The organism is Lysobacter sp. Soil_C_15 (assembly GCF_057657315.1).
Map to the genome: position 1 here is coordinate 539,566 of NZ_JBDGIR010000002.1, position 53,432 is coordinate 592,997.

Here is a 53,432-nt window from a genome sequence, read left to right on the forward strand (position 1 = left end):
TTGCGCGCCGCCGGCATCGAGGTGGTGACCACCGACCTGGGCCGCCTGCGCGCGCCCAATCCGGCCTGGTCCGGACTGTGGCAGCTGTGCTGCCGCTGGGCCGGCAACGATCCGGACGGCGGCTGGCTGGCGAGTCCGTTCGGCCCCGGCCGCGCGACCCTGCGCAGTTGGCTGGCGCTGTTCAATCTCAACGCCAACCACCGCAAGACCCTGGTCGTCGACCAGGGCGACGGCTGGACCGCGCTGGTCGCCTCGGCCAACCCGCACGACGCCAGCAGCCGCCACGGCAACGTCGCCCTGCGCTTCCACGGCGCCGCCGCGCTGGACGTGATGGCCAGCGAGCGCGCGGTGGCGCTGATGTCGGGCGCGCGCTGGCCGCGGGAGCTGCCGCAGGCCGCGCCGGCGCCGACCATCGTCGACGCCCGGCTGGCGCCGCGGGTGCAATTGCTGACCGAAGCGCGCATCCGCGACGCGCTGATCGCCGCAGTCCAAGGCGCGCGCCGCGACGAGTCCATCGACGTGGCGGTGTTCTACCTGTCCCACCGCGGCCTGATCCAGGCCCTGATCGCCGCGCAGCAGCGCGGCGTGCGCCTGCGCGTGCTGCTGGATCCGAACGAGGACGCGTTCGGACGCAAGAAGAACGGCGTGCCCAACCGCCAGGTCGCCGCCGAGCTGCATGCGGCGGGAGTGCCGCTGCGCTGGTGCGACACTCACGGCGAACAGTGTCACGCCAAACTGCTTTTCAAGCGCGGCGGCGACGGCCAAGTCGAACTGATCGCCGGATCGGCCAACTACACCCGGCGCAATCTCGACGACTACAACCTGGAAAGCAGCGCGCGCGTGCTGGCCGAAGCCGATGCGCCGGTGGCGCAACGGGCCCTGGCTTACTTCGAGCAAAGCTGGCGCAACGGCGACGGCCGCCGGATCAGCACCGACTACGCCGCCTACGCCGACGACTCGGCGCTGCGCCGGCTGTGGTATCGCTTCGGCGAGGCCACCGGGCTGTCGAGCTACTAGCGCGACGCTCCGCCGCCGCGGCGCATGCTGCGGCGCAATGTGCCCCATCGGACGATGGCGCCGGCGCCCCGGCAGTGGCCCACTGCGGCCATGCCGGCGCCCGTTCCGGCGCAGGAGCCGGCCGCATGTTCCGATCGTTGCGTTCATCGCCTTCGCCGCAGCACCCGCTCGCCGCACGCCCGCGCCGCAGCCGCGCTCTGGCCGCGGTACTGGCCGTGCTCGGACTGAGCGCGGCGTGCTCGGCATCGGCGTCGACCGAGGTCGCCGGCTTCGGCAGCAATCCGGGCAATCTGCGCATGTACAAGTACGTGCCCGCCGGCTTGCCGGCCGGCGCGCCGCTGGTCGTGGCCCTGCACGGCTGCGCCCAGAGCGCGGCGTCCTACGACGCCGAAACCGGGTGGGAAATGCTGGCGCAGCGCTGGCGCTTCGCCCTGCTGTTGCCGCAACAGCAAAGCGCCAACAACGCCAACGCCTGCTTCAATTGGTTCGAGCCCGGCGACACCGCGCGCGACCAGGGCGAAGCCTTGTCGATCCGGCAGATGATCGAGCGCATGCGCGCCGATCACGGCAGCGCCGCCGGCCGGGTCTACGTCACCGGCCTGTCGGCCGGCGGGGCGATGACCGCGGCCCTGCTCGCGGTGTATCCGGACCTGTTCGCCGGCGGCGCGGTCGTCGCCGGCCTGCCCTATCGCTGCGCGACGGGTTCGGCGGCGGCGTTCTCGTGCATGTCGCCGGGCAGCGACCTGAGCCCGGCGCAATGGGGCGACAAGGTGCGTGCGGCGACCGCGCACGCCGGTCCGTGGCCGATCGTGTCGATCTGGCACGGCGACGCCGATTACGTGGTACGGCCGATGAACCAGGCCGAGCTGATGCAGCAATGGACCGACGTGCACGGCATCGACCAGAGCGCCGACGTGCAGGACACGGTCGCCGGCCATGCGCACCGCGTCTACCGCGACGCCGCCGGCCGCGCGCGGGTCGAGACCTACGCCGTCGCCGGCATGGGCCATGGCACGCCGGTCGATCCGGGCAACGGCGAGACCCAGTGCGGCACCGCCGGCGCCTACGTGCTGGACGCCGATATCTGCTCCAGCTACTACATCGCCCGCTTCTGGGGCCTGGACGATCTCGACCCGAATCCGCCGCAGGTCGCGCTGACCGCCCCGGCCGACGGCGCCCAAGTCAGCGGCGCGGTGACGGTGAGCGCGGACGCCAGCGACGAGGTCGGCGTCGAACGCGTCGACTTCCTGCTCGACGGCGCCCTGCTCGCCAGCGACGCCCAGGCCCCGTACAGCGTGCAATGGAACAGCGCCGCCGCCAGCAACGGCGCGCACGTGTTGCAGGCCCGCGCCGAAGACGTTGCCGGCAACCAGGCCAGCTCGGCCGCGGTCGCGGTCACGGTCAGCGGCGGCAGCGACGGCCCGGCGCTGGTCATGGAATTCGCCAACGAAGACGCCAACGACGGCTACGTCAAGGCCAACGCCGACGGCAGCGCGCCGGCGATCGGCGCGCTGGAAGCCAGCTACGGCCTGGCGGTCGGCCGCGGCAGCGACGGCAAGCACAACCGCAGCCTGCTGTCGTTCGATACCTCGGCCCTGCCCGACGGCGCGACCGTGCTGTCGGCCACGCTCAGCGTCGGTTTCCGCAGCGCCTACGGCGACCCCTGGGGCCAGCCGGCCGGCAACCGTCTGCTGATCGATGCGCGCAAGGGCTGCTACGGCGGCTGCGCGATCGAAGCCGGCGACTACGCCGCGGCCGCCGATGCCCTGGGCGTTGCCGAACTGGCGCGTTTCGGCGGCGGCCGCCAGACCAGCACCGCCTTCGACGGCGCCGGACTGAACGCGATCGACCGCAACGGCCGAACCCAACTGCGGCTGCGCTTCGAGCAGCCGCCGGGGGCGACGAACTACCTGTGGATCGAGCGCGGCGCAGGCGCCCGATTGCGGGTCGAGTACCGGCCCTGAACGGCCGCGCACCGCGTCCACGATCCATGAACGCGGTCGTATCGCCGTCTCGCGAGCGGGGACGCCGATGCCGTATCGTGTGCGCATGGACGAACTCCGATACCTGCGCGGCTACGGCGAGCGCGTGCTGAGCCAGGTCCGCGCGCTGATCGACGCCGGGCGCCTAGGCGAGGTGCTGCGCAAACGCTACAGCGCCGGCCACCAGGTCCGCGACGACAAGGCGCTGTTCGAATACGTGGTCGCGATCAAGGACCGCTACATGCGCAAGAGCGACCCGCTCAACAAGGTCGTCTACGACAACAAGCTGCACGTGGTCCAGCATGCCCTGGGCACCCACACCGCGGTGTCGCGCGTGCACGGCGGGCGGCTCAAGGCCGCGCGCGAGATCCGCATCGCCACGCTCTTTCGCGATGCGCCGGGCGAATTCCTGGAAACGATCGCGGTGCACGAGCTGGCCCATCTCAAGCACCGCGACCACGACAAGGCCTTCTACCAGCTCTGCGCCCACATGAGTCCGGACTATCACCAGCGCGAGTTCGATCTTCGGCTGTATCTGACTCAATTGGAGTTGGCGACGCAGAAGCCGGCCGCCGGCGCGGCCGATCAGGCCGCCAAGGGCTGACGGCCGTAGTTGCTGGCGTAGGCGTTCTCGACCCCGGGCAGGATCTCGACGATGGCGAAGTAGCGGTCCCAGAACGGGGTCTCGCGCAGCGCCTCGACCACCAGTTCGTAAGCGTGATGGCTGCGCGCGTCCCACTGCCACAGGTCGGTGACCCGGGCGTTGTAGAACTCGATGTCGTAGAAGCGCAGCCGCACTTGGTCGCGGTGTTTCTTCACGATCGGCTCGACGTGCTCGGCGAGCAGGCGGAAACGCGTGTCGATGTCGAAGGCCAGCCATTCGGGCTGGGTCTTGACCAGCATGAAAACGGTCAGGGGATAGCTCTCTCGGATCTCGCTCATGGTCGCCTCGTTGGCGCTTTCGGGAAGGTGCGGACACAATATGAGCGATTGCTCATATTCACTACTCGCATGCCGCCATGCCCGCACCGCGTCGCCGAAACAGCCTGAAACCACGCAAAATCCCCCGCCAGGAGCGTGCCGCCGAGACCGTCGCGGCGATCCTGGAAGCGGCGGCTCGCATTCTCGAGCGCCACGGCCTGCGCGGATACAACACCAACGCCATCGCTGAGCGCGCCGGGGTCAGCATCGGCTCGCTGTACCAGTACTTTCCCAACAAGGACGCGCTGACCGCGGCCTTGATCGAGCGCGAGACCCAGACCCTGCTGGCCGATCTGGCCGCGGTTCCGGCCCAGGCCGGCTACCGCGACGGCATCGCCGCCCTGGTGCGGGCGGCGGTGGCTCATCAGCTGCAGCGCCCGGCGCTGGCGCGGCTGCTGGATTTCGAGGAACGGCGCCTGCCGCTGCGCGAACGCGACCTGCAGGTCGACCGCGCGGCGCAGCAGTGCGTGCTGGCTCTGCTCGCGCGGCCGGACGCGCCGGCGCGGCCCGGCGGCGGCACCGCCTCGGCGCAGTTGCTGGCGCTGGACGCGATCGCGATCGTGCGCGGCCTCGTCGATGCCGCCGGCGAGCGCGGCGAGACCGATGCCGTGGCGCTGCAGGCGCGGGTGTTGCGCGCGCTGTTCGGTTATCTGGGCGCGCCGCGCCGGCGCGCGCCGGCCGAGCGGGGCTGAGGCGCCGCGCTCAGGGCGCGGCGTCGCTCTCGTCCTCGCGCACCATCAGCAACGCGATCAGGGTCAGCGCCCCGGCCGCGGCGAGGTAATAGCCGACGAACTCCAGGCCGTAGCGCTGGGCCAGCCAGGTCGCCGCGTACGGCGCCAGCGAGGCGCCGAAAATGCCGGCCAGGTTGAACGCCAGCGAGGCGCCGGTGTAGCGCACCGCGGTCGGGAACATCTCGGCCAGGATCGTGCCCAGCGGGCCGTAGGTCAGGCCCATGATGCCCAGGCCCAGGCCGAGGAAGACCAAGGTGCCCAGGCCGCTGCCGGCGGAGAACAGCTGGGCGAAATACAGGCCGAACATCACGATCGCGCCGGTCGACAGGATCATCGCCAGGCGTCGGCCACGGCGGTCGGCGAACACCGCCGACAGCGGAATGGTCAGGGCGAAGCAGACCACCCCGCCCAGTTGCAGCTGCAGGAACTGCTCGCGCGTATAGCCCAACTGCGAAGTGCCCCAGCTCAGCGCGAACACGGTCATCAGATAGAACAGGACGAAGGTCGCCAGCGCGGCGAAGGTGCCGGCGATCAACGCGCCGGGATGGCGGGTCAGCACCTGCAGCATCGGCAGGCGCACCCGTTCGTGCTGATCGATGGCGCGCTGGAAGGCCGGGGTTTCGCTGATCCGCAGGCGCACCCACAGCCCGACCAGGACCAGCACCGCGCTGGCCAGGAACGGAATCCGCCAGCCCCAGGCGAAGAAGGCATCGTCGCCCATGGTTCCGGTCAACAGCAGGAAAATACCGGTCGACAGGAAGAAACCGATCGGCGCGCCGAGCTGCGGAAACATGCCGTACCAGGCGCGTTTGCCCGGCGGCGCGTTCTCGGTCGCCAACAACACCGCCCCGCCCCATTCGCCGCCCAGGCCCAAGCCCTGGCCGAAACGGCACAACGCCAGCAGCGCCGGCGCCAGGATGCCGATGCTGTGATAGGTCGGCAGCAGGCCGATCGCCACCGTCGACAGGCCCATGGTCAGCAGGGCCGCGACCAAGGTCGCCTTGCGGCCGATCCGGTCGCCGAAATGGCCGAACACCGCCGAGCCGATCGGCCGGGCCAGGAACGCCAGGGCGAAGGTCGCCAGCGACTGCAGGGTGGCCGTGCTCGGATCGGCGGCGGGAAAGAACAACTGCGGGAAGACCAGTACCGCAGCGGTGGCGTAGATGTAGAAATCGAAGAATTCGATGGTGGTGCCGATCAGGCTCGCGAACAGCACGCGGGAGGCGGACGGGGCGGCGGGTGCGATCGCGACGGCGCTCATACGGGTTCCGGTCGGGGGACAGGGAATTGATACCCGATCCAGGCCCCATCCGGCAAAGCCCGGCGCTGGCCGCGCGCGCCGCGATCGGGCATGGTGGAGCGGTCGTCCCGCATTCGCCCCGCCGACCCCACCGCCATGAGCACTCCCACCCCCATCCGCGTGGCCCTGATCGGCTACGGCTTCGCCGGCCAGACCTTCCACGCGCCGCTGATCGGCGCCACGCCGGGCCTGCACCTGCAACTGATCGGTTCGCGCGCCCCGGCCAAGGTCGCCGCCGGCCTGGCCGCAAGCGGACTGGCCGAGGCGACGACGGTCGTCGATCCGTTCGCCGCGGCGACCGACGCCCGCGCCGATCTGGTGGTCATCGCCACGCCGAACGACAGCCATGCGCCGCTGGCGCACGCCGCGCTGGATGCCGGCAAGCACGTGGTGGTCGACAAGCCCTTCGCCCTGGACCTGGGCCAGGCGCGCGAACTGAGCGCGCTGGCCGAACAGCGCGGCCGGCTGCTGTCGGTGTTCCAGAACCGGCGCTGGGACAGCGACTTCCTCGCCGTGCGCGGCCTGATCGAAAGCGGCAGGCTCGGCGAGGTGGTGCATTTCGAATCGCATATCGACCGCTACCGGCCGCAGGTGCGAGAACGCTGGCGCGAGCGGGCCGGCGCCGGCAGCGGCCTGTGGTGGGACTTGGGGCCGCACCTGGTCGACCAGGCCTTGCAGTTGTTCGGCCTGCCGCAGCGCGTGTCGGCCAGCCTGGCGATCCAGCGCGACGGCGCCCAGGTCGCCGATTGGGCGCACGTGGTGCTCGACTACGGCCGGCGCCGGGCGATCCTGCACGCCAGCATGCTGGTCGCCGGCGGCAGCGCACGCTTCACCGTGCATGGCGAGCGCGGCAGCGCGGTCAAGGCGTTGGCCGATCGCCAGGAAGCGCAACTGCTGGCCGGAGTCCGGCCGGGCGCGCCGGACTGGGGCCGCGACGAAGACCCCACCCTCGTTTACGACGACGCCGGCCGCCACGCGCTGCCGACTCCGGCCGGCGACCAACGCCGTTACTACGCCGGCATCCGCGACGCCGTGCTCGGACATGGCGCCAACCCGGTCACTCCGGCGCAGGCGCTGGCGGTGATGGCGGTGCTGGAAACCGCCGAAACCGCCGCCGCGCACGGACACAGCCTGTCGCTTCCGCTCAGCGAAGCCGAGCGCGCGGCCTTCGCCGCCGACGCGATTTCGCGTTAAAGAAAATCTTGCCGCGACGGCGGTGCGGGTTTGCCGGCGCCGCCAAGCTCGCGCAACCGCCGAAACATCCGCGTCGAATGCGCGAAACCGCGCCGATCGTGCGCGGTTGCGCCGACCCGATCAGGGTCGACTGCATCGCAGATCGCGCAAGCCGTCGGCGCGGTTGCGGCTAGTGCGCGAGACATCAAGGTTTCGCGAACGCGCGCGTTCATACGCTGTGGTCCTCAACATCACGCCAGGGACGCGGCGTGTTCGCTCCTGCCGGTTACCGGACCCGCCCGGCCGGCCTTGTCTGCACTTGGCGCACACCTGTTGCGTTTCGCATCCGCGGGACCGATCGCCGCAGCCGACGCCGGCCGCGGCGTGGCCGTTTCGCCACGCTCCCATCGCGCACGACTCCACGACAAGGACATCGACATGACCACGCGCCAAATCCCGACCTCCCTGCGCCTGCGTTTCGCCGCGCTCGCCTGCGCGCTCGGCGCCGCCGGCTTCGCCCCCGCCGCCTCCGCCCAGAGCAGCGAAGTGGCTTCCGCCAACGTGCGCGCCTGCGCTGCCAGCGGCAGCGTCAGCCTCACCGTACTCGGCCTGACCACCAACTTGCCGCTACCCTGCGCCGGCGAGGCGCTGCGCAATACGCCCGGCCGCGACGATGCCTCGGCCGCCTCCATCGACCTGAGCCTGCTCGGCATCGTCGACCTGCTCAAAGTCGGCGCCTCGCAACAGGAGGCGATCTACACCAACGCGCCGGGCGCCACCGCGCTCGACGGCGCCTCGCAAGCCGCCGGATTGAGCCTGGTGCAGGACCTGATCACCATCGAAGGCGTTCGCGGCGAGTTGTCGTGCGACTCGTTGTCGGGAAACAGCGTCGTGCAATGCAATGCCGGTACCCGGATAGCGCGCGTGCGCGTGGCCGGCGGCGACCTGATCGACCTGCCGGCGCCGCTCCCGCGCAACTTCAGCGTGCCGGTCGGCGGCAGCCTGCGCCTGACCGTGCTCGGCATTCCGGTCGAAGTGCCGGTCGGCGGCGCGCTGACCCTCAACCGCTCCACCGCGCTCGGCGTCGGCACCCGCAACGTGGTCGTGTTGCATCAGCCGGCCCAACTCGCGGTCGGCGGCAGCGTCACTGTGGCGGGCCTGGGCTTGGTCGGGGTACGCGTGGAGGCCGTCACCAGCCCTGCGGCGGTCGGCATCAATGCCACCCGCGCGGTCAGCGGAGTCCGGATCGACGATTTGTGATCTGCACTGAGCCTGCCTCGGTTGGCGAAGCAGGCCAGGGCGCGAACGACGGCGACCGTCAGGCGCCGGCTGCGTCATCCGATAGCGGTAAACGTCGCGGCTTACGCCGCTCCTGCTGCGCCCCTTCCGCTGCGGGGGCTACGCAAGCCGCGACTCTCGCGGGGGCCGGCGCCGGGCGCCGCCGGACCCGCCTGGCGCCGCCGTTCCCTCTCCAGACAACGCGACGCGGGCATCGCCCCGTCCTACGGCGTCGTCGCAACGCCGGCGCCTCCCGAGTCGACGACGATCGCCTACCCTGGGCGGACGAGCGCGCAAAGCGCAACCTGGATCAATCCGGCCCGCGCAGACTGCCCGGGCACGACGCCACCGGAGTTCCGCCTTGAGCCGCCGCAACACCTTCGAGCAATACAGCGCCCGGATCGAGAAGGTCGTGGCCTTCCTCACCGAGCGCCTCGACCAGCCGCTGACTCTGGCCCAGCTCGCCGAAGCCGGCCATTTCTCGCCGTTCCATTTCCACCGCGTCTATCGCGGCCTGATGGGCGAGACCATCGCCAGCACCCAGCGGCGTTTGCGCCTGCACCGCGCCGCGGCGGAGTTGATCGGCGATCGCCAGCCGATCGCCCGGATCGCCGCCCGCGCCGGCTACGCCAGCGTGGCGGCGTTCACCCGCGCTTTCGGCGCGGTCTACGGCGATGCGCCGGCGGCGTTCCGCAAGCGTCGTGCCGCCCTGCCCGCGCTGCCCGGCGCGGCCTTCGACCCGAGCTTGGAGACGCTGATGTATACCGCCCAGATCAACACCCTCGCCCCGATCCGCGTGATCGCCCTGCCGCACCGCGGCGACTACCAGACCATCGGCCAGAGCTTCCACGCCCTTTACGCCTGGGCCGGCCCGCGCGGGCTGATGCGCCCCGACACGCGCGGCATCGGCATCTATTACGACAGCCCCGCCGACACCCCGGTCGAGCAGCTGCGCTCGGAGGCTTGCATCAGCGCCGCCAGCGACGCCGTTCCCGGCGAGGGCATGCGCCGGATCGAGATCGCCGGCGGCCGCCACGCGGTGGTCGTGCATACCGGACCCTACGCCGAACTGCAGCGCGCCTACGACTGGCTGTTCTGCCAATGGCTGCCGGCCAGCGGCGAGGAAGCCGGCGACGCGCCGGTGTACGAGGAATACCTCAACGACCCCTCGCAGCTGCCGCCGTCGGAGTGGAAGACCGCGATCTGCCTGCCGTTGAAGTGAGCCGCGCCGCGGGCGCGCTCCGGCCCGCCCGCGTTGCCCGCGCTTGCGTCGCTCGCCCGCGCCGGACGCGCGAGCGTTCGCCGCCGCCCTCGCTCGGTCCGGGGCATCGTCTTCAACTGGAACTTACATCCGCCCGGCTACCTTGGGGCGCATGAGGATGTCCACCCGGTCGCAGTCGCGGGAGCTCCCGCGATGAGCGCGCAATGCGATTACAGCTTCGGCATCGAGGAAGAATTCTTCCTGGTCCGGCCCGAGACCCGACAACTCGCCGCGCACGTGCCGGCGCGGCTGCTCAAGCGAGCCCGCGCCGAACTGGGCGATGCGGTCGAAAGCGAGCTGCTGCAGGCGCAGATCGAAATCGCTTCGCCGGTGCAATGCGACATCGGCCAGGCCCGGCGCCAGCTCGGCGAACTGCGGCGCAGTTTGTCGGCGCTGGCCGGCGAGCACGGCCTGGCCCTGCTCGCCGCCGGCACCCATCCGCTGGGCGGATGGCGCGAGCAGATCGAAACCGACAAGCCGCGCTACCGTCGCCTGGTCGAGGATTTCCAGATCGTCGCCCGGCGCAGCCTGGTCTGCGGGCTGCATGTGCACGTGCAGTTGCCCGCCGACGTCGACCGGGTGCAGGCGATGAACCGGGCCATGCCCTGGCTGCCGCTGTTCCTGGCCCTGTCGACGTCGTCGCCGTTCTGGGACCGGATGCGCACCGGCCTGATGAGCTATCGTCAGGCCATGTACGACGAATGGCCGCGCACCGGCATTCCGGATTTTTTCGCCGACGAGGCGGCCTACGACGCCTTCGCCGCGGTCTTGGTGCGCGCCGGCGCGATCGCCGACGCCAGTTCGCTGTGGTGGGCGATCCGGCCCTCGCCGAACTTCCCGACCGTCGAGCTGCGCATCGCCGACGCCTGCACCCGGCTCGACGACAGCCTGGCGATCGCCGCCCTGTACCGCTGCCTGATGCGCCACCTGGCGACGCGCCCCGCCGACACTCCGTCGTACGACGCCGCGCTGCGCCGGGTCATCGACGAGAACCGCTGGCGCGCCAAGCGCTTCGGCCTGCAGGCGCAGTTCCTCGACGAATGCGGCCGCACCGAGCCGGCGCTGGCGCAGTTGCAGCGCCTGCGCGAGCTTTGCGCCGAGGACGCGCAGGCGCTGGATTGCGCCGACGCGCTGCGCACGCTGGATGCGATCGTCGAGCGCGGCACCAGCGCCCATGCCCAATTGGCCTGTTACCGCGAGCAGCGCGAACGCGGCGCCAGCCGCAGCGCCGCGCTGCGCGGCGTGGTCGACTGGCTGTTGCAGGCCACCCTGCCCGAGACCTGATCCCGAACGCCGCCACTGCGCCGACCTCGCCATGAACTCGCCCGCACGCAAACTGCTGATCGGCCTCTCCCCGCGGCTGATGCGCAACCTGCCGCCGGAATACGGCTTCCGCAACAAGACCTTGCAGTACCTGGAACAGTCGATGGCGCACTGGGTGATGTCCAGCGGCGCCCTGGTGGCGATGATCCCCACCGTCGATGCGCTGGGCGAGGTCCAGGCCAGCGACCTGTCGGTGAGCGACTACGCGCGCTCGCTGGACGGGCTGATCCTGCAAGGCGGCGCCGACATCGATCCGCAGGCCTACGGCGAGCAGCCCAGCGAGCTGCTGATGACCACCGACCCGGATCGCGACCGCTTCGAACTGAGCCTGCTGCGCGCATTTGTCGAGGCGGGCAAGCCGGTGCTGGGGATCTGCCGCGGCATGCAGCTGATCAACGTCGCCCACGGCGGCAGCCTGTACCAGGACCTGGTCGGCGGCGGCGCGACCGGCGACCAGCACTACATCCCGGCGCGCTACGACGAGCACGCCCATGCCCTGGACCTGCGCCCCGGCGGTTGGCTGCAGGCGCTGTACCCGCAACACGGCCAAGCGCGGGTCAATTCGATCCACCACCAGGGCATCAAGGAGCTCGGCGCCGGCCTGGAGGTCGAAGCCTGGTCGCAGGACGGCATCCCCGAATGCATCCGCGGCCGCGAAGACGGCTTCGTGGTCGGCGTGCAATGGCATCCCGAATTCCACGACCGCCGCTTCCCCGATCTGTTGCCGGGGCGGCCGTTGTTGATGGCCTTCATCGAGGCGGCGCGCAATGCAGCGGGGAGCGGGAAGCCAGGAGCGGGAAGCGAGGAGTGAGTGGAGGTCGGGGCCCGCTCACTCCTCACTCCTACCCGCTATTTTTTCTGCTTCAAACGGCCGCGGTCACCACGATCTCGACCCGGAACTTCGGATTGGCCAGCGGCGCCTGCACGGTGGCGCGCGGCGGAGCCTGGCCTTCGGCGACCCAGGCGTCCCAGACCGCGTTCATGCCGGCGAAGTCGGCCATGTCGGCGAGGAAGATCTGCGCCATCAGGATCCGGCGCTTGTCGGTGCCGGCGCGGGCCAGCAAGGCGTCGATCGAGGCCAGGGTTTCGCGGGTCTGGCCGGCGATGTCCAGGTCCTCGCTGTCGGGCACTTGCCCGGCCAAGTAGGCCACGCCGTTGTACACGGCCATCTCCGACAGGCGCGAACCGACGTCGAATCGCTGGATCATTGCGGCACCTCGTTGTTGTGGGGCGGCCATTGTGCGGCAGGTGCGGTGCCGGAGGGGAAGCACATTGGGGCGGGAATCGGGAATCGGGAATCGGGAATCGGGAATCGGCAAAAGCAAATCCCCCTGCCCGCCTTTTCAAGGGGGGGAAGCATTGGGATTCGGGGAGACGGCTGGGACGGCGGCGGCGGAATACTGGCTGCAGCGCCCCGCCTGTGCGCGGACTCACATCTCCGGCGTGCTGGCCTGGATGATGCGTTCGCTTTCCTCGCGCTCGGCGCCGCGGCCCTGCGCGGCCAGCGCGGCGTCGGCGTTGGCGCGGTGCTGGGCGCGCACTTGCGGCGGCAATACGTCGATCTGGCGATGGGCCTGGGCCTGGGCGCGTTGGCCCGGCGGCAGTTCGCAATTGCGGCTGAGGATCTCCAGTTCGTCGCCGTTGCGCGCGGCGCCGCTTTGCAGGTTGACCACCACGCCCAGGGTGTCGCCCATCGGCTCCAGCCGGGTGCAGATCGCGTCGATGGTGCCGTAGCTGCGTTGCGCGTTGCGATCGACGATCGCCAACAGGTTCTCCTCGTCGACCCACACCGCCGAGCGCACGCCGGCGACGCTCTTGGCGGCGATGCGGGCGTTTTCGCGATCGATCTTGCGCTCCGGGTCGACCAGCCGCACCGCCCGGCGCAGGTCCCGGTCCAGTTCGGACACGCTTTTCTGCAGGGCGGCCTGGTCGCCGGCCATCGCCTGGCCGCGCATCGCGTTGAGCCGCTGCGCGGTTTCGACCCGGTCGATCGGCTGCCCGGCGGCGGCCGGCTGGGCCGCCTGGCGCTCGGCACGATCGGCGCCGCAGGCCGACAGGACCAGCAGCGCCGGCAGCAGCAGGATGGAGGAGCGGCGGTTGCGTCCGCGCGCGGCGCCAGCGTTCATCGCATCACCTCATGCAGCCAGTACGACCCGTCATCGGCCGGGCCAGGACCGCCCCCGGGCGAGTTATACCGCGGGCGGCGGCGCGGCGAAGGCTGGGGGCGAGCGCAAGTGAGACTTGCGTCGCAATATGGCCCATTGAGAAGTGAGCGGAGAGCAGTGAGGAGTGAGTAACCGCCAGACCCCGCTTTTGCTCGCCCACTCGCTCCTCTTCACTCGCTCCTACTGCGGCACGACCAGGCACGCCCCCGCCCCATTCGCCGGCGGCCGGTCCGGGTAGCGCCCTTGCGGATACACGTACACCGGCGTGGTGGCGACGAAGCCGTCGGCGAAGCGGAACTCGACGAAGGCCGCCGACCAGCCGCTGGCCGGCGTCGCCAACGCCAGCTCGACCCGGTTGCGGCGCAACGCCAGCGCGCTGTCGCGGTAGCGGATGCCGCAGGCGTAGCGGAAATCGCGGCCGGCCGGATTGTCGGCCCGCCACAGCGTCGCCGACACCGGCCGCTCGCTGGCCTGGGCGCTCAGGCGCAGGCCGTCGCCGTCGCGGCGCAGCGATGCCAGCACCTGCGGCCAAGCCGCGCGGCGCTGCCAGCGCTGCAGGGCCGGAATCAGGGTCTCGCGCATGTGCCGGCGCACCCCGCCATGGTCGGCGTTGGGCGCGGCGCGCAACGCGGTCGCGCCCGGCAGTTCGTCCACGTACAGACGCTGCGCGTCGGGCGGAAAGAAGTCGTCGCCGCTGGCGCTGACCAGGTACTTCGGAATCCGCAGGCGATGGCGATGGCGCGTGGCCAGATAGCGGTACGCGTCCTCGACCTGCATCAGCTTGGCGAAATTCGGCTCGCGGTAGCGCGCGGTGATGCCTTCCTGGTGGTACGGCAGCAGCGCGATCGGCCAGCCGCCGCCGTAGACGCGCTGGATGTGCTGCATCAATTCGGCGACGCGCAGGTCGATGACGTAGGACACCAAGGCCTCCACCCGTGGGTCGGCGACCGCGGTCAGCCACGCCGCCCAGGCGCGCTTGGACGCGCCGGCGACCACGAACGAACGCACCTTCCACGCGCGCAGCTCGCGCTCGGCCAGGTCCATCGCCCGCACCGCGCCCTCGGCCATCGGCACGTGCAGGGGCAAGGCCGCATTGGCCTGCGGCGCGTCGAGGAAGCGGCGCCAGGTCGCCGCGACCAGCGCGTCTTCCTTGCGCGCGACGCTGTCGCCCGGCAGGGTCAAGTATTGATTGGGCAAGTCGGACACCGACACCACGATGGTCTGGGTGCCGCGCGCGACCTCCAAGGCCAGGGCCTCGTCGAAATCGCCCGGCGGCCGCACCGGATCGTTGCCGCCAGCGATGTTGATGCCGTTGTTGATCGCCAGCAACGCGGTCTTCGGCCGCGCCACCGTGGGCAGGTAGATGTCGACGCGATGAGTCCATTCGCCCGGCACCGCGCCGCCGCTCTCCGGCCAACGCTGCGAGATCAGCCGGTAGCTGCGCTTCTCGACCCCGTCCAGGACGGTGCTGCCGAGGCTTTCGTAGCGCAGCGGCAAGCGCGACTGGCGCCGGCGGTAATCCGGCCAGGCCTGGCTGTAGTCGATGCCCGCCTCGGCCTGCGCCGACGCGGCCGGCAGCGGCTGCGCCGCGATCGCGCCGCCCCCGGCGAAGCCGGCGGCGAGCAAGGCCAGCCGCGCGCTCCAGCGCCGCAACGCCGCCGCGCCGGCGCTACGCCGGCGCCGCGAAAAATGCCCGTCGTGCCGGTCCATGCGCGGTTCCTCGTGGTGGGCCGGGACACAGCCTAGCGCTTCGCCGGCGCGGCGCGTGTGTCGCGGGACGAAGAATGCGCCTCGCGCCTACAGCGCGCGCCAGGCCGCCAGCAGGCCGAGCAGATGGACCAGGCCGATGCCCAGGCAGATCGCCGAGCTCCAGTACCAGAACGGCGTCGCCGGCTGCGGCACCGAGGCCAGCGCCATCGGCACCACCGCCAGGCCGCGCAGCAGATAGATCGTGGTGATGGTGCACAAGGCCGGCTTGAGCAAGGGCCAGGCACCGAACACGCCGGCGCCGGACAGGGCGTAGCCGGTCCATACCGCCAGCACGCCGGCGATGCCGGCGGTAAGCACCGCCGGATAGGCGCGCCCGGCTTCGGCCATCCTGGCCATGCCCTCGCCGGCGCCGAAGAAGCGATACCAGGCTGGGCCGCCGAAAATCACCGCGACATGCAACAAGGCGGCCGCGGCGTTCAAGCCGGCGGCGAACAGCAGCCACGGTTGCAGGCCGGAGGTCGTGGGCGAACTGATGAGGGACATTCGACGGTCCTGTCTGACGCTATGGTCCTGGATCGCGAGCCGGGTATGGCGCCGCGCGACGCCCAGGGTCGAAAAAGGTGACCGTTTGCGCGTGTGCCGAAAGCAACGGTCGCGTCGATCGGGCGGCGAATGCGTCCGCTTCGGCCAAGCGCGGGCACGATAGCGCACGCCGCCCAGGCGCCGCCGTCGCCAGGCTGCGACCGATCGTCGTCGCCCGGCATCTACGGCATGGAACCTCTCGCGCTTCCGGCCACGGCGGCGCCATCCCGGAGACCACCATGCCGTCCTGCTCGCGCCTCGGCGCCGTCCTGCTGCTCGCTGCCGTCCCCCTCTTCGCGACCCCGCCCGTTTTCGCGGCTCCGCCCGTCCGCGCGCAATCCGCGGCCGCGCCGTTGCCTGCGGCGAGCGCCGCCGCTGCGGCCCCGGCCGCTCTGTCGCAAGACGCGCTGCGCAAAGCGGTCGCCGCGGTGGCGCAGCGCATCCAGGACCACTACTACGACCTCCAGCGCGGACGCGAACTGGCCGACGCGCTGCGCAACGAGAGCGAGCGCGGCGCCTTCGACCGCTACCGCGACCCGCGCGACCTGGCCAGCGCGCTGAGCGAGCGGATCAGGCCGCACGACGGCCACTTCCGGGTCAATTGGCGCGCGCCCGGCGCGGCGCCGCCGCTGGCCGGGCCGCGCCTGCGGCCGGCGCCGGACGCGCCCGCGATCGACTATGCGCGCCGGCGCAACCACGGCCTGCGCCGGGTCGAACTGCTGCCGGGCAACCTGGGCTACCTGGACCTGCGCGAATTCGCCCAGATCGATTTCGACGACCCGCAGGCGCCGGCGCGGCGCGCGCTGGATGCGGCGCTGGCGTTCCTCGCCGACTGCGATGCGCTGATCGTCGACCTGCGCGACAACGGCGGCGGCGCGCCGTCCTCGGTCGGCTATCTGGCCAGCGCCTTCGTCGCTCCCGGCGGCGATATCTACAACCGTTTCCGCTGGCGCGACGGCGACACCGTGCGCAGCAGCAGCGAAGCGCCGAAGATCGCCTACCCCGCGCCGCGCACCGACCTGCCCCTGTACGTGCTGACCAGTTCGCGCACCGCCTCGGCGGCCGAGGCCTTCGCCTACACCTTGCGCAACGCAGATCGCGCCACCGTGGTCGGCGAAACCAGCGCCGGGGCCGCCAATCCCGGCGGCGAGCGCGATGCCGGCGGCGGTTTCAGCGTGTTCGTCGCCGACGGCTCGCCGGTCAGTCCGGTCACCGGCCGCAACTGGGAGGGCAGCGGCGTCGCGCCGGACGTGCGCGTGCCGCAACACGAGGCGCTGCGCGCCGCCCAGGCCCTGGCGCTGGAAGCGGTGCTCGCCCGCGGGCTGCCCGGCGCCAATGCCGAGGATGCGCGTTGGGCCCTGGACGCCCTGCGCGCGCCGGCATCGCCGGCACGGACCGACCCGGCCTACCTGGGCGACTACGGCCGGATCCGGATCGAACGCGACAAGGCGCACCTGACGCTGCGCAACGGCAAGCGTCCGCCGCAACCGCTGACCCGGCTGCAGTCCGATCTTTACTACCTCGGCGACGATCCCAGCGTGCGGGTGCGGTTCGAGCGCGACCGCGACGGCCGCGTCGCCGCGCTGCAACTGCAGCGCCCGGACGGCAGCGCGCAGCGTTACGCGCGCTGATGCGGCCCGCGCCGGAGCGCGGCGGATTCACATCCGCCGCGCTCCGGCGTTTTCCAGGTCAGAGCGTCGCAGCCGGTGCCGGCGCCCCCCTATCGACCGCCTCCGGCCCGGCTGTCGACGCTCGCCAGGCGCCTACAGCGCGCGCAGGAATGCGACCAAGTCCTGCTTCTCCTGCGGCTCCAGCCGGGTCTGCAGGACCAGGTTGAAGAACTCCACCGTGTCCTCCAGGGTCAGCAGGCGGCCGTCGTGCAGGTACGGCGGCGAATCCTTGATTCCGCGCAGCGGAAAGGTCTTGATCGGGCCGTCGGCGCTGGCGAACCGGCCGTTGACGGTGTGCGGCTTGAAGAATCGCTCGACCTGCAGGTTGTGCATGCTGTTGTCGGTGTAGTACGGCGGCGCATGGCAGGCCGAACACTGCGCCTTGCCGAAGAACAAGGCCTCGCCGCGTTTCTCGGCTTCGCCCGCATCCGGCTTCAGCCGCCCCAGCAAATCGAGTTTCGGCGCCGGCGGGAAATCCAGCAGCGCCTGGAACTCGCCCATCGCATGCACCTGGTGGCCGCGGTCGAGGATGTTGATGCCCTTCTTGGTCGCGATCACCGGGTCGCCGTCGAAATAGGCCGCGCGCTGCTCGAACTCGGTGAAGTCCTCGACCGACTTGAGCGCGCGCTGCGAACCGAACAGGCGCTGGATGTTGACCCCGCGCAACGTCGGAGTGTCGATGCGATGGCGGAACGGCTGCGGCCGGATGTCGCCGACCAGGTGGGTGGCCGCGACCGTATGGCCGTTGCTGTGGCAGTCCAGGCAGGCCACGCCGCGGCTGGGCAAGGCCGAGCGCCGGTCCTCGGTCTGGTTGAACTGCTGCTGCGCGAACGGCGTCACCAGCAGGCGCAGGCCCTCCAGTTGCTTGGGATTGAGCACCCCGTTGAACAGTTCGAAGTAGTTGTTGATCGTGACCAGTTGGCCCTTGGACACGTCGCCCAGGTCCGGCCGGGTGGTCAGGAAGATCGGCGCGGGAAAGTCCGGCAGGAAGTGGTCCGGCAGATCGAAATCCAGATCGAAGCGCGTCAGGTCGCGCTGTTCGGCGCGTTTGAGCGCATCGATGTGGAACTTCGGAAACAACATGCCGCCTTCGGGGTGATTGGGATGCGGCAACGGCAGGAAGCCGGCGGGAAACAGGCCGCGTTCGCGGATCTGTTCCGGCGTCATCGATCCCAACTGCTCCCAGCTGGCTCCGTCCGCCAGGCGCACCCGCACGCCGCCCTGCACCGGCTTGCCGCCGGACATGGTCAGGCCGCGCACGGGCTGGTTGCGCAGGTCGTAGCGCTGTTCGAGCAGGCTGCGCTGGCGCTGCTCCACCCCGGGCTTGTCGCGCTCCATGCGCGCCTTGATGGCGGCGAAGGTTTCCTTGATCACCACCGGCATGTAGCTGCTCGGTGGGTCGGCCGCCCAGGCGATGCCGGACGCGCCGATCGCGCCCGCACATAACCACCACAACGGCCGCAGCCGTGGGGACTTGCACTGCCTCATGTCGTTCTCCCTTGCTGGCCTGCTGGGTGGAAGACGCGGTTGCGGGCGCGCCAGGCGCCCCGGTCCGACGCTAGTGCGCGCGCCGGGCGGGATGAAATCGTTTGATTCGATGGCTGCCATAGCCGCCGGCTATGCGCGCGACGACATCGGTGAACCGGCGTGCCTGCGATCAAGCCGCGAGTGCGCAGCCGGTCATGGATCGCGGCGAACGATTCGCGCGGCGAGCGCAAATCCTCGCCAACGCGTCGGCTGCGGACGAAGCCCCGGCGGGCGTGGCGGTGCCGGCGAATATCGCGAACCGCGACCGCGGTCATGCGCGCTCGTGCATCGCGGCATCGCCCGGTTCAGGCGACTTCCTGCCAGCGGTAGTACTTGCGCTGGGCCAGTTCCAGCAGGGCCAGGTCTTCGACCGTGTCGCCGTAGGCGTACACGGTGCCGTAATCGGCCAGGTCGATGCGCTCGCGCACCCGCCGCGGCTTCTCCTCGCCGCAGCAGTCGGCGCCGAGGTAGCGTCCGGTCAATCGGCCCTGCGCCGACTCCAGCCGCGAGCTGATCAATTCCAGGCCCTGCTCCTGGCACCACGCGGCGACGAACAGGTCCAGGTTCGCGGTCACCACCACCACCCGGTCGCCGCGCTCGCGGTGCCAACCGATCCGCTGCAGAGCTTCGGGCCGCAGCCGCTTGGCCACCACCTCGCGCAGGTAGCGCGCGCCGGCCTCACGCACCTCCTGTTCGTTGCGGCCGCGGTAGCCGAAAGCGACGATGCGCCGGCGCACCGTCGCACCGGACAGCAGGCCGAGCTTGTAGCCGATTGCGTACGGCGCCAGCAGCACCTGGCCCCAGGCCAGGGTGCGCCGGTCGACGCTGGCGCGGACGAAGCCCGGGAAGGTTTCGTCGAAGGTGATGGTGCCGTCGAAATCGAATAGCGCCAGATCCATGCCCGAACGCGCCGCCTGCGAGTCTGCGAAGGCGCGCAGTCTAGCCGGACCCGGTTCAATCCGTGGCGCCGGTCTCGTATTCGACGACGAAGCCGCGGCCGTGCTCGATGATCGAACGGATCTGCCGCTGCGAGATCAGGATGCAGCCGCAGGCGCAGAAATCGCCATGGCGCGCGGCCGCACGGCCGTCGATGCGCCGATCCGGATCGCCGGTGGCGATGGTGGTCGCGCCGTGCACGCCGCAATGCACGGCGTCGCCGACCCGGGCCCAGCTCGGCCCGCCCGGAGTTTGCGCCGGCGCGCCGGAGACGACCGTGCCGCCGCCGCTGGTGGTGTCGCCGACCTGGATTGGATGCCGCACCATCGCCTACCTCCGCATTGCGTCGTAGCGCCTTGCAGGGCAAGACGCGCCCGCGCAGGCGCCGTGAGCCATCGCGGCGCGCGACCGGACCGGGGTCATGGTGAACGCGGTCGCTAATCGCATACAAGAGCAACCGAAAGTTGCGGCATCGGCGTGATTCCCTCAGCCCCGCGCCAGCGCGATCGCCGAACCGGTGAACGGCAGGATCAGGTCGTAGTGCGGCGGCGCCGGCGTGATCGGCACCGGCACCGGCACGCTGGCGGCGGTGCCGAACTGGGTCACGCCGCGGCCGAGGATCCCGGCCAAGTCGTAGTCGCGCTCGCCGAAGCGGAACGGCCGGCTTTCGACCAGCAGCGCGCTGAACACGTTGTCGGCGAACACCGCGCCCGGCGCGCCGCCGAGGCTGGCGTCGACCGTGGTGCCGACCACCAGCCCGGTACGGCGGAACACGGCGATGCGCTCGCCGCGCGCGAACGACGCCGGATCGTCGAAATCGCCGGCCGGCTCGCGCTGCAGATAGACCGAAAACTCGCCGACCGGGTCCAGCCCGAGCTGCAGCGCGCCGTTGGCCGCGCCCCCGGCCTGGAACGGCTGCGCGGCGAAGGTGAAATAGGCGTTGCCCTCGCCGACCGCGCCGGCGAACAGCGGCGCATCGATCCCGGACAGGTGGAGGAAATAGCCGTAATCGGCCAGCGCGCCGTCCTGGCGGCGGTAGAAGCGGCCGGTGACGTACCAGGCCAGTTCGGCGGGAGACAGCGGCAGGGGCATGGCGGGCTCGTCGGCAGGCGGGATTCCCCCTGAGCTAACGCCCCGGGGCCGAATCCGGAGGACAAACGACCGCCGGCCAATGTCGCGAAACGTGCGCGGGCGCTCACTCCGCGAGGCGGTCCCCGGAGTCGACGCGACGATTTGTCGATCCGCGACCGGCCCGTTCGTCGAATCGACGACAACCGGACAATCCGCAGCCGCGCCGATGCGCTAGCGTGGCCCGGCTGCGCCCGACCGCACGGAGAATCGCCATGACCGAACGCTTCCAGCGCATCACCCCGTTCCTGTGGTTCGACCAGCAGGCCGAACAGGCCGTGCACTACTACCTCGACACCTTCGAGCGCTCGCGCATCGTCCATGAAACCCGCTACGACCGCGCCAGCGCCGAGGTCTCTGGACAGCCGGAGGGCGCGATCATGACCATCGCCTTCCAGCTCGACGGCCAGGACTTCACCGCGCTCAACGGCGGCCCGCATTTCAAGTTCAACGAAGCGGTCTCGCTGGTGGTCAATTGCCGCTCGCAGGAGGAAGTCGACCATTACTGGGATCGGCTCAGCGCCGGCGGCGATCCGCGCGCGCAGCAATGCGGCTGGCTCAAGGACCGCTATGGCGTGTCCTGGCAGGTGGTGCCGGAGGAACTGATCCGGCTGGTGAGCGATCCCGACCCCGGCCGCGCCCAGCGCGCTACCCGGGCCATGCTGAAGATGAAGAAGATCGACCTGGCCGAACTGCGCCGCGCGGCCGGCTGAGCCGGCGCGCCCGCGATGCGGTCGCCTCGCGGCCGCCCCACCGGGCCGTCGCGCCGTCGCGATCGCCCCCATCGAGGACCGAACCATGCGTTTGTGGCTGTATCCCCTGCTGGTCCTGCTGCTCGGCGCCAGCGCCTTCGCCGACCCGCGCCAGGAGTACGACGCCTTCCGCGCGGCGATGAACCAGCACGCCGGCGGCCCGACCGGCATGTACGCGATCCAGGACGCGACCGTGATCGCGCCGGGCAAGAGCGCGCGCCTGCGCGCCGGCGCCAAGCCCGCCGACGCGCGCTGGGCCGAGGACGGCGGCACATCCGACGCCGCGACCCGGCTCGAATACCGCGACGGCCGCGCCTGGCTGCGCGTCCCCGGACGCGAACCGGTCGACCTGCTGCGCGCGCCGGAGCAGCAACACGCGCTGGCCGACGGCCTGATCGTGCGCGCCACCGTCTACGAAGATTCGATCAAGGCCTGGCTGTACAACCCGGCCCTGTCGCAGCGGCGCTTCCGCGAACTCAGCTTCTTCCCCTACGACGCCAGCGGCGTGGTCGAGGGCAAGTTCCAGCGCAAGCCGGTGCCGGTCGGCGTCAGCCACCTCGACTCGCGCAACCATACCGGGCTGATGTACTGGGTCGGCGACGTCGAACTGCCGCTGCGCGGCAAGACCTACCGTCTGCGCGCCTACAACAAGGAAAAGGACTGGGCCAAGATCGAAGCGGTGCTGTTGTTCGTGACCGACCGGACCTCGAACAAGACCAGCTACGGCGGCGGCCGCGTGCTCGAAGCCCACTTCGCCAAGGGCCAGCCGCCGACGGCGATGCGTTTCAACTTGAACACGCTCTACGCCTTCCTGTGCGCGCATTCGGACTACTACAACTGCCCGATCAAGCTGACCACGCGCCTGGATACCGCACTGGAGTACGGCGAGAAGTACCCGCCGGTGTTGAAGTAGGCGCGCCGGCCGCGATGGCGGCGCCCGGCCGGCGCGCCGACCGGTTCAACCGTTGTCGTACTGGTCGGTGCGGCCGTCGGTCCGGCCGCTGATCCTGGTGACCGTGGGCGTGTAGGCGGCCCGGGTCTTGAATTCCTTGTGGCAGTCCGGACAGTAGTACTCCTCCAGCGAATCGTGCCCTTCCTGGTGGGGCACATCGACCCGGAACTTGGCTCCGCAGTAATCGCAGGTTTGTTCGAACGTATCGCTCATCGCGGTGTCCTCGCATTGGCGCCACGACACGGGAATCGCGCCGTCGCATCCGCCACAACGCCGGCGCGCAGCGTGCGTGAAGCCGGTGCGCGACTGGCCCCCGTAAACCCTCGCCAACTGGCTCCCAAGACGCTCCGGCGCCGGCCTAGGCTGTGGCCATCGATTCCGCGGAGCGCGACCATGCGATGGAGCCACGACACCGACGGCCTGGACTGGGAGGAACTGTCCGAGCTGTACCGGATCGCCCCCTTGGGCATCAAATCCGCCGAGCGCCTGCGCGCGGTCTACGGCGCCAGCCTGCATGCGGCGCTGCTGCACGACCAGGGCCGCCTGATCGGTGCCGGACGCGCCCTGGCCGACGGCCGCGACTGCGCCTATCTGGCCGACATCGTGGTGCATCCGCACTACCAGGGCCGCGGCCTGGGCCAGCAGATCGTCGAACGCCTGGTCGCGAGCGCCCAGGGCCACCGCAAGATCCTGCTCTACGCCCAGCCCGGCAAGGAGGGCTTCTACCGCAAGCTCGGCTTCCGCCCCATGCGCACCGCGATGGCGATCTTCGCCGACCCGGACGCGGCCGAGCGCTCGGGCCTGATCGTGTAGCCGCCGCTACTGCAAAGCACTGGTCGGCTTGCCTCACCCCGCCGGCAATGCGCTCGCCTGGTACTGCTCGACGAACTCGCCGCTCGGCGGAATCGGCTTGATGATGTCGATCAGCACGCCGTTCGGGTCGGCGGTGATGAAGTGGCGTTGGCCGAAGGCTTCGTCGCGCAGGCTCAGCAGCACCGGCAGGCCGGCCTCGCTCAGGCGCTGGTGCACCGCGTCGACGTCCTCGACCTCGAAATTCAACAGCAGGCCGCCGACCCGGCCGCGGCCCGATTCGGGGATGGTGTGATGGCGGCCGTCGAGCACGGCCAGATTGATCGAAGCGTCCTGCGCCGATTGCAGGTGCACGTACCAATCGGCCTCGAACAGGGCGACGAAGCCGAAATGCGCCTGGTAGAAGGCGGCGGTGCCGGCGACGTCGTCGGTCATGATCACGGGGTAATAGCTGGTCACTTTCATGCTTGTCCGTCCTTAGGAGGATGACATACAGTCTGTATGTAAATTCACAATGACATACAGGCTGAATGTATGCAAGAGAAATCCGCCCGCGCCCCGCGCAGCAACCGCGAGCGCACCGAAGCCACCCGCCAGGCCCTGATGGACGCCGCCCGGGCGCTGTTCGTCGAACGCGGCTACGGCGAAACCTCCACCCCGGACATCTGCGCGGCCACCGGCACCACCCGCGGCGCGCTGTACCACCATTTCGTCGATAAGCGCGACCTGTTCCGCCACGTGCTGCAGCGCGAAGCGCAGCAGGTGGCCGCGGACATCGAAACCGCCGCTCCTTCCGGGCTGCCGCCGGAGCAGGCCCTGATCGCCGGCGCCGAAGCCTATCTGCGCGCGATGAGCCTGCCCGGCCGCACCCGGCTGCTGCTGATCGAGGGCCCGGCCGCGCTGGGCCACGCCGAAACCGATGCGATCGACCGCCGCCACGCCGCGCGCAGCCTGCGCGACGGCCTGGCCGCCGCGCTCGACCCCGCCCAGGTGCCGATCGACGCCCTCGCCGCCCTGCTCTCGGCCGCCTTCGACCGCGCCGCGCTCGAGATCGACGCCGGCGCCGATCCGGCGCAGGCGCGGGCGGCGATGCTGTGGTTGGTCGGCCAGGTGCTGGCGACCGGGGCATCGCACGCCCCGCCGAAGCCGGCCAAGCGCAGGACGAAGGCCTGAGCCGGCGACTCATCCGAAGCTACGCGCGCGCACTCATCGGTGCGGGCTTCAATCGCCGCTGTCGTTCTGCATCGGCACTGCATCCGCGCCGCATTCGCGCTCCAGCCAATCGGCGAACGCGCGCGCGCCGGCACCGGCCGGCTTCAGCGCCAGCCGGGTCAGCCAGTAGCCGCCGGCGTCGAGTTCGATCGCGAACGGCTGCACCAGCCGCCCCTCGGCCAGTTCGGGCGCGAACATCGCCGGCGGCGCCAGGGCCACGCCGTGTCCTTGCAACGCGCACTGCACCATGGTCAGCGATGAGTCGAACATCGGTCCGTTGATCGGCCCAGGCGGCGCCAGCTGCGCGGCCTCGAACCACAGCCGCCAGTCGTCGACGAAGTACGAGCGCAGCAAGGCGCAACGCGCCAGATCCGCCGGCGAGCGCAGCTGCGCGGCGATCGCCGGCGTGCACAGCGGCGCCACCGGCGCCGCCATCAGGAACCGGCTTTCCATGCCGGGCCAAGTGCCGCGGCCGTAGCGGATCGCGTAGTCCAGGCCTTCGCCGGCCGGGTCGACGCGGTTGTTGTGAGTGCTCAGGCGCACGTCCACGCCCGGGTGACGGCGCGCGAACTCGGCCAGCCGCGGCAGCAGCCAGCCGCAGGCGAAGGTGCCGACCGCGCCGACGTGCACCACCTCCCCCGCGCTGCCGCCGCCGACCCGGTCCAGCGCGCCCTCGATGCAGTCGAAGGCTTGCTGGATCGCCGGCAGCAGTCCCAGCGCTTCGTCGGTCAGCGCCAGGCCGCGCGGCAGGCGCCGGAACAACTCGACTCCGAGCTGGGATTCCAGTTGCCGCACCTGCTGGCTGACCGCCGCCTGGGTGACGTTGAGCTCCTCGGCGGCGCGGGTCAGGCTGAGCGCGCGCGCGGCGGCCTCGAAGGCCTTGAGCGAGCCAAGGTTGATGCGGGTGTGGGCCATGCGCCGGTCCGTACGAAAGCGGTCCCGCATCCTAGCCGCTGCGCGCGCGACGGTCGCCTACGCGATCGGTCGGCTCGGCGCGGCTCAACCGTTCGCGGCCGGCGGCGCCAGCAACGCCGGATTTTCGACGATCGCCTGTTCGGCCTGCAGCCACTGCAGATAGCTGTACCACTCGCGTTCGATCCGCTCCAGCGGGCCGATGCGGCGCTCGAAGTCGGCCAGGTCGCCGCCACCGCCGGCGATCAGGCGGCGGTAGGCGTCGGCGTAACGTCCGTCCTGGCCGTGGAACAGGAAATGGGTGAGGCTCCAGTACTCGATGTAGTACAGGTTCAGATGCGCGCCGATGTCCGGCCCGGTGTCGGTCATCAGCTGGCGCAGCCCGATCACCCGACGCTCGGCGATATCGCGCTGCAGACTGCCGCTGAACGGCGTGTCGGTCAGCCACCAGATCGGATACGCGTTCGGATCGACGCTGCCGGGCAGCAAGGTCCCGGCCTCGATCCGGCTGGCGCCGAAGTAGCTCGCCACGCCCTCGTTGATCCACTTCGGCAGACGGGTCCAACCGGCGACTTCGCGATTGAGCTGGTGAGTGGCCTCGTGCAGCATCCAGTGATGCGGATTCGGCCCCTCGCCGGCGAAATAGGCGTAACAGTGCGGCGGCCGGTAATAGGCCTCGGCCCAGGCATGGCTGCGGTTGTTGGCGACGAACTCGCCGCGGTCGCGATACAGCACCAGGCTCAACGGCGCGCGCGGCCGGCCCGCATCGAACAAGCCGGCGAAATGGCGGCCATAGGCGCGGTGCAGGCGCTCCACCGCCTCGCCGACCTGCGCCGCCTGCGCCGGCGCGGCGGTGGTGGCGATCAGGTAATGCTCGGTGCGGTGACGGCGCGCGGCCGCCATCCAGGCCGCGGCCGCGTCGCTGGCCGGCCGCGCGGCCGGCGCGGGCGGCGGCACGGGCGTGCGGGCGCACCCTATGCAAACCATCACGATGGCCACGCCGAGTACGAGCCGGCGCGGCGCGGCGAATCTCGGTGCATCCCCCGCGGCGCCGGGCCAAGCGCGCTCCGATGCGCTCATTCGTTATAGCCCCGTTGATCGGCCAGCCAGGCGTGCAAGGCATGCAAGGCCGCCGTGGCGTGTCGGCCCCAGTGCACCCAATAGAAGTTGCGCCAATGGTGCACGGCGGCATCGACCTGCCCCCGATCGAACAAAGTCAGGCCGGAGGCCAGGTCGCGCCAGATATCGGCCATATCGTCGAGCAGGTCGCCGACTTCACCGCCCCCGTCTATCTCCGCTGGCGACAGCGAGGTGTTGTAGTACTGGAACGGCAGCGAGCCGAAACGCCGGAGCACGGCATCCCATTGCGCTTGTTCGATAGCGTCGGGATTGTCCTGCCATTCCCGACGCGGCAGGGACAGCGCGCGATGGAGCAGTTCCGAAAGCAGCGCCAGCGCAGTCTCGGCCTCCTGGCGCGAATCCGCTCCGGGATCCCGGGCCCACTGGCAGTAGCGTCGTACGCAATCGGCGAACGCGCCAACCGCTTGGACCGTTGAGGACGAGTCCATCTGCAAGTTCGTCATCGGCTGAGCGTCGTGCCCGATCCGTATGGGCTTCGTCGCTTACGTTAGCGCGTCACCGGTCGCTCGCCAATGCTCTCGCGTCGCGCCGGCACGCAGCCGCTGCCTGGCTATACTGCGCTGCGAACCACACTTGGCCAGCCACATCGCCGCCGCCGGCCGCGACGACAGGGGATCCATCGGATGCGCGGCAACCGCAGTCTTCAGCGCTACGGGCTGGGTATGGCCTTGTGCGCATGGGGAGTCTTCGCCGTGGTGCCCGCCCTCGCCACCGCCACGCCCAGCGCCGACGCGCCCGCGCGCCCCGTCCCGGCACCCGCACGCGAACTGGCCGAACAGGTCGCCGGCCAGTTGCTGCAGGTGCGCGATGCCGAGGCCGAGCTGGACTGCGCGCGCGCCGTCGACAACGCGCGTTCGGGCCTGCAGACCATGCTCGAGGTCGGCGAGAAGAACGCGCGCGACGGCTATCTGCCGCGCGCCCAGTACGAAGCCACCGCGGTCAAGCTGAAAGCGTTCCTGGACGCGGTGACGGCACAGGACTGCGCCGCCGCGACCGGCTCGCGGCAGGGCTTCTATCGCTGCATGTCCAGCGATTACAACCACGTCATGGCTTGTGCCAAGCAGCACGAATCCTGATCCGGCCGCCGGGCGAGCGGCGCGGCCTGGGCCGGCGCCGGCGGGCGCCGTGCGGACTCGCCCCGCCCGGCGCGTTCGCAGTGCAGCGCCCTGCGGCTTACTGCGCCGGCAGCTCGCACTTCTGGTCGCGGAACAGCGCCCACTCTTCGCAGACCCGGCCGTCGGGCAGCGTGCACACGCCGTACTGGCCGCCGTCCTTGCCGGTTCGGATCTCCAGCTTGCCGCCCTGCTCGGTGCAATGGACGGACGCCGGGTTGGCCATGCCGATCTTGGCTTCGCCGGCGGCGGGTTTGGCCTCGTGGCTGGCGCAGGCGGCGGCGCTCAGGCACAGCAGGGACAGGGCGAACAGGCGGTAAGAGAAGGTCATGGCGGCGGATCCGGTGGCGAAAACGGCGCTCACTATAAGCCTTGGCCCGTGAGCGCCGGTTCATCGGCGGCCGGTCCGCCGACCGCCGCCCGGCCTGCGCTCAACCCGGCTCGCGCAGACTGCGTTCGAACTGCATCTGCGCGCCGATCCTGCTCGCCCAATCGACCGTGCCGCCGCCCGGCGGCAGGGTGCTGAGCATGGTCCAGTCCGGCTCGACGAAGTCGGCGAACTTGCCCGCCCATTGCTGCGGCGTGCGCGCCAGGGCGTTGCTCAGCACGGTGGTCAGGTTGACCAGGGAGTGGCGCGAGAGCTCGTGCGGGAACCACTCGCCGAGCACGTAGAACGCGGTGCGGAAACCGCTGCCGACCGCGGCATAGCCGAGTTCGGCCGGCGGCACCGAGGGCACGTAGTCCCAGTAGTTGTAGACCCGGATGCTGGCGTCGTCGGCGATGGTCTGGGCGTAGATCGCCTGCCAGCTGGCGGTGCCGACCATCGGGCTGGAGAAGTTGAGATTGGTCGCCGCCATCGGCCGGCTCAGCGCCAGGTCGAGCGAGAACAACTGGCTCAACGCCGCGCCCAGGCTGTGCCCGGTCACGTGCAGGCGGCTCGGCGCGTACTTCTCGAGCAAGGCGAACAACTGCTCGCGCATCGACTGGGCCATCTGGCCGCGATCGGCGTAGATGCCGTAGAAGCCGGAGGCGACCTGCGGCGCCGGCGACAGCGATCCGCTGAAGGGCTGGAAGTCGCGGGTCAGGATATGCACGTCCTCGTACACGTCCATGTCCGAGTCGGTGCCGCGAAACGCCAGGATCAGCGTGCCCGGGTCGCTGTCGCAGCGGAACACCAGGCCGAAGGCTTCTTCGCGGCCTTCGCACAGGAACGCATCCCAGCCGGTCCAGGCGTCGAGATAGGAATAGCCGGCCGGGCAGTCGTAGGGCTGCTGCTGGTAGGCCAGGTAGGCCGCGCGCGAGGCGGCGGCCAGGGCGAGCGTCAATGAGGGGTCGAGCGTCGGCTGGGCCGAAGCGGGCGCGGTGGGCATCGGGTCGTCCTGCGGCGAAGGGCGAGCGGCATGCGCTCTCGCCTGCACAAACACGCGATCGGATGCCTACAGCGGCCATCGCGATGGCGCGCGCGCCGATGCCGACGCCGGATCCGTGACGCAAACCGCACTTCCTCGCCGCGACGACGGGCCCGCGTCGGAGCCCGTCGTCGCCGCCCTCAACTTTTCTTGCCGGCGCAACGTTCGTTCAAGGCGGTCAGCAAACGCACGTTGACGTCCTGCAACGCGCGCGCCAAGGCATCGTGCGCCTCGTTCTGGCTGCTGTTCCAGTTCATGTTGGTCTGCTGCGCGCGCAGCACCAACGGCGCCTGGTCGCCGATCCGGGCGCGGTACACCGCGACCGGAATCTTCGAGACCTGGTTCTGGGTCAGGTAGAGTTGCTTGATCTCGATGCTGACCTCGGCTCCGCTGTCCGCCTCGGCCGGACGCAGTCCGGCCTTGAGCAACTGGCTGCGCACCAGCGCCGGCACGTCCTCGATCATCAGCTGATGGCGGCCGAGGCCGCCGCTGTGATCGCCGGCCGGACGCGCATCGACCACGTCCTTGAGCCGATAGGCGCAGGCCAACGCCGGCAGGCGCAGCGCCGCCGGCGCCTGCCGCGACGCCGGCGCGTGCAGGCGCTGCGGATCGACCTTGATCCGGTTGACCTTGGTATTGCAGGCGGCGCAGGACAGCGCAGCGGCGACCGCGATCCAGCGATACGCCGCGCGCATCACGGCCGGCCCTGCGCGCCCGCCTGCGGCGCGGGCGCGGTGTCGGCCGGGGCGGCCGGCAGCGCCGGAGCGGCGGCCGGCGCCTCGGCCGCGGCGATCGGCGCAGCGCTCAGCGGCTGGTAGCCGTTGATGGTCTGCATCCAGCCGTTGCCGCTGCGCACCCACAGCCAGTCCTTGTCCGAACGCAGCTTGCGCCCGGCCACGGCGGTGCCGTTGATGCTGAGCTTTTCGGCCTTGACCTTGGCCAGGCCTTCGGCGCGTCCTTCGCTGGAGAAATCGTAGGCCAGCATGTCGGTGACCTGCTCCACGCCGCGGTCGAGCAAGCCGGCCAACCCGGCGCTGCCCATCGCCACCCAGCGCTGCGCGTCCTGGTCGGCGTTGTTGCCGGACACCTTGATCAGCGGATAGTTGAAGGCGTAAGTCCGCGCGTAGCGGTTGCGCACCTTGACCTTGCCGTTGGGCTTGCGCTCGCGGTGGGCCATGGTCGCGTGCAGCTTGACCGTCATCGATTCGAAATTGTTCGCCATCGCATAGGTCGGCACCAGCACCAGCACGTCGGCCGGCAGGGTCGCGTTGTCGACCGCGCTGGCGGCGTCCCAAACGGTCTTGCGCACTTCCACCGCCGGGTTCGGCGAGATGCCGTCGGAGGCCAGCTTCTCGCGCAGTTCGTCCTCGATGCGCTGGTTGAAGCGATAGTCCAGCAACAGGTTGCGGATCTCGGCGACGCGCTTCTCGCCGGCCTTGACCGCGGCGTTCTCGATCGCCGAACCGATCAGCGCGCCGATCAGGCCGAACTGCGCCGTAGCCGCCGAGGTATCCGGCACCACCACCGCCATCTCTTCCTGGTTCAGCACCAGCTCGACCGGCAGTTGCTGGGCGATCGGCATCGGCAGCGTTTCCGGCTTGGCGGCCACGGCCTGCAGCGGCAGGCACGCGAAAGCGGCCAGCGCGATTACACGCTTGAACATGTTGTCCCCCTGTTGGTGTGTTGCGTCCCTGTGCCGCCGTTCCTTTCCCCTCGGCGGGCCGCGCAGTGGGCGGCGCCGGCGATCATTCCATGCGGCCGGTCAAATCTCAACCGTGACACAGAGCGGCGCATGCGGCTGCACCGGAGGCCTGCCCGCGGCAGGTTTCGCCGCCATTGCCGACGTTTTTTCGGAACCGGTCCGGGGCCGCACACGCAGACGAAGATCGCCGGCAAGTTTCCCGGTCGCCCGGCGCACATCCTCGCCGCGACCCAGCCGATACCGTACTCGCACCACCCGCCCAGCACGAGGAAAGCAACGATGAAATCCCGTACCGCACTGCGTGTGTTCGGCCTGTCGCTGGCCTTGGCGCCACTGATCGGCCTCGCCCAGCCCGCGCTGGAAACCGCCCAGCACCGCCACTGCCTGCGCGAACTCGAGCGCGTCTCCGAAGCCACCGGCCGCGCCTTCGAGCAGCGCGATCTGGACGCGTTCATGGCCTCGTTCGCCGACGACGCGATCCAGGTCAACACCCGCGGCCAGTTGTTCCAGGGCAAGCCGGCGATCACCGCGTTCTATCGCGCGGTGATGGCCGGCAACTACACCTTCAAGCGCACCCTGCTCTCGCAACAGGTCAACGGCTGTTCCAGCGCGATCGTCGCCGACCGGATCGAGTTCGCCCTGCCCGAGGCCGGCATCGTCCTGCACGGCATCGACGTCGCCAACTGGGTTCGCAGCCGCGGCCGTTGGCAGTTGGCGGCCGACACCACCACCCAGATCGCCCAGCCCTGAGCGCGAGGCCCGGATCCGGGCCTGCAATCGCTCGGCGTCGAGCAGCGTTCGAGTAGCCGGCCCGCATCGGTCCGGATGGCGAGGTCGGTCGCCGTCCGGTCGATGCGGGCCGGCGTCTGCGCGTCGCAGGCGCTGCGATGCCGATGGCGTATTCCTATCGTCCAGGCGCCCGGCGCCGGAACGGAATCGCTCATGCACCGCTATTACGTCAACCGCAACCCCAGCCCCGACGGCGTGCACGAAGTGCATCGCGCCGACTGCCCCTTCGTGCCCTTCGTGCGCCAGGAACTCGGCCTGCACCGGCACTGCGCCACCGCGGTGGAAACCGCGCAGCGCCATTACCCGCACAGCCGCGGCTGCTTCTGGTGCAGCAAGGCCTGCCATGCCGGCGCGCAAGCCGGCGACGTCGCCGGGACGCGAACGCGGCGGCGGCTCGGCCCGCGACGCCTGCCGGCGGCGAACGGCTGAACCGGCTGCGCGCCGCGCACCCGCGACGCGGCGGAAGCGCAACGCCGGCACAGCCGAAAGCCGACTCCGGAACAGGCCCTGCGCGCTCGCCGCGCAGCGCCGATTGGCCCTTGCCGAGGCCTCCGAATTGGCCCTCCAACCGCGGCGAAAGCGGCCCTAAGGTCGCCTCGCCCAACCAGGAGGTCCACCGATGATCACGCAATCCACCCCGCTCCGCCGCACCGCCCTGTCCGCGCTAGCCGCCGGCCTGATCGGCCTCGCTCCGGCCGCTGCCGCCGCCGAGCCCGACGCCGCCCAGGGCGCCGGCCTCGGCGAAGGCCTGGCGCGCATCTGCGCGCGTCAGTTCGAGATCGCCCAGCGCACCGACATGGAATCGTTCCGCGACTACGACGCCGAAACCTTCCGCGCCATCCACGACGAACGCAGCGTGACCGTGTTCGACAGCGGCGGCGTGCGCATCGGCCTGGACGCGGTGATGGCCGCGCTGGCCGGCCATTTCGCCAACCGCGAAGCGAAGTGGAGCTGGACCGAGCGCTACCGCGTCGTCGACGGCTGTCGCTCGGCCTACATCCTGTACGAAACCGTGTACGAGATCCCGCGCATCGGCTACCGCCAGCGCGCGCTCACCGGCGTGACCTACAGCCACAACGGCCGCGGCTGGGTGGCGATCGCCGACCAGGGCACCAAGCTGCCCTGATCGCCGGATGCGGCAGCGCCGTCGCCGCGTCCAGCGGCGGCGGCGCATGCCGGTGCCGCCCACGGTCGCGGCGCCGGCATGGAACGCGCAAGTTACGGGGTGCGGCAGCAGCGCACGTAGGTCTGCACGTGGCGCACCCCGGGGTTGTGCTGGACCACCCAGGTGCGCCAGCCGTTGCCGTTGGGGATCGACATCGCCCAGATCCCGATCACTCCGCCGCTGCCTTCGTTGAACACGTAGCCGCCGCCGGTAGCGCTGTAGCCGACGGGACAATTGGCATCGATATTGACCCAGGTGTTCTGGGGAACGGCGATGTTGGCCGAAACGGCATCCGTGCAGACCAGCGGCGCCGCGCCGGCCGATGCGGCGAACCCCGCGGACACGAGCGCTGCCGCGAACCTGGTCGAAAGCCGTTCGAACATTGCACGCTTCATGGCGAATTCCTCGATGGATACGGACGGTTGATGGCGCCGACAGCGCAAGCGGCGGCCGCGGCGCGAGGGTTGCGCGCGCCGCAAACGGATCCGGCGCGCGGGCATCGCAGCGAGATCCGGCGATGCGCCTGTCTGGCTACGCCGCAGCCGGTCGGCGTCGGCCAGGCCGATGCCGGTTCTGCCCGCATCGATCACAATCGAGTTCGTCGCGCTTCACAGCGCGCAGCCCGGGACGAGAATTGGCGCCGTCGAGCGGCGCCCGCGCGCTTGACGATCCGGAAAAATTTCCGCTGCGGCAAGGCCCGATCGCGGCCTGGCCGACGCACGTCCCGCGCTCGTATCCCGGCCGCAGCGACGGAAAAAAGCCGCGGTGGCGGCCACGCGCCGACGCACGGCGAATCGTCCAAGCATGGCCGTCCCGCGCCGGCGCGCGCGTTCGCTGACGGTAACGACGCCGCCGAATCGGGGCGGCGTTTCCCACCGTCCGGCGGCGCCGGAACGGGCGACAAGGATGTGGCCGACCGCAAGCTTCGGACCCGCGTCCGAGCGCGGTCGAACACCAGGAGGTCGACGATGAAATCCAGGCATTGCCCCCAGCCGCTGGCCTGCGCCGGCGGACCGACCCGGCCGCCGCGCCAGCCGCCCGCCGGCGCGACCGGCCCGCGCTACAGCGGCTTCGTCATCGTACGCCTGAGCGAGCGCTTCGCGCCGGCCGCGGACAAAGACCTGCGCGCCCTGGCGCGCAAGCGCAAGCTGACCGCGCTGATCAAACTGCTCGACGAGGCCGGGGTCGAATCGACCCGTCCGCTGATCCGCAGCCTGGATCCCAAGCGCTTGCTGGAACTTGAAAAGCGCGCCGCGAACTCGCCGTTCCCGCCCTTGCGCAGCCTGACCGGCTACTGGCGCCTGGACCTGCGCCAGCGCCCCGAACAGGCCGAGGCCCTGGTCGCGCGGCTGCGCGCGCTGAGCGAAGTCGCCGATGCCTATCGCGAATTGGACGTGAGCGATCCGGTCGACGACAGCGACGACCCGTATGCCGCGGGCCAGGGCTATCTGGACCCGGCGCCGGAAGGGATCGACGCACGCTGGGCCTGGACCCAGGCCAACGGCACCGGCGCCGGAATCGGCGTGGTCGACCTGGAACAGGGCTGGTTCCTCGGCCACGAGGACCTGGCCGCGCATGCGCCCAGCCTGATCTACGGCGACAACCGCGACGGCGTCGGCGCCTACAAGGGCAACCACGGCACCGCCGTGCTCGGCGAAATCGCCGCGGTCGACAACACCCTGGGCGTAGTCGGCATCGCCCCGGACGTGGCCTCGGTGCGGGTGACCTCGCATTACGACGCCGGCACCGACACCGCCCTGCACGTGGCCGACGCGATCGTCGCCGCGTTGCCGACCATGGCCGTCGGCGACGTGCTGCTGCTGGAGGTGCAGCGCGGCGGCGCGATCATGACCGAGGTCGACGACGCCGACTTCGATGCGATCCGCCTGGCCAGCGCGCTCGGCGTGATCGTGGTCGAGGCCGCCGGCAACGGCAACAACGACCTCGACAGCTACCTCGACGGCAGCGGCGTGCAGGCCTTCAACCGCGCCAGCCCGGACTTCCGCGACTCCGGCGCGATCGTGGTCGGCGCCGCCGAGTCGGCGCTTCCGCACGACCGCGCCGGTTTCTCCAGCTACGGCTCGCGGGTCGACTGCTACGCCTGGGGCGAAAACGTCACCACCTGCGGCTACGGCGGCCTGGACGACGGCGGCGGCGACGACGACCGCACCTACACCGCCGGCTTCAACGGCACCAGTTCGGCCTCGCCGATCGTGACCGGCGCGGCGCTGGTCGTGCAGGGCATGCACGCCGCCGCGACCGGCACCCGGCTGTCGCCGGCGCAGATGCGCAGCCTGCTGTCCGACCCGGCGATCAACACGCCGCAAGGCGGCGGCCTCGCCGGCGCGATCGGGGTCATGCCGGACTTGCGCGCGATCGTCGAGAACACGCTCGGCCTGACCCCGGACGTGTACCTGCGCGACCACGTCGGCGACACCGGCGCGGTGCCGTCGGCCGGCGCGATCAGCGCCAGCCCCGACGTGATCCTGCTGCCGGCGACCGTGCCCGACCCGAACGCGGCGTTCGGCGAAGGCAGCGGCACCGAGAACAGCAACGCGCTCGGCCACGAAGCCGAGACCGGCCACGACAACTATCTGTACGTGCGGATGCGCAACCGCGGCGGCGCCGACGCCGACGACGTGCGCGCCGACGTGTACTGGAGTCCGGTCGCGACCCTGCTGACCCCCGACCTGTGGAATTTCATCGGCACCTCGGCGCCGGTCGACGTGCCGATGGGCGACAGCCTGACCGTGGCCGCGCCGATCGTCTGGCCCGAGGCCGAGATCCCCGGCCCCGGCCATTACTGCTTCGTCGCCAGCGTCAGCCATCCGCGCGATGCCGCGCCGCCTCCGCCGCCGGGCCCGCCGAACTTCGACTGGGACGCGTTCCGCGCCTACATCCGCGCGCACAACAACGTCACCTGGCGCAACTTCAACGTGGTCGATCCGCCGGCCGATCCGCAGGTCGGACTGGCCCTGCCGTTCCTGATCACCGGCACCCCGGACCGCGCCCGCGCGTTCGATTTCGAGATCGTGCGGCGCCTGCCCAAGGGCGCCGAACTGCGTCTGGAACTGCCGCGCGATCTGGCCTACCGCATCGCCGGCGCCGCGCCGTGGAAGCTGGAAACGCCGCGCAAGGGCCGCCACGCCGTATTGAACCTGCCCGCCCTGCCGCGCCTGCCGCTGTGCGGCCTGGCCTTGCCGCGCGGCGCGCGATTGCCGGCGCGGCTGTTGCTGCGCGCGCCCAGGTCGGTGCGCCTGGAGGGCGCCAGCGTGACCGTCCGCCAGCTGTACCAGGGCGAGGAAGTCGGCCGCATCACCTGGCAATGCCGCAAGCGCGAATCGGCGCAGGCCGCGGCCGCGCCGCCGCGCGCGCGCAAGCCGCGTTGAACGCGGGCATCGGGCAGCGTCCGCGGCCTAGCCGCGGGCGCGCGCCGCGGCCCGCGGCTAGACGCCGGCTTCGGCCGCGTCGCGCTGCGCCGCCTTCCATTCGCGCGGCGAACGCCCGCAGCGCGCGCTGAAGGCGCGCGACAAGGCCGCGGTGCTGCCGTAGCCGACCTCGTCGGCGATCAGCTTGAGCGGGCGTCCGCGCCGCAGCAGGTCCTGGGCCAGGGCGATGCGATAGTCGGCCAGATAATCGCCGGCGGTCAGGCCCAGGGTTTGCGCGAACGCCGCGGCGAAGCGGCTGCGCGACATCCCGGCCTGCTCGGCCATGCGCTCCAGGGTCCAGGCTTGCGCAGGCCCTGCATGGATCGCATTGAGCGCGCGCGCCAGCTGCGGATGGGCGAGCCCGGCGAGCAGGCCATGACCGACCCGGCCCTGGTCCATCAGGCTGCGCAGGATCAGGATCAGCACCACCTCGAACAGACGGTCGAGCAGATCCTGGCGCCCGCAGCGCTGGGCGAAGGCTTCGTCGAACAGCAATTCCAGCACCGCCTCCGCCCCGCCCACCTCGGCCAGCGGCATCGCCAGCACCGGCGGCAGCGCCTGCGCCAGCGGGTGATGGCCGCCGCCGAAGTCGACATGGGCGCAAGCCATGTCGGCGCCGCGCTCGGGATCGGTGACGAAGCGATGCGGCAAGCCGCGCGGATAGAAGATCAGGCTCGGTTGCTCGATCCGCAGCGGCGCGCCGCCACCGTGCCGGGCCTCGACCGGGCCGCGGCGGACCAGGTGCAACTGGCCGCGGCCGAGCGCGTCGTCGAAGTCGTGGATGCCGCACAGCGGCCCGCTGTGGAACAGCCGGGTGCGCACCGAGAAGCGGTGCAGCAGGGCCTGCAGACGGTCGACGGACATGCGGTACCCGGGACGATGGATCAACTACTGCGGACTATAAGTGATCCAGGCGCCCAGGGTTCGCGAAAGACTGTGTGCGTGCACCGACGCACTCACTCTCAAGGAAAAGTCCATGTCCCGCCTGCCCCTGACCACCGCCGACACCGTCCCCGCCGCCAGCCGCCCGCTGCTGGCCCAGGTCCACGCCGCCTTCGGCGCCACCCCGGCGATGTTCCGCGCCGTCGCCCATTCGCCGGCGGCGCTGACCAGCCTGTGGGGCAGCTTCGGCGCCCTCGGCGCCGGCACCCTGCCCGCCGCGCTGACCGAACAGATCGCGGTCGCGGTCGCCGACCGCAACGGCTGCGACTACTGCCTGGCCGCGCACACCGCGCTCGGACGCAAGGCCGGCGTCGGCGCCGACGCGATGGTCCGCGCCCAAAGCGGCGACAGCGACGATCCGCGCACCGCCGCCGCGCTGGCCTTCGCCTTGAAGCTGGTCGACCGCCGCGGCCGCGTCGCCGAGTCGGACCTCGACGCATTGCGCGCCGCCGGCTACGACGACGGCGCCGTGGTCGAGATCATCGCCCACGTCGCCCTCAACCTGTTCACCAACTACGTCAACCTGGCCCTGGACGTGCCGGTGGATTTCCCGGCGGTGAAGCTGCGCAACGCAGCGTGATTCCGCCGCGTCGGCTGCGACGTCGACGGCCCGGGGCGCTCGGTCGAACGCCGAGCGCCCCGCAAGCCGCGGCCGGGTTGAAATGCCGGTGGGGTCCGGAACGCGTATTGGCGGCCTTCGCGTCCGCAGGCTCGAACTAGCGCACTGCGCTCATCGCCGGCATATCGCGCACGAGCTTGTACAACTTATGCAGGTCCGAAGGATGCCCTTGCTTCTGGAACTGGCTGAAGATCAGGTAGCCCAGAATCGAGTTCCCCGTATCCCGCCGCGCCACCAGCGTCAGGTCCCGCGCCGGATCCACCAGCAGGTACTGGCCGCCCCAGCCGTCGGCCTGCACCGCGCCGAGCTCGGAGTTCAACCACCAGGAGTAGCCGAACCCGTCGTAGAACGGGTTCTTCGTGGCGGAATACGACGTGGTGCTCCTGGCTATCCACTCGGCTGAGACGACCCGCTTGCCGTTCCACAGGCCCTCTTGCGCGACCAGCGCCCCAAGCCGCGCAAGGTCGCGCGCGCTCATGTGGATGCGATAGGTTCGGTAATCGGAGTCGGAGCCTCGATTGTCGTAGAGCACGTGCCCACGGTTGAAGTCCTGCATGCCCAGGGGAGCGGCCAGCCAGGTATCGATGGCCTCGCCGATGGACAACCCCGTCTCGCGTTCGAAGATGGCGCCCAGGACGTTGAAATCCCAGTTGTTGTAGAAGTAGTTCGCGCCCGGCGCGAACTGGCCGCGCCGCGGGCGGCCCTCCTTGTTTTCCACCGTCTCCGCGCCGGAGGGCAGGTAGATGCCCGACCTGGCTTGAAGGAGGTGCTCGATGGTGGCTTGCTTCTCCGCCTGGGTGAGGGGCGTCCGACTCTCGTCGATGCCGAGCGCTTCGAGCGTCTCGTTCACATCGATCGACCCGCGGTCGACCGCAACGCCGAACAGCAGGCTGAGGATGCTCTTGCGCGCGGACGCCAGGTTCATGGGCGTGCCGACCTCGCCGTACTCCATCAGCACCGTTTCGCCGCGCAGCACAACGAAAGCATCGATGGCGTCCGCCTCGGTCCTTATGTAGTCGGTGAGCTTGTGCGCCTGTTCTGGAGGCAGCGGAGCTTGCGCTAGGGGAAGCGGATGGGTGGCGGGTGCGTCCCGGTCGATGAAGGGGCGAAGGCCCAGCACGAGCGATACCGCCAAGGCGCCGAGCAAGGTGACGCCCAGATACTTCAGGATACGTCGCACAGACTGCCCCCCCGTTGAGTGCGGTGTCGGTGCCGTCCACCGGATCGGCGACGGAGCACGTTGGGTCTGACGCGTTCTTTCGATCCTTGGGCCCGAGCGCGATCCGCATCCTCATGGCCGTGGCATGGATCGGGCCATGCCATCAAGCGGGTTTGGCCCGTGACCGTTCGGCAGGTTGCAACAAAAGGGGGGCGGGTTCAACCGGTCGACGCGACGGCTGCGCTCAGCGACACCCGAGCAGCCCGGCCGAGCCGTTGTTGTCGCCGAAAATCGCCGTCCACTTCAGCGGCGGGCTCAGGCTGATCTTGACCGTGTCGCCGGGCCGCTTGATCTCGACGAAGCGCTCCAGCACGTCGTCGAAGTCGCGCGAGAAGTTCTCGGTGGTGTAGTAGTTGACGATGGTGTGGCCGCCGTTGGTCACTTCCGAGCCCAGGTCGACGTTGCGGCTGCCGTAGGCGCGGGTGGCCAGGGTGGTGATCAGGTAGTACTTGCCCGGCTTCATCTTCGAGAACTGGAACTCGCCGTCGGCGTTGGTCCGGCCGACCATGCGCGTGGCCAGGAAGGCCGACGAGAAATCGATCTCGTCGCGGCCCGGCTTGAGCTTGCGCATCAGCTGGACCATCTCCTGCAGATAGGGCGTGGCCGGATACAGCAGCACGCTCTGGTTGCTGGCCAAGTACAGACCGCCGCCGTTGTTGACGAAGCGCTTGACGCAGGCGGTGCCGGTGATGGTCGCGGTGCCGGGTTCCAGCGCCGCCTTGGCCTGGCCCAGGTCGAACACCGCCTTGGGCCGCAGCAGGTTCGGCGCCTTGCGCGGCGCGGCGGTGCGCGCCGACTCGTCCTCGGCGGCGATCCGCTCGGCGCTGCGGCGCACCTGCACCTTGGCCAGCAGGCCGCACATGTAGCTGCGCACCGCCTGCGGGTCGGCGTCCATCTGCGGCATCAGGTGCGCGATCAGGGTCAGGGTGCCATTGCCCGGGTTGGCCGAGACCAGCACCGGGAAGCCGCGGGCCCGCGCGGTCGGCTTCTGGATCAGGGGCAGCTCGATGGCCCCGTCCTTGCGTTGTTCCGGGCCGACCTGGAAGTCCTCGGCGGTGGCGATGGCGCGCATCTGCGCGATCGCATCGGCGGCGTCCAGGGCCTCGAAATTGCGCCAGGTCCCGAACAGCAGGCCGTCGGCCTTGCTGCCGCTGGCATTGAAATTGGCCTCGCAGCTCGAGGCCCGGGCCGAACCGGCCGGCGCCAGGGCGCACAGACCCAACACGCCGGCCAACAGCGCGACGACTGCCTTCATCGAACACCCCCTCCGTGTGGTGCCCCATGGTAGCGGCGGCGGCCGGACGGCGGAACGCCGCCCGCGCCCAGCCGGTGGCCGCCTGCGCCGGGCCGTGGGCGCCGACGCGGCGGCGGTCCCGGCCAGAGCGCGAAGATCAGACTGGAAGATCGGAACCGGAACAGCCGAGCGGGCGGATCAGAACACGATCTTGACCGAAGCCGCGCTGCGCTCGGCCTCGCCGTGGTAGACCGCCTCGATGTTGTTGCCGTCCGGGTCGAGCGCGAACGCGGCGTAGTAGCCGGGGTGATAATCGCGCTTGCCCGGCGCGCCGTTGTCGCGCCCGCCATGCGCCAGCGCGGCGCGATGGAAGGCTTCGACCATGGCGCGGTCGCGGGCCTGGAAGGCCAGGTGATGGCGCCCGGTCAGCTCGCCGTTCGCCGATTCGCTGGACGCGGTCGACACGAACAGTTCGTCGGCCCAGAAATAATCCTTGCCGCTGCCGGCCATCGGCACCTGCAAGGTTTCGAACACCGCGGTGTAAAAGCGCCGGCTCGCCTCGATGTCGCGCACCACCAGTTGGATATGGTCGATCAGGCGGCCGCGATGCAGTTCCTGCGTTTCCATGCCGTGCTCCTGGCAGAAGGGGGTTCCACCCTACTCCGCCGCGGCCGCCGACGCATCGGCGCGGTTCGCGGTTCGGATGTCCGCTGCGCATGAACGGGCTCGGATCGACCGGCCACGACCAGCGTCCGCCATGGGACCGGCACAAATAAAAACACCGTCGCTGTAAACCCCGCGGCCTCTTCCGGTATCTGTGTGCACATGGGGAACGACACAGGCCGAGCACCGATACCGAGCCGTGGTACGGCGCACGCCGCCGCGTTCCCCGCTCCCGCAACCTTCAAGCCCCAGGCCGGAAACCGCCCATGAAGACCCAAGCCCTGTTCGCCTCCCTGCTGCTGGCCCTGAGCCCCCTGGCGCTGGCCGCGCCCGAATGCAAGGACACCTCCAGCTACGCCGACGCGCGCGCCATCATCGAGGACCTCGGCCGGATCGTCGCGCCCAACGGCATCCAGGAGGCGTATGCGGCGCGCATCGGCGGCATCGACCAGTGGCTGAGCGTGCGCGGCCAGGACAAGAACAACCCGATCCTGCTGTTCGTGCACGGCGGCCCGGCCTCGCCGGTGATCCCGACCTCGTGGCAGTTCCAGCGCCCGATCGAGGAATACTTCACCGTGGTCAACTGGGACCAGCGCGGCGCCGGCAAGACCTTTGCGCTGCAGGATCCGGAGAGCTACGCCGGCACCATCCACATCGATCGCTACGCCGACGACGTGGTCGAAGTCGCCCAGTACCTGCGCCAGCGCTACGGCAAGCGCAAGATCGTGCTGATGGCGCACAGCTGGGGCACCATCATCAGCATGAAGGCGGCGCTGAAGCGGCCGGACCTGTTCTACGCCTACGTCGGCATCGGCCAGGCGATCAACGTGCGCGACAACGAGCGGATCAGCTTCGACTTCGGCCTGAAACAGGCCAAGGCGCTGGGCAACGCCGAGGCGGTCAAGGAGATGGAAGCGATCATGCCCTACCCCGGCGACCAGCCGATCACCCGCGAACGCATCATCGCCGCGCGCAAATGGTCGCAGTACTACGGCGGGCTGACCGCCTACCGCAACGATTCGATGTACTTCTACCGCGGCCCGCGCCTGTCGCCGGAGTACGGCGACTGCGACCGCCGCAACGTCAACGAGGGCAACGTGTTCACCCTCGGCAAGATCCTGCCCGAGTTCGTCGCGGTGGATTACAAGCCGGTGCGCGAGTTTCCGATCCCGGTGGTGTTTTTCCTCGGCCGCCACGACTACACCACCCCGGCCGAACCGGCGGAGCAGTGGCTGGCCCAGGTCAAAGCCCCGTTCAAGCAGGGCGTGTGGTTCGAGAACTCCTCGCACATGATGCCCTGGGAAGAACCCGGCAAGACCCTGACCAGCTTGTTGCAGTACGTGCGTCCGTTGGCCGTCGACAAGACCAGCGCCGCGCGCTAAGCGGCGCCGCCGGATGCGGCGATGCAGGCGGTGCATAACCGGATCGCGACTTCGCCGAATCCGGCGGGTCAAGTAGCGATGCAGACCGCAGGGTCTAGGTTCGGACCGTCGCCCCGGCGACGGTTCGTTCAGGAGCTCCCCATGCGTCACCGGACTCTGCTCACCCTCGCGATCGTCGCCAGCCTCGCCGTGCCGACCGCCTTCGGCCAAGGCCGCGGCGGCGACGGCGGTCCGACGACGGGCGGTCACATCCCCAGCCAGCACATGCCCAGCCGGCCGATGCCGTCGCCGACCGCCGATCCGGGCCGCTTCGGTCGCGACACCAGTCAGCGCGCACAGGAACTGCGCAGCGCCGGGCGTGGCGGTCACCGATCGCGGGCTGTTGTTCACCACCTCGTACGGCACCAAGCAGGACAGCGACCTGCTGTTCCAGGCCTACGGCAGCGACCCGCAGCGTTTCGACCTGGCCGCGCCCGAACAGGCGCGCAAGGTCGGCGACATCGACGATTACGCCGAAGGCCTGAACATCATCGACGGCGAAGTCTGGGTGACCTACGAGAGCGCCGCCGACGAATACAAGAGCCGGCCGGGCCCGGAACACGACCACATCCAGCGCATTCCGCTGAACCGGCTGCAAGGGTTCTGAGGCCGGCGGCGGCATCGCACTGCGCGCGGCGGGACGCAACAGCCGTCCCGCCGCTGTCGCCGCCCGTGCAGAAGCGACTTGGGCCACTTCGCCCCAGTCGCGAATCCGAAACTCAGCGCTCCGCCCGGTCCGCGTCGCGCCCCCGGCAGCTCAGGTTGGCGTAGCGGCCGGCCGGCAGGTTGGCGGCGATGCCGTAGTTCTTGAACTCGGCGCGCGCGTCGTAGTCGCGTTCGAGGTGGCAGGCATTGCGCTTGGCGAACTCGACCAGCGGCTTGATGTCTCCGGTGACCCGCACCGTCGCGCCGGCGCCTTCGCTGACGCAGCAGCCCAGGTACTGGGTCATGTATTCCTCTTCGATCGCCACCAACGGCAGCCCGAACAGGGTCGCCGGCTTGTTCAAAACCCGGTAGTCGGTGTAGTCGGCGCGCACGGTCGGCTTGGCGGTGAGGTAGCCGGCGTGGATATAGGCCTGGATCGCCGGGCCGGTCGGCGCGGCGCGCTCGCCGGTCTTGGCGTCGTAGCGCATGGCCGCGATCAACCCGGCTTCCAGCCGCATCGCTTCGGGCGCGATTTCGGTCGCGGCGGCGCCGTGGACGGCGAGAACGGCGAGGATGGGGCCGAGGCCGAGAGCGAAACGACGACGCAAAGAGCGCATGCGGATTCCTGCCTTGGATAGAGTTGCGCGGCGTCGCCGAAGGCGCCGCCGTCCCGGCCGGGCACGGTAGCAGAGCGCCTGGCGCCGTCCAAGCCGCGCTCGTGGACGCCGCCTGCTCCAGCTTGGTTCAAGGCCGCTTCGGCGCCAGGCGGTCGTGCATCTCCGGGATCGCCATCGCCGCCGCCGAACCGTACCAGCGATGGTATTCGGCGACCATTTCGCCGCGCTCGATCACCGGATCGGCCGCGGTCAGGCGCCGTGCCTCCTCGATGTCGTCCACCGCGAGCAGGAACAGCCCCCGCCAGCCGGCCGGATCTTCGGCGAAGGGACCGGCCAAGGCCAGCTTGCCGGCCTTGGCCAGGCGCTCGATGTTGGCGAAGTGGCCGGCGAACATCGCCTTGCGTTCCTCGCCATCGGGCACCCGGTTCGGCCCGGTTTTGAGGATCACCAGCACGTAGCGGCGCATGCCGCGCTCGTCGGCGCCCAGGCGCCTGGCCAGTTCGGCGTCGTGGGCCGGTGCCGGCTCGGGCCGGGACGGCGCCGGCTGGTCCACCCAGGCCGCACCGGCGCAGCACAAGCCGGCGGCCAGAATCGCCTGTATCGCGTGATGCATGTCCTCTCTCCCGCCGCTTGGCTCCGGCTCTCTAGTACTCCGCCGCCGTGCGTGGCGCAAGCGGTCCAGCGCGTTCGCGGGATCTGCGCACCGCAAGCGCGTCGCAGCGGCCGATGTTCGCCGGCGTGATCGCCGGCGCAGTCGCCTCGGGAACGCCGTCGCCGCGCCGGCCGCAGGCTGCGCGTCCGCGCCGGTCCGCTGCGGATCCGGGGACGCAATCGACGGAAACCGCGCGCCGGCTCGGCTACAAGAAAGCGCGGCACCGCCGCCGACGCACTTTGCAACGCGCGGATTCCGCATCGCCCCGCCCCGCGTCCGGAACGCGCCGCCGGACGCGCGCTGCCGCGACCGGCGCGCCCTTCCCCAGGAAAGCTGCCATGACCCTCGCTCGTCGTTGCGCGCGCAAGCGCTGTCCTTGGTCGATGTTGCTGGTTCCGCTCGCCTTCGCCGCCGCGACCGCGACGGCGCAGGCTCAATCCTTCGTCACCCTGCAGACTTGGCCGGCCGGTTCGTTCGCGACCGGCTGGAGCATCGTGGCCGACACCTCGGCCGGGTTGTTCTACTACAACGCCCAGAACGGCTCCGCCGCGCTGGGCCGGATCGAAGCCAACGGCAATCATGCGACCGTCCGTACCTGGCCGGCCGGCTCGTTCGCCACCGGTTGGACCAGCATCGTGCAGACGCCGAACGGCGTGTTGTACTACAACGCCGCCAACGGCGCCGGCGCGATCGGCCGCTTCGACAGCGCGGGCAACCACACCACCGTGACCTCCTACCCGGCCGGCGCCTTCGCCACCGGCTGGAACCGGGTCGTGTCCTCGCCCGGCGGGGTGCTGTTCTACAACGCGCTCAACGGCGCCGGCGCCACCGGGCGGATGTACTGAGCCTCGCGCTCCGGCGCGGCGCCGATGCCGCGCCGGGCGCGCAGTCTCAGGGGCGTGCGGCCAGGTCGGTCCAGGCTTTCGGAACCGCCGGCCGGGCCCGCGGCGACAGGCCGCGGTCCAGGCGCAGGCGATCGACTTCGATCAGGTAGGCGCGGCCGCCGCGCGCGTTGCGGCCTTCGAGCTTGAGCAGGATCCCGGTCGCCGCGTCGACCCACATGCGGTAGCGTTGCGCGCCGAGCTTGCGCGCCATCGCCTCGTCGTGACGGCCTTCGACCAGCACGGTCTCGCGGCCCAGCAACAAAGGCCGGCCGAGGATCCGGCTGTCCGTATCCGACAGCCAGAAGGCGTAGTTGGCCGGCGCCAGCACGTCGGCGGCGCCGATCGCGCCGCTGGCGTCGGGCTGCTGCGCGTACACCGCCTGGCAGGCGATGTTGCGATAGGCATGGGCGACAGCCGTGGTTTGCGCGTCCGGCGCGACCGCGCGCCGGCTCGAGCGATACGCCGACTGCCCCGGCCACAGCGTCGTTTGCGACTGCGCGTCGGCATAGTGTTCGCTGACCCGACCGTTCGCCGCGGCGATGCGCACGTAGCTGCTGCGCCGCGCCGGCGAGACTTCGAAATCGATCCGCTCGCGCTGGCCGTTGTTCTTGAACGCGATCGCGAACGAGCCGGCGGCATCGCGGTAGCGGCGCGCGGCGTCGAGCATCGTGTTCTGCAATTCGGCCAGGGCCGGATCGCGCAGGCCCAGGCTCGGGCACAGGCCGGCCGGCGCCGGGGTCAGCGGCGACACCGCCTTGGCGCTCAGGCCCGGGTACTGACGCTGCACGGCGTCGGCGCCGGTGGCGCCGCTGCCGCTGCTGCGACGCACGTACAAGGCGCCGCTGGTGCCGTAGCCGACGTAGTTCCAGCCGCTGGGCGCGGTGTTCTGGTTGACGTAGCCGATGGAGTAGAAGCCGTTGCCCAGGTCCCAGGCCTGGTACTCGGCGCGCGGGTCGGTGAAGGCGTAGTTGGCCAGATAAGCGTAGTGATGGCCGGCGGCGACCGGCCCCAGGAACACCCAGCCGTAGCTGCTGGATTGGGTGGTCGAGAGGCGGTCGTCGCCGTGGTAGTCGCCGGGCTGGCCGCTGCGGTAGTAGAAGCCGGCTCCCGCGACGTTGCCGCAGTCGGGGTACTGCCCCGGGTCGCGGTCGTTGTCGCAATACTGGTTGGCGGCCTGGGCGACGGATGCGGGCAACAGCACAGCGGCGAACAAGGCGCCCGCCAGGCGGGCTGGTGATCGTTTGATGCGCATGTGGACTCTCGTGGCTGGGGGAAGTGCGGCCGGCAGGCGCGGCGCGCGGCGATCTCGGCGACGCCGCGCACCGACCCTGCGACGGGGCCGTCGCAGGCGCCGGGACGGCGGCGCACCGTGCGCACCTTATGCGAGCCGGCCGGGCCGAATTGCCGGCTGGGTCACAGTCGCGACCATGCGCCGCCGCGACGACCGGCGCCGAACGCGGCCGCATCGCCCATAAGTGCAATACCGCCGCGGCGAAGCGCGGGGCCACCATCGCCGGATCCGCGGTTCCGTCGTCGTACCGACCACCCTGGGGAGGGCTCATGTTCCGCACTGCATCCACGCCTGCATCCGCGCCTGCATCGGCCAGTTCGCGCCGCTGGCGATTCGCCGGCCTCATCCCGGCGCCGCTGAGCGCGGCCGGCCTGGCCTTGGTCCTGCTCGGCCTGTCGGCATCGCCGGCCGCGGCCCTGGATTGCGGCAGCCACAACGGCTATACCTGCCAGGGCACGGCCAGCCAGTACGCCGGCGGCTTCGCGCCCGGCGTCGGCAGCGGCGGCTTCGGCGGCGGCGACTGCATCGCCACCCGCACCCCGGTGGTGTTCGTGCACGGCAACGGCGACAGCGCGCTGAGCTTCGACATGCCGCCTTCGGCGGTATCGGGCTACGCGACGCCGGCGCATTCGGTCTACGACGAGCTCAAGGCGCGTGGCTACAACGACTGCGAGCTGTTCGGCGTCAGCTACCTCGACGCCGAGGAGCGCGGCGCGCCGCAATACAACTATCACGAGCCAGCCAAGTACCAGATCCTCAAGACCTTCATCGACAAGGTGAAGGCCTACACCGGCCGCAGCCAGGTCGACATCGTCTCGCACTCGCTGGGCTCGTCGATGAGCCTGGCGATGCTGAAGTACTACGGCTATCAGGCCAGCGTGCGCCGCTTCGTCAACATCGCCGGCGGCCTGCGCGGCCTGCGCACCTGCCTGAGCACCGGCTACCAATCGGCGTACGCGCCGACCTGCAACGCCGAGGCCTACGTCTACCCGTACGACTACTACACCTTCGGCCTCTACCCCAGCAGCGGTGTGCCCTACTACGGCTACAACCGCTGGACCGGCGACGGCAGCAACAGCCTGCGGGCGATGCCGCAGACCTACGGCTCGATCGCCTTCTACACCATCACCGCCGGCCTGTACGATCAGGTGCACTGCTTCACCACCAGCTACGCCGCCGGCTGCAGCGGCGGCGCGCTGTTCAACGCCGGCGGCAACGTCAAGGCCCAGGTCGACATCGGCGCCGGCAACAGCGCCTACGCCTACGACTGGGACTGGAACGACGGCAGCCCGTACAATGCCGGCGGCGGCGACACCAGCCAGGGCGTGGGGCATTTCCGCTCCAAGTCCAACGCCGGCCGGATCGTCTACAACATGCTCGCCACCACCTGCACCAGCGGCTGCGCCAACGGCTATGCGGGCGTCAACGGGCCGGCGGTCAATCGCTGAGCGCGGGCGCGGGCGCGGATCGCCGGATTCGCGCTCCGGGCGGCAACGGACTTACCGCCGATTGCGTGACCGGAGCTGTGGTCCGCCGCAGCCGGTTCCCCCTTACGAGGCCGTCATGAGCGTTCTTTCCTCCGATCAGGAGAAGCAGGCCGCAGCGACGCAACTGCTGGACGACCCGCCGCCCTACGCGCCGGATCCGATCTTCGCGATGGTTCCGGCTGCGGCCTGGGCCGAGCGCGGCTACCAGTACGCCCTCACCGTGCAGTGGACGGATGTCTTCGTGCCCGATCAAGCCGACTGGATCACGGTCCATGCCCGCGTTCACTACGCCTGGGACGCGGGACAGCGGACATGGACCCGGATCGCCGGCGACGCCGGGATCGGCGGCCTGCCCGACTGGACTACGCCGACCACCGCGGCGGTGATCGCGCTGGTGCCGGCCCTGCCGCCGGATCCGGACTATCACCCCTGAACCGACGACGCCGCGTTCGTCCTCGCCGCAGGCGGACGCGGCGGCGAGTCTTGCTTGCGCTCATGCCGCGCAGTCGACCGGCCTCAGCCCGCGCCCTCGTCCTGCAACGGCCGCGTCTCGCATTCGATGCCGCAGCCGTCGCCGTGCGCCTCCAGGAAGCGGCGCGCAATCGCTGAGCGTGGGCCGGCGGCGCCGGACCGCCGGATTCAATTCACACGCCGAACCGCCGCGACGTTACTGCGGATGGCGGGACCGGTTGCGGTCGACCGCAACCGGTTCCCCTTTCCGAGGCCGTCATGAGCGTTCCCTCTTCCGATCTGGAAAAACAAGCCGCGGCGACGCAGCTGCTGAACAACCCGCCGCCCTACGCTCCCAATCCGATCTTCGCGGCGGTCCCGAAGAAGGCATGGGCTGCCCGTGGATACCAGTACACCCTCACCGTGCAATGGACGGATGTCGACGTTCCCAATCAGACCGACAAGATCACGGTGCGCGCGCATGTCCACTACAAATGGAGCGCCGGCCAGGGAATCTGGACCCAGATCGCAGGCAACGCCTGGATCAGCGGCGTGAACGGCTGGCAGACGCAGACCACCGCGGCGGTGGTCGCGTTGGTGCCGGCCGAGCCGCCGAACCCCGCCTATCACCCCTGAACCGACGGCATCGCGCTCGCCGCGGCGGCAGGCGGCGCTCGGCCTGGGCTCATTCCGCGCAGTCGACCCGCCCGCAGCCCTCGTCCTGCAGCGGTCGCACCTCGCACTCGATATCCCAGCCCTCGCCGTGCACCTCCAGGAAGCGGCGGCCGATCGCGACCGCCTCGTCCTTCGACGCCGCCTCGAACAGGGCGTAGCCGCCGATCACTTCCTTGGCCTCGGTGAACGGGCCGTCGGTCGCGGTGATCCTGCCGCCGCGCAGACGCAGGCGCACGCCGTCGGCGCTGGGGGTCAGGCCGGCGGTGGCGATCAGGGTCCCGTTGCGGGTCATTTCCTGCATCAGTTGTTGCATATCGCTCAGCAGACGCTCGCTGGGCGCCTGGTTCAGGCTCTCGTCGATCCGGATCATGGATAGAAAACGCATCTGCCGACTCCTCGTGGCGGGCGCGGGCGCCGGAACGGTTCCGGCGCTGAACCGCGCGCTTGCAACCACGACGAACCCGCTGCGCCCGAATCGACATTCGCTCGCGATTATTTTGCGATGGCCGAATCGCCGCTACGCGGACCCCGCTATAGTGCGCCGACGCGATGACGCGGCAAGGGACGTTGGCGCATGCTCGGATCTGCGATCGCCGCAATGGCCGGCGGCGTGTTGGTGGTCGGACCGGCCCTGTTGGCCCTGGCCGGGGCACTGCGTTCGCGCGGCGCCGCCCGCTCGGCGGCGGCGGCGTTGCCCTGGAACTGGCGGCTGAGTCTGAACTCGGCCCTGCTCTACACCCTGGCCTTCAACCTGACCTTCTTCATCCAGGAGCTGTTCCTGGTCCTGCCCAAGGCGCTGACGCCCGGGCTGCGCCCGACCCTGTTCCACAACAACCACGCCTGGCAGGGCGAGCACCCGTTGGCCGCGCTGTTCCAGGGCGGCGGCGCGGTCGCCACCGCGATCGTCGCCTGCGTCTGCGCCTGGCGCCTGCGGGATGCGCGCGGCGGGACCCACCTGCGCCTGTTCCTGGTCTGGATGGCGTATTGCGGCTGGTTGATGGCCTTGCCGCAGGTCGCGATCGGCGCGCTCAGCGCCGGCAGCGATCTGGGCATGGCGATGGGCTATCTGCAATGGAGCCCTGCGACCCGGCTGATCGCCGCCGCATTGGCGCTGGCGGCGATTCCGCTGGCCGCGCTGTCCTTGCTGCGTCCGCTGCTGGCGCTGGCCGACGCGCCCGAGCGCATCGCCGGGCCCGGCGCACGCACCCGCTTCGTATTCCTGTGCGCGACCCTGCCGGCCCTGCTCGGCACGCTCCTGACCCTGCCCTTCCGGGTGCCGCGCGAGTGGATCGAGGTCGCGTTGTTGCCGGCCTGGGTGGCGCTGTTCGGCTTGGTCTGGATCCAGGCCGGCGCCTGGCGCGTCGCCGATGCGAAGGCCCGCGGCGATGCGGTTGCGCCGGCTTCGACCCTGCGCCTGGCGCTGGCCGTGGCGGCCTTGCTGGCGCTGTTCCAACTGGTGCTGCGGCCGGGCGTCGCGTTCTACTGATCTCAGGGGGCAAAGCGCGGTCGCCGACGGCAATCCGCTCCTACGCCCAGGCGAGTTCCGATCGGGCCAGCGCGCCATCGCGTCGGCTGGCTCCCTGCAAGACGACGAAACCGGCGCCATCGCGATCGCCGGCGACCGGCTGCACGACGAAACCGCTCGACCTTCTCCTTTCCTCACCGCCGATTCGATGCATTGCATCGCGCCGCATCTGTGACTGCGCCGACAGTTGCGATCGCGGCCGCCGTTTCTTGTCCGTCGCCGGCAGGCGCCCGCGTTATCCGCTGAGAACGCTGCTCGCGAAAGCGGCCGACGCTCGCGGCGTCCGCTGCGGGGCCGGCATCGCGGGCCGGACATTCCATCGACCCCGGAGAACAGCAGGATGCGCTATTCACGCCGCGATTTTCTGACCACCGCCGCGACCGCGCTGGGCGGAACGATGTTGCCGTTCGGTTCCGCGCTGGCGTCGTCCGGCGACCTCGGCGCGCCGCCGGCGCGCGCCCGCTATCGCCGCGTCGACGTCAACACCGCCGAAGGTCAGAAGATGCTGGCCAGCTACGCCCGCGGCGTCGAGGCGATGCTCAAGCTTCCGGCCGATCACCCGCACAACTGGTTCCGCAACGCGTTCGTCCACTTCCTCGACTGCCCGCACGGCAACTGGTGGTTCTATGTCTGGCACCGCGGCTATGTCGGCTATTTCGAGCGCACCATCCGCAAGTACAGCGGCGACCCGAACTTCGCCATGCCGTTCTGGGACTGGACCCGGCACCGGGAAATCCCCGCCGGGATGTTCGACGGCGTGCTCAGCCCCACCGACGGCGCTTATGCGCCGTACACCGGCAATCTGAAGAAGTTCACCGACTTCTGCGAGCAGGCGATGCGGAGGTACTGGAACTCGCTGTCGTCGGCCCAGCTCAAGCAATTGGCGGGGCGCGGCTACACCTCCTTCGACACGATGTGGGCCGGCGTCACCGGTTACGACGCGCAGCAGAAATACGGCATTTCCGGCAACATGGCCTTCGCCATCACCTGCGGCGCGCGCTACCTGTCGCGCGCCAACCCCCACCTCGACGCCAAGACCTCGTACGACGTCTCGCCGTTCGTGATCAACTCCGGGCTCAGCCCGACGGTCTACTACGACCCGGTGATCAGCCGCAGCTTCACCAGCACCAAGACCGAATCGCATCTGATCATGCCGGACGGGGCGACCCAGTTCTCGACCCTGGAGCACTACCCGCACAACAAGGTGCACAACTGCATCGGCGGCGTCGCCGCGGTCGACCCGGGCCCCTACGGCAACATGACCAATTTCCTGTCGCCGGTGGACCCGATCTTCTACCTCCATCACTCCAACATGGACCGCTTGTGGGACGTGTGGACGCGCCGGCAACTCGCCGCCGGCGGGCCGATCCTGCCGACCGGCGACGATCTGCAACCGTTCCTGCAGGAGCCGTTCCTGTTCTACGTCGACGGCGACGGCAACTACGTCGGCCCGCGCAAGGCCGGCGACTACGTCAGCACGGCCGTGTTCGACTACGACTACGGCCCGGGCTACGGCAGCGCCGAGCAGTCCTTGGTCAGCGTCCGGTCGACGGCCTCGGCGCCGGCAGCGCCGATCAGGGGCAGCGTGCAGGCCGGGGTTTCGACCGCGACGGTGCCGGCCGCGCTGGTCCGGCGCCATCTGGAGCAGGCGCGGCCCGCCGCCTTGTTCGCCGAGATCAGCCTGGACCGTCCGGACAGCGCGGCGCGCGAGTTCGATGTGCTGGTGAACGCCCCGGCGGACGTGCAGCAGGTCGATGCCGACAGCCCGTACTACGCCGGCACCATCGCCTTCTTCGGCCCGACCATGGCCGGCATGTCGCATGCTTCGACCTTCGCCGTGCCGCTGCCCAAGACGCTGCGCGCCTTCACCCAGCTCGAAGGAGACAGCGCGCAGCTGAGCATCCGCCTGGTGACCTCGACCTCGCAGCGCGCCGAGCCGGTCGCGGTGAAGGCCTTGTCGATCGTCCCGGGCGACTGAGCGGAGCCGGACGTGTCCCGGGCCGGCGCAGCCTTGGTCTTGCTCTTGCTGGTCGGGCAAGGCGGCTGCGCGGCGCCGGGAGACGTCGCCACTGTGACCCTGCCGCGCCCGCGCGACATCGGCGAATCGGTGTTCCTGGAGGTGCAGGTCGGCCGCCTCGGCTCGGGCCATGAGATCGAACTGAGCACCGAGTCCGGACGGCCGCTGGGGGTGATTTCGCCGCACGGCATCGGCCCCGGGCGCGACGCGGGCACCTACGCCGTGCCCCTGCCCGCCTACGCGGTGCGCGACGGCCGGGTGCGCGTGCGCCTGCGCGTGACCCGCGCCGGCGACGCGCCGCGGCGGCCGGATGACAGCGAGGTACGCGGCCTGCGGGTGGTCATGGGACGTTGAACGCGGGCCGCCTGCGTGCCGACTGGAGGCTCAGCGCGCCGGCGCCGCTTCGCTGAGCCGGCGGTACAGCGTCTGCGCATCGGCGAAGTTCAGGCCGGCGACGCGCACCTTGCCGTCGCCGATCTCGCCCATCACCGTGGCCACGGTCAGCACGCGGCCGGCGGCGACCACGGCCATGCGCTTGCCGACATTGTCGGCGGTGACCTGGCGCAAACGCTGCGCGCCGGCCGGGTCGAGCCGCAGATCCAGCGCGGCGAAACCGTCGTCTTCGGCCACCATCGCCACCGTGGCGACCTCGCCGCGCGCGACGATCGGCTGCGGCTGCAGGCTCACTTCGACCGGCGCGCCGTCGACCGGATGGAGCATCGCCAGCTTCAATGCGCCGGCCCGGTCCGTTTCGGCCTCGAGATAGAACGCGACATCGCCCTGCACTGGCCGGCCCACGGCCGCGGCCTCGGGCGAAGACGCGTCGGTCGTCGTGCGATGGGCGCAGCCCAGCGCCGAGACGGCCAGGGCCAGCGCCAAGGCGCAGCGGCCCCGGCGCACCGGCATCACTGCCGGGCCAGGGCGAAGTCGATCGCCGCGCACAC

The 53,432-nt window shown here is 70.5% G+C and carries 59 protein-coding genes (2 of these 59 only partly in view); 29 read left to right on the forward strand and 30 right to left on the reverse strand.

Going from position 1 to position 53,432, the window contains the following annotated elements:
- From AC3A57_RS06400 to AC3A57_RS06410, 3 genes are all read left to right on the forward strand, one after another.
- A protein-coding gene (locus tag AC3A57_RS06400) for a phospholipase D-like domain-containing protein (RefSeq protein ID WP_487578120.1) crosses the window boundary here: on the forward strand, positions 1–1,017 show its 3' portion. Its footprint begins 435 nt before the window's first position; only the last 1,017 of its 1,452 coding nucleotides appear in the window; its start codon lies off the left edge, out of view; its stop codon occupies positions 1,015–1,017.
- 125 nt (positions 1,018–1,142) lie between these two features.
- On the forward strand, positions 1,143–2,981 hold the full coding sequence (locus AC3A57_RS06405; RefSeq protein ID WP_487578121.1) for an extracellular catalytic domain type 1 short-chain-length polyhydroxyalkanoate depolymerase: 1,839 nt from the start codon (positions 1,143–1,145) through the stop codon (positions 2,979–2,981).
- A 67-nt stretch (positions 2,982–3,048) separates the two neighbouring features.
- Positions 3,049–3,603: a M48 metallopeptidase family protein gene (locus tag AC3A57_RS06410; RefSeq protein ID WP_487578122.1), complete on the forward strand. Its 555-nt coding sequence runs from the start codon at positions 3,049–3,051 to the stop codon at positions 3,601–3,603.
- Here AC3A57_RS06410 and AC3A57_RS06415 read toward each other — a convergent pair.
- Complete coding sequence (locus AC3A57_RS06415; protein WP_487578123.1) at positions 3,585–3,941, reverse strand: darcynin family protein; 357 nt, start codon at positions 3,939–3,941, stop codon at positions 3,585–3,587. The genes AC3A57_RS06410 and AC3A57_RS06415 overlap by 19 nt on opposite strands.
- 77 nt (positions 3,942–4,018) lie before the next feature.
- On the opposite strand from AC3A57_RS06415, the gene AC3A57_RS06420 reads away from it, so the two are divergent.
- Positions 4,019–4,672 (forward strand): TetR/AcrR family transcriptional regulator, encoded by a 654-nt coding sequence (locus AC3A57_RS06420; RefSeq protein ID WP_487578124.1) that lies wholly within the window; start codon positions 4,019–4,021, stop codon positions 4,670–4,672.
- A 10-nt stretch (positions 4,673–4,682) separates the two neighbouring features.
- On the opposite strand, the gene AC3A57_RS06425 is transcribed toward AC3A57_RS06420, so the two are convergent.
- Positions 4,683–5,972 (reverse strand): MFS transporter, encoded by a 1,290-nt coding sequence (locus AC3A57_RS06425; RefSeq protein ID WP_487578125.1) that lies wholly within the window; start codon positions 5,970–5,972, stop codon positions 4,683–4,685.
- A 135-nt stretch (positions 5,973–6,107) separates the two neighbouring features.
- Here AC3A57_RS06425 and AC3A57_RS06430 point away from each other — a divergent pair, with 135 nt between their 5' ends.
- The 5 genes from AC3A57_RS06430 to AC3A57_RS06450 all read left to right on the forward strand — a co-directional run bounded on the left by AC3A57_RS06430 (position 6,108) and on the right by AC3A57_RS06450 (position 11,857).
- Positions 6,108–7,205, forward strand: a complete 1,098-nt coding sequence (locus tag AC3A57_RS06430) for an oxidoreductase (protein WP_487578126.1) — start codon at positions 6,108–6,110, stop codon at positions 7,203–7,205.
- A 417-nt stretch (positions 7,206–7,622) separates the two neighbouring features.
- Positions 7,623–8,444: a hypothetical protein gene (locus AC3A57_RS06435; protein ID WP_487578127.1), complete on the forward strand. Its 822-nt coding sequence runs from the start codon at positions 7,623–7,625 to the stop codon at positions 8,442–8,444.
- A 379-nt stretch (positions 8,445–8,823) separates the two neighbouring features.
- The gene (locus AC3A57_RS06440) at positions 8,824–9,684 is read left to right on the forward strand and encodes an AraC family transcriptional regulator (protein WP_487578128.1); all 861 of its coding nucleotides are present in this window, start codon (positions 8,824–8,826) and stop codon (positions 9,682–9,684) included.
- A 192-nt stretch (positions 9,685–9,876) separates the two neighbouring features.
- Complete coding sequence (locus tag AC3A57_RS06445) at positions 9,877–11,007, forward strand: carboxylate-amine ligase (protein ID WP_487578129.1); 1,131 nt, start codon at positions 9,877–9,879, stop codon at positions 11,005–11,007.
- Between the two features lie 31 nt (positions 11,008–11,038).
- Complete coding sequence (locus AC3A57_RS06450) at positions 11,039–11,857, forward strand: gamma-glutamyl-gamma-aminobutyrate hydrolase family protein (protein WP_487578130.1); 819 nt, start codon at positions 11,039–11,041, stop codon at positions 11,855–11,857.
- Positions 11,858–11,909: 52 nt separating this feature from the next.
- Here AC3A57_RS06450 and AC3A57_RS06455 read toward each other — a convergent pair whose 3' ends face one another.
- The 4 genes from AC3A57_RS06455 to AC3A57_RS06470 all read right to left on the reverse strand — a co-directional run bounded on the left by AC3A57_RS06455 (position 11,910) and on the right by AC3A57_RS06470 (position 15,464).
- The gene (locus tag AC3A57_RS06455) at positions 11,910–12,254 is read right to left on the reverse strand and encodes a RidA family protein (protein WP_487578131.1); all 345 of its coding nucleotides are present in this window, start codon (positions 12,252–12,254) and stop codon (positions 11,910–11,912) included.
- Between the two features lie 222 nt (positions 12,255–12,476).
- Positions 12,477–13,172 (reverse strand): hypothetical protein, encoded by a 696-nt coding sequence (locus AC3A57_RS06460; protein ID WP_487578132.1) that lies wholly within the window; start codon positions 13,170–13,172, stop codon positions 12,477–12,479.
- Positions 13,173–13,391: 219 nt separating this feature from the next.
- Complete coding sequence (locus tag AC3A57_RS06465) at positions 13,392–14,921, reverse strand: PhoPQ-activated pathogenicity-related family protein (protein WP_487578133.1); 1,530 nt, start codon at positions 14,919–14,921, stop codon at positions 13,392–13,394.
- Positions 14,922–15,008: 87 nt separating this feature from the next.
- Complete coding sequence (locus AC3A57_RS06470; protein WP_487578134.1) at positions 15,009–15,464, reverse strand: hypothetical protein; 456 nt, start codon at positions 15,462–15,464, stop codon at positions 15,009–15,011.
- Between the two features lie 392 nt (positions 15,465–15,856).
- Between AC3A57_RS06470 and AC3A57_RS06475 the strand changes: the two genes are divergently transcribed.
- Entirely contained in the window at positions 15,857–17,134 is a 1,278-nt protein-coding gene (locus AC3A57_RS06475) for a S41 family peptidase (protein WP_487578135.1), read from the forward strand.
- 132 nt (positions 17,135–17,266) lie between these two features.
- Here the strand turns inward: AC3A57_RS06475 and AC3A57_RS06480 are convergent, their stop codons facing one another.
- From AC3A57_RS06480 to AC3A57_RS06495, 4 genes are all read right to left on the reverse strand, one after another.
- The gene (locus AC3A57_RS06480; RefSeq protein ID WP_487578136.1) at positions 17,267–18,661 is read right to left on the reverse strand and encodes a hypothetical protein; all 1,395 of its coding nucleotides are present in this window, start codon (positions 18,659–18,661) and stop codon (positions 17,267–17,269) included.
- A gap of 344 nt (positions 18,662–19,005) precedes the next feature.
- Entirely contained in the window at positions 19,006–19,599 is a 594-nt protein-coding gene (locus AC3A57_RS06485; RefSeq protein ID WP_487578137.1) for an HAD family hydrolase, read from the reverse strand.
- Positions 19,600–19,654: 55 nt separating this feature from the next.
- On the reverse strand, positions 19,655–19,963 hold the full coding sequence (locus AC3A57_RS06490) for a PAAR domain-containing protein (protein WP_487578138.1): 309 nt from the start codon (positions 19,961–19,963) through the stop codon (positions 19,655–19,657).
- Positions 19,964–20,122: 159 nt separating this feature from the next.
- A complete protein-coding gene (locus AC3A57_RS06495) occupies positions 20,123–20,728 on the reverse strand; it encodes a hypothetical protein (protein WP_487578139.1) in 606 nt (201 codons plus the stop codon).
- 251 nt (positions 20,729–20,979) lie between these two features.
- Between AC3A57_RS06495 and AC3A57_RS06500 the strand changes: the two genes are divergently transcribed.
- Both AC3A57_RS06500 and AC3A57_RS06505 read left to right on the forward strand, forming a co-directional pair.
- Positions 20,980–21,477 (forward strand): VOC family protein, encoded by a 498-nt coding sequence (locus tag AC3A57_RS06500; protein WP_487578140.1) that lies wholly within the window; start codon positions 20,980–20,982, stop codon positions 21,475–21,477.
- Positions 21,478–21,562: 85 nt separating this feature from the next.
- Positions 21,563–22,429, forward strand: coding sequence for a DUF1684 domain-containing protein (locus AC3A57_RS06505; protein ID WP_487578141.1), 867 nt, complete (start codon positions 21,563–21,565; stop codon positions 22,427–22,429).
- Positions 22,430–22,474: 45 nt separating this feature from the next.
- Here the strand turns inward: AC3A57_RS06505 and AC3A57_RS06510 are convergent, their stop codons facing one another.
- Positions 22,475–22,681: a hypothetical protein gene (locus AC3A57_RS06510; protein WP_487578142.1), complete on the reverse strand. Its 207-nt coding sequence runs from the start codon at positions 22,679–22,681 to the stop codon at positions 22,475–22,477.
- A 180-nt stretch (positions 22,682–22,861) separates the two neighbouring features.
- On the opposite strand from AC3A57_RS06510, the gene AC3A57_RS06515 reads away from it, so the two are divergent.
- On the forward strand, positions 22,862–23,281 hold the full coding sequence (locus AC3A57_RS06515) for a GNAT family N-acetyltransferase (protein WP_487578143.1): 420 nt from the start codon (positions 22,862–22,864) through the stop codon (positions 23,279–23,281).
- A 33-nt stretch (positions 23,282–23,314) separates the two neighbouring features.
- Here the strand turns inward: AC3A57_RS06515 and AC3A57_RS06520 are convergent, their stop codons facing one another.
- Positions 23,315–23,743 carry a VOC family protein gene (locus AC3A57_RS06520; RefSeq protein ID WP_487578144.1) on the reverse strand — a complete coding sequence of 143 codons (429 nt, stop codon included), beginning with the start codon at positions 23,741–23,743 and terminating at the stop codon, positions 23,315–23,317.
- A 69-nt stretch (positions 23,744–23,812) separates the two neighbouring features.
- Between AC3A57_RS06520 and AC3A57_RS06525 the strand changes: the two genes are divergently transcribed.
- A complete protein-coding gene (locus AC3A57_RS06525) occupies positions 23,813–24,451 on the forward strand; it encodes a TetR/AcrR family transcriptional regulator (protein ID WP_487578145.1) in 639 nt (212 codons plus the stop codon).
- A 48-nt stretch (positions 24,452–24,499) separates the two neighbouring features.
- Here the strand turns inward: AC3A57_RS06525 and AC3A57_RS06530 are convergent, their stop codons facing one another.
- From AC3A57_RS06530 to AC3A57_RS06540, 3 genes are all read right to left on the reverse strand, one after another.
- On the reverse strand, positions 24,500–25,405 hold the full coding sequence (locus AC3A57_RS06530) for a LysR family transcriptional regulator (protein WP_487578146.1): 906 nt from the start codon (positions 25,403–25,405) through the stop codon (positions 24,500–24,502).
- Positions 25,406–25,489: 84 nt separating this feature from the next.
- Positions 25,490–26,359, reverse strand: coding sequence for a DUF1570 domain-containing protein (locus AC3A57_RS06535; protein WP_487578147.1), 870 nt, complete (start codon positions 26,357–26,359; stop codon positions 25,490–25,492).
- Between the two features lie 119 nt (positions 26,360–26,478).
- On the reverse strand, positions 26,479–26,970 hold the full coding sequence (locus AC3A57_RS06540) for a DUF5063 domain-containing protein (protein ID WP_487578148.1): 492 nt from the start codon (positions 26,968–26,970) through the stop codon (positions 26,479–26,481).
- A 264-nt stretch (positions 26,971–27,234) separates the two neighbouring features.
- On the opposite strand from AC3A57_RS06540, the gene AC3A57_RS06545 reads away from it, so the two are divergent.
- Positions 27,235–27,618 (forward strand): hypothetical protein, encoded by a 384-nt coding sequence (locus AC3A57_RS06545; protein WP_487578149.1) that lies wholly within the window; start codon positions 27,235–27,237, stop codon positions 27,616–27,618.
- 97 nt (positions 27,619–27,715) lie between these two features.
- Here the strand turns inward: AC3A57_RS06545 and AC3A57_RS06550 are convergent, their stop codons facing one another.
- From AC3A57_RS06550 to AC3A57_RS06565, 4 genes are all read right to left on the reverse strand, one after another.
- On the reverse strand, positions 27,716–27,985 hold the full coding sequence (locus AC3A57_RS06550; RefSeq protein ID WP_487578150.1) for a putative hemolysin: 270 nt from the start codon (positions 27,983–27,985) through the stop codon (positions 27,716–27,718).
- Positions 27,986–28,085: 100 nt separating this feature from the next.
- Positions 28,086–29,024 (reverse strand): lipase family protein, encoded by a 939-nt coding sequence (locus AC3A57_RS06555; RefSeq protein ID WP_487578151.1) that lies wholly within the window; start codon positions 29,022–29,024, stop codon positions 28,086–28,088.
- A 179-nt stretch (positions 29,025–29,203) separates the two neighbouring features.
- Complete coding sequence (locus AC3A57_RS06560) at positions 29,204–29,758, reverse strand: hypothetical protein (RefSeq protein WP_487578152.1); 555 nt, start codon at positions 29,756–29,758, stop codon at positions 29,204–29,206.
- Positions 29,758–30,726, reverse strand: coding sequence for a hypothetical protein (locus AC3A57_RS06565; protein ID WP_487578153.1), 969 nt, complete (start codon positions 30,724–30,726; stop codon positions 29,758–29,760). The genes AC3A57_RS06560 and AC3A57_RS06565 overlap by 1 nt, the downstream gene beginning before the upstream one ends.
- A gap of 318 nt (positions 30,727–31,044) precedes the next feature.
- Between AC3A57_RS06565 and AC3A57_RS06570 the strand changes: the two genes are divergently transcribed.
- The 3 genes from AC3A57_RS06570 to AC3A57_RS06580 all read left to right on the forward strand — a co-directional run bounded on the left by AC3A57_RS06570 (position 31,045) and on the right by AC3A57_RS06580 (position 32,680).
- Positions 31,045–31,515 (forward strand): YybH family protein, encoded by a 471-nt coding sequence (locus AC3A57_RS06570; protein WP_487578154.1) that lies wholly within the window; start codon positions 31,045–31,047, stop codon positions 31,513–31,515.
- Positions 31,516–31,707: 192 nt separating this feature from the next.
- Complete coding sequence (locus AC3A57_RS06575; RefSeq protein WP_487578155.1) at positions 31,708–31,983, forward strand: hypothetical protein; 276 nt, start codon at positions 31,708–31,710, stop codon at positions 31,981–31,983.
- A 190-nt stretch (positions 31,984–32,173) separates the two neighbouring features.
- Entirely contained in the window at positions 32,174–32,680 is a 507-nt protein-coding gene (locus tag AC3A57_RS06580; RefSeq protein WP_487578156.1) for a hypothetical protein, read from the forward strand.
- A gap of 92 nt (positions 32,681–32,772) precedes the next feature.
- Here AC3A57_RS06580 and AC3A57_RS06585 read toward each other — a convergent pair whose 3' ends face one another.
- Positions 32,773–33,309 carry a hypothetical protein gene (locus AC3A57_RS06585; protein WP_487578157.1) on the reverse strand — a complete coding sequence of 179 codons (537 nt, stop codon included), beginning with the start codon at positions 33,307–33,309 and terminating at the stop codon, positions 32,773–32,775.
- Positions 33,310–33,687: 378 nt separating this feature from the next.
- Here AC3A57_RS06585 and AC3A57_RS06590 point away from each other — a divergent pair, with 378 nt between their 5' ends.
- A complete protein-coding gene (locus AC3A57_RS06590) occupies positions 33,688–36,108 on the forward strand; it encodes a S8 family peptidase (RefSeq protein ID WP_487578158.1) in 2,421 nt (806 codons plus the stop codon).
- A 57-nt stretch (positions 36,109–36,165) separates the two neighbouring features.
- Here the strand turns inward: AC3A57_RS06590 and AC3A57_RS06595 are convergent, their stop codons facing one another.
- Positions 36,166–37,011 (reverse strand): cupin domain-containing protein, encoded by an 846-nt coding sequence (locus AC3A57_RS06595; RefSeq protein WP_487578159.1) that lies wholly within the window; start codon positions 37,009–37,011, stop codon positions 36,166–36,168.
- A gap of 112 nt (positions 37,012–37,123) precedes the next feature.
- Here AC3A57_RS06595 and AC3A57_RS06600 point away from each other — a divergent pair, with 112 nt between their 5' ends.
- Complete coding sequence (locus AC3A57_RS06600) at positions 37,124–37,669, forward strand: carboxymuconolactone decarboxylase family protein (RefSeq protein ID WP_487578160.1); 546 nt, start codon at positions 37,124–37,126, stop codon at positions 37,667–37,669.
- A 136-nt stretch (positions 37,670–37,805) separates the two neighbouring features.
- Here the strand turns inward: AC3A57_RS06600 and AC3A57_RS06605 are convergent, their stop codons facing one another.
- The 3 genes from AC3A57_RS06605 to AC3A57_RS06615 form a co-directional block, all read right to left on the reverse strand.
- The gene (locus AC3A57_RS06605; protein WP_487578161.1) at positions 37,806–38,888 is read right to left on the reverse strand and encodes a serine hydrolase domain-containing protein; all 1,083 of its coding nucleotides are present in this window, start codon (positions 38,886–38,888) and stop codon (positions 37,806–37,808) included.
- A gap of 223 nt (positions 38,889–39,111) precedes the next feature.
- On the reverse strand, positions 39,112–40,182 hold the full coding sequence (locus AC3A57_RS06610) for a hypothetical protein (RefSeq protein ID WP_487578162.1): 1,071 nt from the start codon (positions 40,180–40,182) through the stop codon (positions 39,112–39,114).
- A 177-nt stretch (positions 40,183–40,359) separates the two neighbouring features.
- Positions 40,360–40,788: a VOC family protein gene (locus AC3A57_RS06615; RefSeq protein ID WP_487578163.1), complete on the reverse strand. Its 429-nt coding sequence runs from the start codon at positions 40,786–40,788 to the stop codon at positions 40,360–40,362.
- 302 nt (positions 40,789–41,090) lie between these two features.
- Here AC3A57_RS06615 and AC3A57_RS06620 point away from each other — a divergent pair, with 302 nt between their 5' ends.
- Together AC3A57_RS06620 and AC3A57_RS06625 are read left to right on the forward strand one after the other, a co-directional pair.
- Positions 41,091–42,206, forward strand: a complete 1,116-nt coding sequence (locus AC3A57_RS06620; RefSeq protein ID WP_487578164.1) for an alpha/beta fold hydrolase — start codon at positions 41,091–41,093, stop codon at positions 42,204–42,206.
- Positions 42,207–42,564: 358 nt separating this feature from the next.
- On the forward strand, positions 42,565–42,852 hold the full coding sequence (locus AC3A57_RS06625) for a hypothetical protein (RefSeq protein ID WP_487578165.1): 288 nt from the start codon (positions 42,565–42,567) through the stop codon (positions 42,850–42,852).
- A 112-nt stretch (positions 42,853–42,964) separates the two neighbouring features.
- Here AC3A57_RS06625 and AC3A57_RS06630 read toward each other — a convergent pair whose 3' ends face one another.
- Positions 42,965–43,507, reverse strand: coding sequence for a hypothetical protein (locus AC3A57_RS06630; RefSeq protein WP_487578166.1), 543 nt, complete (start codon positions 43,505–43,507; stop codon positions 42,965–42,967).
- A 127-nt stretch (positions 43,508–43,634) separates the two neighbouring features.
- Positions 43,635–44,120 (reverse strand): YciI family protein, encoded by a 486-nt coding sequence (locus tag AC3A57_RS06635; protein ID WP_487578167.1) that lies wholly within the window; start codon positions 44,118–44,120, stop codon positions 43,635–43,637.
- A 377-nt stretch (positions 44,121–44,497) separates the two neighbouring features.
- On the opposite strand from AC3A57_RS06635, the gene AC3A57_RS06640 reads away from it, so the two are divergent.
- The gene (locus tag AC3A57_RS06640) at positions 44,498–45,004 is read left to right on the forward strand and encodes a hypothetical protein (RefSeq protein WP_487578168.1); all 507 of its coding nucleotides are present in this window, start codon (positions 44,498–44,500) and stop codon (positions 45,002–45,004) included.
- Between the two features lie 46 nt (positions 45,005–45,050).
- Here the strand turns inward: AC3A57_RS06640 and AC3A57_RS06645 are convergent, their stop codons facing one another.
- Positions 45,051–46,295 carry a hypothetical protein gene (locus AC3A57_RS06645; protein WP_487578169.1) on the reverse strand — a complete coding sequence of 415 codons (1,245 nt, stop codon included), beginning with the start codon at positions 46,293–46,295 and terminating at the stop codon, positions 45,051–45,053.
- Positions 46,296–46,603: 308 nt separating this feature from the next.
- Between AC3A57_RS06645 and phaZ7 the strand changes: the two genes are divergently transcribed.
- From phaZ7 to AC3A57_RS06660, 3 genes are all read left to right on the forward strand, one after another.
- Positions 46,604–47,782, forward strand: a complete 1,179-nt coding sequence (gene phaZ7 / locus AC3A57_RS06650) for an extracellular native short-chain-length polyhydroxyalkanoate depolymerase PhaZ7 (protein WP_487578170.1) — start codon at positions 46,604–46,606, stop codon at positions 47,780–47,782.
- Positions 47,783–47,897: 115 nt separating this feature from the next.
- Positions 47,898–48,254: a hypothetical protein gene (locus tag AC3A57_RS06655; protein ID WP_487578171.1), complete on the forward strand. Its 357-nt coding sequence runs from the start codon at positions 47,898–47,900 to the stop codon at positions 48,252–48,254.
- 296 nt (positions 48,255–48,550) lie between these two features.
- Positions 48,551–48,907, forward strand: a complete 357-nt coding sequence (locus AC3A57_RS06660; RefSeq protein ID WP_487578172.1) for a hypothetical protein — start codon at positions 48,551–48,553, stop codon at positions 48,905–48,907.
- Positions 48,908–48,956: 49 nt separating this feature from the next.
- Here AC3A57_RS06660 and AC3A57_RS06665 read toward each other — a convergent pair whose 3' ends face one another.
- A complete protein-coding gene (locus AC3A57_RS06665) occupies positions 48,957–49,331 on the reverse strand; it encodes a YciI family protein (protein ID WP_487578173.1) in 375 nt (124 codons plus the stop codon).
- A gap of 189 nt (positions 49,332–49,520) precedes the next feature.
- Here AC3A57_RS06665 and AC3A57_RS06670 point away from each other — a divergent pair, with 189 nt between their 5' ends.
- The 3 genes from AC3A57_RS06670 (at position 49,521) to AC3A57_RS06680 (ending at position 52,842) form a co-directional block, all read left to right on the forward strand.
- Positions 49,521–50,432, forward strand: a complete 912-nt coding sequence (locus tag AC3A57_RS06670) for a hypothetical protein (protein WP_487578174.1) — start codon at positions 49,521–49,523, stop codon at positions 50,430–50,432.
- Positions 50,433–50,811: 379 nt separating this feature from the next.
- Complete coding sequence (locus AC3A57_RS06675) at positions 50,812–52,449, forward strand: tyrosinase family protein (protein ID WP_487578175.1); 1,638 nt, start codon at positions 50,812–50,814, stop codon at positions 52,447–52,449.
- Between the two features lie 12 nt (positions 52,450–52,461).
- Positions 52,462–52,842 carry a hypothetical protein gene (locus tag AC3A57_RS06680; RefSeq protein ID WP_487578176.1) on the forward strand — a complete coding sequence of 127 codons (381 nt, stop codon included), beginning with the start codon at positions 52,462–52,464 and terminating at the stop codon, positions 52,840–52,842.
- Between the two features lie 30 nt (positions 52,843–52,872).
- On the opposite strand, the gene AC3A57_RS06685 is transcribed toward AC3A57_RS06680, so the two are convergent.
- Entirely contained in the window at positions 52,873–53,394 is a 522-nt protein-coding gene (locus AC3A57_RS06685) for a SecDF P1 head subdomain-containing protein (RefSeq protein WP_487578177.1), read from the reverse strand.
- A protein-coding gene (locus AC3A57_RS06690) for a M14 family metallopeptidase (protein ID WP_487578178.1) crosses the window boundary here: on the reverse strand, positions 53,394–53,432 show its 3' portion. The gene runs 882 nt beyond the window's last position; only the last 39 of its 921 coding nucleotides appear in the window; its start codon lies beyond the right edge, outside the window — the gene reads right to left on this strand; the stop codon is at positions 53,394–53,396. The genes AC3A57_RS06685 and AC3A57_RS06690 overlap by 1 nt, the downstream gene beginning before the upstream one ends.

Coding starts and splice junctions, on each gene's coding strand:
- AC3A57_RS06405 (WP_487578121.1), top strand. CDS start 1,143: ATGTTCCGATCGTTGCGTTCATCGCCTTCGCCGCAGCACCCGCTCGCC.
- AC3A57_RS06410 (WP_487578122.1), top strand. CDS start 3,049: ATGCCGTATCGTGTGCGCATGGACGAACTCCGATACCTGCGCGGCTAC.
- AC3A57_RS06415 (WP_487578123.1), bottom strand. CDS start 3,941: ATGAGCGAGATCCGAGAGAGCTATCCCCTGACCGTTTTCATGCTGGTC.
- AC3A57_RS06420 (WP_487578124.1), top strand. CDS start 4,019: ATGCCCGCACCGCGTCGCCGAAACAGCCTGAAACCACGCAAAATCCCC.
- AC3A57_RS06425 (WP_487578125.1), bottom strand. CDS start 5,972: ATGAGCGCCGTCGCGATCGCACCCGCCGCCCCGTCCGCCTCCCGCGTG.
- AC3A57_RS06430 (WP_487578126.1), top strand. CDS start 6,108: ATGAGCACTCCCACCCCCATCCGCGTGGCCCTGATCGGCTACGGCTTC.
- AC3A57_RS06435 (WP_487578127.1), top strand. CDS start 7,623: ATGACCACGCGCCAAATCCCGACCTCCCTGCGCCTGCGTTTCGCCGCG.
- AC3A57_RS06445 (WP_487578129.1), top strand. CDS start 9,877: ATGAGCGCGCAATGCGATTACAGCTTCGGCATCGAGGAAGAATTCTTC.
- AC3A57_RS06450 (WP_487578130.1), top strand. CDS start 11,039: ATGAACTCGCCCGCACGCAAACTGCTGATCGGCCTCTCCCCGCGGCTG.
- AC3A57_RS06455 (WP_487578131.1), bottom strand. CDS start 12,254: ATGATCCAGCGATTCGACGTCGGTTCGCGCCTGTCGGAGATGGCCGTG.
- AC3A57_RS06460 (WP_487578132.1), bottom strand. CDS start 13,172: ATGAACGCTGGCGCCGCGCGCGGACGCAACCGCCGCTCCTCCATCCTG.
- AC3A57_RS06465 (WP_487578133.1), bottom strand. CDS start 14,921: ATGGACCGGCACGACGGGCATTTTTCGCGGCGCCGGCGTAGCGCCGGC.
- AC3A57_RS06470 (WP_487578134.1), bottom strand. CDS start 15,464: ATGTCCCTCATCAGTTCGCCCACGACCTCCGGCCTGCAACCGTGGCTG.
- AC3A57_RS06480 (WP_487578136.1), bottom strand. CDS start 18,661: ATGAGGCAGTGCAAGTCCCCACGGCTGCGGCCGTTGTGGTGGTTATGT.
- AC3A57_RS06485 (WP_487578137.1), bottom strand. CDS start 19,599: ATGGATCTGGCGCTATTCGATTTCGACGGCACCATCACCTTCGACGAA.
- AC3A57_RS06490 (WP_487578138.1), bottom strand. CDS start 19,963: ATGGTGCGGCATCCAATCCAGGTCGGCGACACCACCAGCGGCGGCGGC.
- AC3A57_RS06495 (WP_487578139.1), bottom strand. CDS start 20,728: ATGCCCCTGCCGCTGTCTCCCGCCGAACTGGCCTGGTACGTCACCGGC.
- AC3A57_RS06500 (WP_487578140.1), top strand. CDS start 20,980: ATGACCGAACGCTTCCAGCGCATCACCCCGTTCCTGTGGTTCGACCAG.
- AC3A57_RS06505 (WP_487578141.1), top strand. CDS start 21,563: ATGCGTTTGTGGCTGTATCCCCTGCTGGTCCTGCTGCTCGGCGCCAGC.
- AC3A57_RS06510 (WP_487578142.1), bottom strand. CDS start 22,681: ATGAGCGATACGTTCGAACAAACCTGCGATTACTGCGGAGCCAAGTTC.
- AC3A57_RS06515 (WP_487578143.1), top strand. CDS start 22,862: ATGCGATGGAGCCACGACACCGACGGCCTGGACTGGGAGGAACTGTCC.
- AC3A57_RS06520 (WP_487578144.1), bottom strand. CDS start 23,743: ATGAAAGTGACCAGCTATTACCCCGTGATCATGACCGACGACGTCGCC.
- AC3A57_RS06525 (WP_487578145.1), top strand. CDS start 23,813: ATGCAAGAGAAATCCGCCCGCGCCCCGCGCAGCAACCGCGAGCGCACC.
- AC3A57_RS06530 (WP_487578146.1), bottom strand. CDS start 25,405: ATGGCCCACACCCGCATCAACCTTGGCTCGCTCAAGGCCTTCGAGGCC.
- AC3A57_RS06540 (WP_487578148.1), bottom strand. CDS start 26,970: ATGGACTCGTCCTCAACGGTCCAAGCGGTTGGCGCGTTCGCCGATTGC.
- AC3A57_RS06550 (WP_487578150.1), bottom strand. CDS start 27,985: ATGACCTTCTCTTACCGCCTGTTCGCCCTGTCCCTGCTGTGCCTGAGC.
- AC3A57_RS06555 (WP_487578151.1), bottom strand. CDS start 29,024: ATGCCCACCGCGCCCGCTTCGGCCCAGCCGACGCTCGACCCCTCATTG.
- AC3A57_RS06560 (WP_487578152.1), bottom strand. CDS start 29,758: ATGCGCGCGGCGTATCGCTGGATCGCGGTCGCCGCTGCGCTGTCCTGC.
- AC3A57_RS06565 (WP_487578153.1), bottom strand. CDS start 30,726: ATGTTCAAGCGTGTAATCGCGCTGGCCGCTTTCGCGTGCCTGCCGCTG.
- AC3A57_RS06570 (WP_487578154.1), top strand. CDS start 31,045: ATGAAATCCCGTACCGCACTGCGTGTGTTCGGCCTGTCGCTGGCCTTG.
- AC3A57_RS06575 (WP_487578155.1), top strand. CDS start 31,708: ATGCACCGCTATTACGTCAACCGCAACCCCAGCCCCGACGGCGTGCAC.
- AC3A57_RS06580 (WP_487578156.1), top strand. CDS start 32,174: ATGATCACGCAATCCACCCCGCTCCGCCGCACCGCCCTGTCCGCGCTA.
- AC3A57_RS06590 (WP_487578158.1), top strand. CDS start 33,688: ATGAAATCCAGGCATTGCCCCCAGCCGCTGGCCTGCGCCGGCGGACCG.
- AC3A57_RS06595 (WP_487578159.1), bottom strand. CDS start 37,011: ATGTCCGTCGACCGTCTGCAGGCCCTGCTGCACCGCTTCTCGGTGCGC.
- AC3A57_RS06600 (WP_487578160.1), top strand. CDS start 37,124: ATGTCCCGCCTGCCCCTGACCACCGCCGACACCGTCCCCGCCGCCAGC.
- AC3A57_RS06610 (WP_487578162.1), bottom strand. CDS start 40,182: ATGAAGGCAGTCGTCGCGCTGTTGGCCGGCGTGTTGGGTCTGTGCGCC.
- AC3A57_RS06615 (WP_487578163.1), bottom strand. CDS start 40,788: ATGGAAACGCAGGAACTGCATCGCGGCCGCCTGATCGACCATATCCAA.
- AC3A57_RS06620 (WP_487578164.1), top strand. CDS start 41,091: ATGAAGACCCAAGCCCTGTTCGCCTCCCTGCTGCTGGCCCTGAGCCCC.
- AC3A57_RS06630 (WP_487578166.1), bottom strand. CDS start 43,507: ATGCGCTCTTTGCGTCGTCGTTTCGCTCTCGGCCTCGGCCCCATCCTC.
- AC3A57_RS06635 (WP_487578167.1), bottom strand. CDS start 44,120: ATGCATCACGCGATACAGGCGATTCTGGCCGCCGGCTTGTGCTGCGCC.
- AC3A57_RS06640 (WP_487578168.1), top strand. CDS start 44,498: ATGACCCTCGCTCGTCGTTGCGCGCGCAAGCGCTGTCCTTGGTCGATG.
- AC3A57_RS06645 (WP_487578169.1), bottom strand. CDS start 46,295: ATGCGCATCAAACGATCACCAGCCCGCCTGGCGGGCGCCTTGTTCGCC.
- phaZ7 (WP_487578170.1), top strand. CDS start 46,604: ATGTTCCGCACTGCATCCACGCCTGCATCCGCGCCTGCATCGGCCAGT.
- AC3A57_RS06655 (WP_487578171.1), top strand. CDS start 47,898: ATGAGCGTTCTTTCCTCCGATCAGGAGAAGCAGGCCGCAGCGACGCAA.
- AC3A57_RS06660 (WP_487578172.1), top strand. CDS start 48,551: ATGAGCGTTCCCTCTTCCGATCTGGAAAAACAAGCCGCGGCGACGCAG.
- AC3A57_RS06665 (WP_487578173.1), bottom strand. CDS start 49,331: ATGCGTTTTCTATCCATGATCCGGATCGACGAGAGCCTGAACCAGGCG.
- AC3A57_RS06670 (WP_487578174.1), top strand. CDS start 49,521: ATGCTCGGATCTGCGATCGCCGCAATGGCCGGCGGCGTGTTGGTGGTC.
- AC3A57_RS06675 (WP_487578175.1), top strand. CDS start 50,812: ATGCGCTATTCACGCCGCGATTTTCTGACCACCGCCGCGACCGCGCTG.
- AC3A57_RS06685 (WP_487578177.1), bottom strand. CDS start 53,394: ATGCCGGTGCGCCGGGGCCGCTGCGCCTTGGCGCTGGCCCTGGCCGTC.